The following is a 57,671-nucleotide window of genomic DNA, read 5'->3' on the forward strand; positions in this document are numbered from 1 at the left end:
CGACCAGCGTGATCGCCCCGGTCAGGATCAGGGGCAGCCATTCCAGACCCTGCGGGTCGCCATCCAGCGCGTCGGTCGCCCATTTGTAGAAATAGGGCACCCCGACGGTCAGCAGCTTTGCCAGGACGAGGTAGAAGCTCGCCCAGAGGACGCGGGCCCGAAGGTCGGGCCGCTCTGCCGGCCACATATAGGGCCAGAGGTTGCGAAGCGTTCGGAAGGTCGCGCCGCTGTCGCCGGAGACGGCAGGCTGCTGTGTATCGCTCAAGGCTGCACTTTCGGGATCGGTATCGAAGGGGCGCGGCATGCGCACCCCCCTACATGGTCTCCCGCAGAGGGATTCGCCAGCCCGTCAGCCGCCGGTCGCCTGCGCAGCCTCGTCGGCCGGCATGCGGAAGACCTGACCCGGATAGATCAGGTCGGGATTTCGGATCTGGTCGCCATTGGCAAGGTAGATCACCGTGTAGCGGCTGCCCGACCCGTAATTCTCGCGCGATATGCGCCAGAGCGTGTCGCCCTTGCGGATGATGACGCGGCCGTCCACCTCCTGCAGCCCGCCCGCCGGCTCGCCGCCCGCGGCAAGTGTCGCATCCGCCTTTTCGGCGGCCGACATCCCCGGCAGCGCAGGCGAAGCGGCAACGGCGGCGACATGCTCGCGGTCGGGCCGCTCGAAGGGGACTTCGGCACGCGCCACCACGCTGCCCGCCTTGTCCACGACATCGGCACGCACGACATGCGTGCCCACCGGCACGGCCTGCCGGGCGCTGGCCAGGAATTCCCGCTTGGAGCCGATCGGGGCCTCGGCCACGAAAGCGTCGTTCAGGTACAGCCGCACCTTCGAGCCCTTGGCCGCCGTGCCTGCGACGTAGATCTGGTCTCCCTCGATCTCGACCGCGCCGATAGCCGGCGCGTTCGGATCGGCCGCCGGCCCCGTGGCGGGCGGCGCAACCGCATCCGCCGGTCCGGCCGCAGGCGTGGCCGCGGCGACCTGCGGTGCCTCCACCTTCGGGGCGGCGATCACCCGCGAAGGTGCGTCGGGCTGCTCCAGAAGCACCAGAAGCTCGGATTCGCGTCCGGGCATCGGAACGCTGACGATGGCGCTTTCGGCCGAGGCGAGAACCGCCTCGCCCTCGCCTGTCTCGAGGTGGATCTGATGTTCCCCGACGGCAAGCGGAGCATCGAGCGTTATCGCGAACTCGCCTTGCGCATTGGTGCGCGCGGTCGCGATGACGCGGCCGGCCTCCACGATCCGCACATTCGTATCCGGCGCGGCGCGGCCCGCCATCACGGCGGAGCCATCCGGTTCGACCCGCACGACATCGAAGGACGGAACGGTGGATGCCGCCTGCCCTGAAGCGCGCTGCGACGTATCCTGAGGCGGCGCGCCTGCCGGCGCCTGGGTTGCCACGGGAGCCGGAGCCTGCGGCGATACCTTGGCAAGGGTAACATCGCTGCCGGGCAAGGTGCGTGGATTGCCGAAATGCAGATAGCCCGCCACAAGGCCGGCGACGCCAACCATGGCCGCTGTCGCGAACAGGACGCCGCTCTTCCGTTTCATGACCACTCCAAAGGCAAGTTGCTTGCCGCTTGTGGGGAACTTCATATCGATCCCCTATTTCTACAAATTGTTGGCTGCCGCAACAAGGCGAATGAGTCCACATCCCTTGGGTGGATGCGACGGCGCGATCGGATGTGATGCATGATGATGACGCCCGGATGGCTGACGATCGCACGGTTGGCGCTCATGCAGACGGCCATCGGTGCGGTCGTCGTCTTGACGACGTCGACGCTCAACCGGGTCATGGTGGTCGAACTGGCCCTGCCGGCGACGCTGCCAAGCCTGATGATCGCCGTCTACCATGCCGTTCAGCTGACGCGGCCGCGCTTCGGCCACGGCTCGGACGTCGGCATGCGGCGCACGCCGTGGATCGTCGGCGGAGTCGCCCTGCTGGCGGTCGGCGGCGTCGCTGCCGCCGCGGCCACCGGGCTGCTGGAGCACCATCCCTTGCCTGGAATTGCCCTCGGCCTCGTGGCGTTCGCCGCCATCGGCGCAGGAGCCGGCGCGGCCGGAACCGCACTCCTTACGCTGTCCGCTACGATCGTATCGCCGGCCGAACGCGGGCCCGCCGCGACGGCCATGTTCACCATGATGATCGCCGGTTTCGCCCTGACGACTGCCGTGGCGTCCCGGCTGCTGGACCCGTTTTCCACCATGCGGCTGATGGCTGTGACGGCCCTGGTGGGCGTCGTCGCGTGGCTGGCTACCCTCGTTGCGGCATGGGGGCTGGAGGGCAAGGCCCCCAAGGCAAGTGCCAAGGGCTCTCCGGCGCCCTTCCTGGAAGCGCTCGCCATGGTCTGGGGCGAAGCCGGCACGCGGCGCTTCGCGCTGTTCGTGTTCGCCTCCATGCTGGCCTACAGCGGACAGGACGTCGTGCTGGAGCCCTTCGGCGGCCTTGCCTTCGGCCTGACGCTCGCCGAAACGACCCGCCTGTCGGCATGGCAGAATGGCGGCATCTTCTGCGGCATGGTCCTGACGGCCGTCGCAGGCGGGTTCCTCGGCCGGCGGCATCCGGGTACGCTGCGTGTTACGGCGATGACCGGCGCTGTCCTTTCCGCCATAGGCCTGGCGATCCTCGCGCTCGCCCCCGCTGCGGGGTTGGAGGCCCATACCGTCTTTCCCCTTGCGGCAATCCTGGGTATCGGCCTCGGCGCCTTCACCATCTCGGCCATTGGCGCGATGATGGCGATGGCCGGTGCCGGCGGCGATGGACGGGCCGGCCTGCGCATGGGCGTATGGGGGGCGGCGCAGGCGCTGGCCTTCGGACTGGGCGGCCTCGTGGCGGGCATCTGCGTCGACCTCGTCGCGCTGGCGACGGGCGAGATGGTCTTCGGCTACGCGGTCGTCTTCGCAGGCCAGGCTTTGCTTTTCGCCCTTGCCGCAATGCTGGCGCGCAACGCGATCCGGCTGACCGGCGAAACCGCAACCAGCGCCTTCCGGGCATCACGGAGCCGCATGAGCCAGCGACAAACGTGAAGGCCGCAGTGCCGGCGCAGGCTTGACCCCTGCGGCAAAACGGTTAGCCCATCGCGGTAACGCCGGCGGCGTTCTTCGTGTTACCGCAAGGATCCGGACCCAATGCAAAACCCCATCGCCTTCATCGACCTTGCGACCCAGCAGAAGCGCATCCGCGACAAGATCGACGCCCGCCTTGCCAGGATCATGGACACGGGCGCCTATATCCTCGGCCCCGACGTCGGCGAGCTCGAAAAGGCGTTGTCGGCCTTCGGCGGCATGGACGCCACGCTCGGCTGCGCATCGGGGACCGACGCGCTCCTGCTGCCGCTCATGGCCTGGAACATCGGCCCGGGCGACGCCGTCTTCGTACCGAGCTTCACCTTTGCCGCGACGGCCGAGGTCGTCGCGCTCCTTGGGGCCACCCCCGTCTTCGTGGACGTGCTGCCCGATACCTACAACATGGACCCCGAAAGCCTGGACCGGGCGATCGCCGAGATTCGCGATGCCGGCTCGCTGAAGCCTCGTGCGATCATCGCCGTCGACCTGTTCGGCCAGATCGCCGACTATCCATCCATCCGCACCATTGCCGACACCTACGAGTTGAAGCTCGTGTCCGACGCCGCGCAGGGCTTCGGCTCGACGCTGGGCGGGCGGATGGCCGGGGCCTTCGCCGATGTCGTCGCCACCAGCTTCTACCCCGCCAAGCCGCTCGGCTGCTATGGCGATGGCGGAGCCGTGCAGACCAACGATGCGGAGCTGATGGCCGTCATGCGTTCGCTGAGCGTCCACGGCCAGGGCAGCGACCGGTACGACAATGTCCGCATCGGCATCACGGGGCGGCTGGACACTTTCCAGGCGGCGGTGCTGCTCGAGAAGCTGGAGCTGTTCGCGGAAGAGATCGAGGCCCGGCAGCATGTGGCCGAGCGCTATGCCAAGGGCCTGCATGATCTTGCGGTAACCCCGGATGTACCGGACGGAATCGTCTCTACCTGGGCTCAATATACGATTCGCGTTGCGGACGGCCGTCGCGAGGCCTTCATGGCCCGGATGCGCCAGGCCGGGGTTCCGACGGTCATCTACTATGGCAAGCCGCTGCATCGGCAGACGGCCTACCGGCATTTCCCCGCGGAATCGGGCGCATTGCCCGTCAGCGACGCGCTCTCGCACGAAGTCGTGAGTCTGCCGATGCATCCCTATCTGGATCGTGAAACGCAGGACCGGATCATTCAATCCGCCCGTGAGGCACTCGCAAACGCCTGAAACGGCGGCACTCCGCCATGCAGCGTGCCATTTTCGTAACCATGTTCGCGGCGCGCCATCAGGAAAACGGATGAGCGCTGCATATCGGGGGTTGGAAATTTCTCAGACTGCGACATTCTCTGTCTTATCGATCAGATGGACAGAGGGGGTCGCAGCGCATGCCATTCGACGAAATGCTGGTTGATGATGGCAATGTGCGCAGCCCCTATGAACGGTTTCAGAAATGGTTTGCCCGGCAGGAGGCCCCCTCCCTTGCGGCCAAGGCCGGAGAGGCTGAAAGCTTCTTCCGCCGCACAGGCATCACCTTCAACGTCTACGGAGCGGACGAGGCGGCGGAACGGCTGATCCCGTTCGACATGGTTCCACGGATCATCTCGGGCAAGGAGTGGGGCCCGCTGGCCGAGGGAATCGAGCAGCGGGTTCAGGCCTTGAACGCCTTCCTGCACGACATCTATCACGACCAGGAGATCGTGAAGGCAGGCGTGGTGCCGGCCCGGCTCATCGAAGGCAACGAAGCCTTCCTGCCCCAGATGGTGGGCTTCAGTCCGCCCGGCGGCGTCTATACCCACATCATCGGCGTCGATATCGTGCGTACCGGCGAGAACGAGTTCTACGTACTGGAGGATAACGCCCGCACCCCTTCGGGCGTGTCCTACATGATCGAGAACCGGGAAACGATGATGCAGATGTTTCCCGAGCTTTTCGCCCAGAACCGGGTGCGCCCGGTGGAAAACTATCCCCGGCATCTGCGCCGCTCGCTGGCGCGGGTTGCGCCGACCGCCTGCGAAGGTCAGGCCCGGATCGCCGTGCTGACGCCCGGCATCCACAACTCCGCCTATTACGAGCATGCCTTCCTGGCCGACCAGATGGGCGTGGAGCTCGTCGAGGGCGCCGACCTCAAATGCATCGACGGCCGCATCGCGATGCGCACCACCAAGGGCTATCTGCCCATCGACGTCTTGTATCGCCGCGTCGACGACGCCTTCCTGGACCCGTTGGCCTTCAATCCGGATTCGCTCCTGGGCGTGCCGGGCATCATGGAGGTCTATCGCAATGGCGGCATCACCATCGCCAACGCGCCGGGCACCGGCATCGCCGACGACAAGGCGATCTATTCCTACATGCCGGATATCGTGAAATTCTACTCGGGCCGCGAAGCGATCCTGCACAACGTGCCCACCTGGCGCTGCGCCGAGGAAGACAGCCTCGCCTATGTTCTCGAGCATCTGGAAGAGCTGGTCGTCAAGGAGGTGCACGGCTCGGGCGGCTACGGCATGCTTGTGGGCCCCGCCGCCTCCAGCGCCGAGCGCGAGGCCTTCGCGGCAAAGCTGCGGGAACGGCCCACCAACTATATCGCGCAGCCGACGCTGGCGCTGTCCACCGTGCCGATCCTTACCGAGGCGGGCCTGGCGCCGCGCCACGTGGACTTGCGGCCTTTCGTGCTGGTCAGCGACACGGTCAAGATCATACCCGGCGGGCTCACGCGCGTCGCATTGAAGGAAGGTTCTCTCGTGGTGAATTCCAGCCAGGGCGGCGGCACCAAGGATACCTGGGTGCTGGAGGACTGATCCGATGCCGCTATTGGGACGTACCGCAAACGGGCTTTTCTGGATGCAGCGTTATATCGAGCGCGCCGAAAACACGGCACGCCTGATCGATGCGGGCCTGCGATTGTCGCTCACCAACCTGTCGGCCGATGCGGACGAGTGGAATTCCGTTCTGGTGACGGCGGGCGTGCTGGACGCCTATCAGGCGCGACACGATACGCTCGACCCCGACCTGATCGCCGAATTCATGCTGCGCGATCCGGCGAACCCTTCCAGCATCCTCAATTCGCTCGCCATCGCACGTACGAACGGGCGCATGGTCCGCACCGCGCTGACGCGCGAGACGTGGGAGGCCCTCAACGAGAGCTGGATGCTTCTGCGCGACCGTCTGTCCCGGCCGATAACGGACCTGCCGGCGCTGCTGGAACTCATCAAGCAGCGCTGCGCGCTGATCCGAGGGTCGTTCTACGGCACGATGCTGCGCAACGAGATCTTCGACTTCTGCAATCTCGGCACCTTCCTGGAGCGGGCGGACAACACAGCGCGGATCCTCGACGTCAAATACTGGGTGCTCTTGCCGCAGCACTCCTATGTCGGATCCTCGCTCGACAATTATCAGTGGGGCTCCATCCTGCGGTCCGTCTCGGCGCTGCGCTCCTATGCCTGGGAATACGACACCGAGTTCAAGGCCGTCGACATCGTCGACTTCCTGATCCTCAACCGGCGCATGCCGCGCTCGCTAGCCTATTGCTACCGGCTGATCGAGGAAAGCCTCAGCTATCTGTCGCGAACCTATGGCGAGGCGCATGACTGCGACGCAATCGCCCGGTCCATCGAGGAGCGGCTCGAGGAAACCAGCGTCGGCGAGATCATCGACGGCGGGCTTCACGAATTCCTGGAATGGTTCATCCGGGAAAACAACCGGCTGTCGGACGAGATCGCCCGGACATACCGCTTCCATAGCTGATCTTCCTTTTGATAACCGCCGATTGCTGGCATGACGGCCCTTGCCGCCATAAGATCGGTACCTGTAGGAATTTAAAGTGGTTTGAAATGCTCCGGCTCCAGCCAATTCGGGCTGGCGGGTCCTTTTCCGGACGCCGAAGGCGGATTTTCACGGGTATTAGAATGACCTATTGCGTCGGCCTGCTTCTCGATCAGGGTCTTGTCTTCATGTCCGATACCCGCACGAATGCGGGCGTCGACAACATATCCACCGTTACCAAGATGAAGGTGTGGTCTCGCCCGGGAGATCGCTTCCTTTGCCTTCTGTCGGCCGGCAACCTGGCAACGACCCAGGCCGCGATCTCGCTGCTGGAGGAACGTGGGTTGCATCCCTCGCAGCGCAACCCGTCGCTGTTCGAGCAGCCCTCCATGTTCCAGACGGCCAAACTGGTGGGCGAGACGCTCAAGGAAGTCATTTCCTATACCTCACCCTCGGGCCAGCAGGCCGACAGCCGGTTCGCCGGAACCTTCCTGCTGGGCGGCCAGATCAAAGGGGGCGCCCCGCGCCTGTTCATGATCTATCCGGAAGGCAACTTCATCGAAGCGGGCGCTGACAACCCCTTCTTCCAGATCGGCGAACACAAATACGGACGGCCGATCCTGGTCCGCACCTACGACCATTCCATGTCGCTGGAGGAAGCCGTCAAGCTGCTTCTGGTGTCATTCGATTCGACCATCAAGTCCAACCTCTCGGTCGGGCTTCCGATCGACCTCCAGACCTACCGGGCCGGCAGCCTGGAGGCAGGATATCACCAGCGCTTCGACGAGCGAGACCCCTACTACCAGACCATCGCGGACGGCTGGTCGGGGGCGCTTAAGGAAGCGTTCGACCGCCTTCCGCCCTTCCTGCCGGACGCGCCCGTCAGCGGCTGAGGCCCTTTTCGGCAAGGTCCGCCAGATAGGCTTGCCATAGGCCATCCTGATCGCGGCCGAGTTCGGCAAGATAGCTCCAGGTAAAGATTCCCGTATCGTGCCCGTCGTCGAAGACGATGCGGATCGCGTAGTGACCGACGGGCAGGACATCCGCAATGGCGACGTCGCGTTTTCCGCCGACGGTGACCTTCTGTTCCGCCGAGTGGCCCTGCACCTCGGCGGAGGGTGAGTGCACGCGCAGCATCTCCGCCGTGAAGGCATGCTCGACGCCATCGGAGCCCGTCACTTTCAGCGTGCGGCGATCACGGGTGACCGCAATCTTCGCTGGCGCCGCCACCTTGTCGCTCATACAACTCTCCGTACCGATCTTGACCATGGGGTAGCGCCCTTCCACATTGCTGACAACAGGCAGAAGAGCAGGAAGCATCGTGTCATCAGCAGCGGCCCTCGCGCCGACCCCGCGCCATAACGGCAGTATGATCGATCCTTTCGGACGCCGGATCTCGTATCTTCGCGTGTCGGTGACCGATAGGTGCGACCTGCGCTGCGTATACTGCATGTCCGAGCATATGGAGTTCCTGCCGCGCCGCGAGCTTCTGACGCTCGAGGAACTGGACCGGCTGTGCACGGCCTTTATCGATCGCGGCGTAAAACGCCTTCGGCTGACGGGCGGAGAGCCGCTGGTACGCAAGAACGTGATGTCGCTGGTGCGCGGCCTGTCGCGGCATCTGCACAGTGGGGCTTTGTCGGAACTGACGCTCACCACCAACGGCACGCAGCTTGCCGCCCATGCGGACGAGCTTGCGGCCTGCGGCGTGCGGCGCCTGAACGTGTCGCTCGATACGCTCGATGCCGACAAGTTCCACATGATCACCCGCCGCGGCGACTTCGACCGCGTGATGGATGGCATCGCCGCCGCCAGGCGCGCCGGCATCGACGTCAAGATCAACACCGTCGCTCTCCGGAACTTCAACCAGGGCGAGATCCCGGACATGATCCGCTGGGCCCATGGGCTCGGCCTCGGCCTGACGCTCATCGAGACGATGCCGATGGGAGACGTCGGCGAGGACCGGACCGACAGATACCTCCCGCTGTCCGTGCTGCGTCACGAGCTTGCCGCCAGGCATGGCTTCACCCTCACGGAGTCGAACCATCGCACCGGTGGGCCGTCGCGTTATTTCGACGTGGCGGAAACCGGCGGGCGATTGGGGTTCATCACGCCGATGACGCATAATTTCTGCGAAAGCTGCAACCGCGTCCGGATCACATGCACGGGCACCTTGTACATGTGCCTCGGACAGGAAGACGCGGCCGACCTGCGTGGTGCGCTGCGTGCCTCCGAAGGCGACGAACTGCTCCACCGCGTCATCGACGATGCGATCCTGCGCAAGCCCAAGGGGCATGATTTCGTGATCGACAGGCAGACCCGCCAGCCGGCGGTTTCGCGCACGATGTCCGTCACCGGAGGTTGAACGGGCGGCGCGTCCAATCGCCGCATTTTGCGCGCATTCGGGATACAAGTTTACGTGTTGGAACGCGTGGGGGACACCGCCGTTCTACCACCGATGAACGGCCGCGAAGCGCGGCATCGAGCCAAATTCCAAGGGGAGTTTCGTCAGCATGAAGAAGACTTTGAAGCCGGTTCTGGCCCTGGCCGCCGTCGTGATGATCACCGCCGGCTGCACGCAGACCGAGCGCACCGTCAGCGGCGCCGCGATCGGCGGTGTCGGCGGCGCTGCGGTGGGCAACGCGGTGGGCGGCGGCACGGGCGCCCTCATCGGTGGCCTGGGTGGTGCGGGTGCGGGCGCGCTGATCGGCCGCAATACCTACTAGGTCGCTTCCCTTTTTGGGCCCGAGATGCCGCTGCCCCGGGCAGCGGCATTTTTTTATGGCCACCCTCGCCATAAGGGAAAAAGCGAAGTAAGCCTGACTATCGTCGCGGCCTCGGGAAAAGGGAGGGAGTCCGCGGTGGTCCCCGCATTCGCCTTCCATGCCAGGTGACCTCGTGTCCATCGCCAGACAATCCGTCGAATCGGCAAGCGCCGCGGATAATCTGCGCGCGAGCCTGATGATGATCGGCTCGACGGCGCTGTTCGTCGTCAACGACACGCTGACGAAGATCGTCATGGAGGACATGTCGGCGGCCCAGGTCATCGCCATAAGGGGCGTGATGGTCTGCCTGCTTCTGTTCGCCATAGCCTGGCATCGCAAGGCGCTTCCCTCGTTGTCCGTGCTCAGGAACCCGTACCTGATCGTGCGCACCCTTGCCGACGCCGGAACCACCTTCCTCTTCATGCTGGCGCTGGCCAACATGCCGATCGCGAATGCCTCGGCCATCTATCAGGCCTTGCCGCTGGTCGTTACCGTCGGCGCCGCACTCTTTCTCGGCGAGGCGGTGGGCTGGCGGCGATGGACCGCCACCTTCGTCGGCTTTGTCGGCGTCGTCATCATCGTGCGTCCCGGCATGGAGGGCTTCTCGGTCTATTCCATCGCCGTGCTGCTGTCCGTCGTCACATCCGCGGCGCGCGATCTTGCGACACGCCGTATGCCGAAGGGGCTTTCCTCGATAACGGTCGCGGCCATCACGGCGGCAACGATCACGATCCTCGGTGCGGCCCTGACGCCCTTCACCGGGGTCGCGCCCGTCACGTCCACCCATCTCGGCCTGATGGCCGCGGCAGCCATTCTGCTATCGGCCGGTTATGTGGTCATCGTGGCCGCCATGCGCGGCGGCGATGTCGGCTTCGTCGCGCCGTTCCGCTATACGGCGCTGCTCTTCGCCATCATCCTGGGCTTCCTGGTCTTCGGCGAACTGCCGGATTTCTGGTCCAGCATCGGCTCGGTCATCGTGGTCTTGTCCGGCCTCTACACCATCTACCGCGAGCGACGCCGCCACGCGGTGAAGATCGTCAAGGCGCAGGTACACTGATGGATACGAGAGCCCCGCAAATGCAGCCGCCAGCCGCAGCGGATCACTTCAGGCCATCGGCCAGCTTCATCCTTGCGCTCGTGCTTGCATCCGCACTGTCGCCGCTGGCCATCAACATCTTCATTCCGTCGATGGCATCCATAGCGGGGCATCTCGATGCGGCCCCGGCCACCGTGGCGCTTGGCCTGTCGCTGTATCTTGTAACGGTCGCGGCCGTGCAGCTCATCGCCGGCCCCTTGTCCGACCGATACGGGCGGCGTCCGATCATGCTGGCCGGCATGGTGCTGTTCATCGTCGGCACGCTTCTCTGCATCGCTGCCGAAAGCGCTGCGGTCTTCCTGGCCGGTCGGGTCATCCAGGCAGGCAGCGCCACCGGCATCGCCCTGTCGCGCGCCGTCGTGCGCGACCTTTTCCCGCGGGACCGGGCCGCCAGCATGATCGGCTACGTCACGATGGGCCTTGCCGTGGCACCGCTGATCGGCCCGGCGCTCGGCGGCGTCATGGACAGCCTGCTCGGCTGGCATTCCGTCTTCTGGCTGCTCGTCGTCTTCGGCGTCGTAACCCTGACGATGATCTGGGTCTATCTTCCGGAAACAGCAAAGGCGACGGGGGCGCCCGTTCGCGCGCAGTTCGGCGCCTACCGCCTGCTGATCGGATCGCCCGGCTTCTGGCGATATGCCGGCACGGCCACGCTCGTATCGGCTGTCTTCTTCACCTTTCTCGGCGGCGCGCCGTTCATCGCTTCCCATCAGCTCGGCATGAGCCCCGCCGGGTACGGTCTTTGGTTCATGGCCTGCTCCATGGGCTACATACTCGGCAATTTCATCACCGGCCGTCTGTCGGGGCGGCTCGGTCTCGAACGGTTGATGCGTGCCGGCTCCATGGTCACCTTCGCGTCGACGCTGCCCCCGCTGGCGCTGTTCCTGACGGGCCATCTGTCGGCTGCCACGCTTTTCCTGCCGATGCTGTTCGTCGGGCTCGGCAACGGGCTTGCGGTTCCAACCTCGACCGCCGGCGGCGTATCCGTCCGGCCCGAGGCCGCCGGCGCCGCAGCCGGGCTTCTGGGTGCGGTGCAGATCGGCGGCGGCGCCGCCGCCACCGCCATCGCGTCCAACCTCGCGCACTCGCCCGCCGCGGTCGCCGCCGTCATGGCAGGGTTAGGCGGGGCCGCCGTGGCGCTGGCGTTCAGGCGCATACGGCCGTGACCCTTGCAGGCGCAATCCTTGCCGGCGGCGCGGGGTCACGCATGCAGCCGTCCACCATGCCCAAACCCTTGCTGGAGATCGCCGGCCGTCCGCTCGTAGCCCACGTCGTCGAGCGCATGGAAGGCCAGGTCCATCCACTGCTCATCAACAGCCCCTGCAACGACGGGTTCGAGCGGTTCGGACTTACCCTGGTGCCGGACCTCCGCCCGCAACGCCTGGGGCCTCTCGCCGGCATGGAAGCCGTGCATGCGTATCTGTCCACCGGTTTTCCACAAGCTTCGCACATCCTCTTCGCACCGGCCGACACGCCCTTCCTGCCGGAGGATTTCGTGGCGCGGATGAGCCGGTCGCCGGGGCGCGTGCGGATCGCACGAAGCGACGAACGGCTTCATCCGACGGCCTCGCTCTGGCCGATTGCGGCGCTGTCCGGGCTGAGCGCCTATCTGGAGACGCCCGGGTGCCGGCGTTCCGTCCTGGACTATGCCCATCTTCAAGGGTTCGAGGCGGAGGACTTCGCGGTCGGCGACGGCATCGATCCGTTCTTCAACGTCAACCGCCCCGCCGACCTCGATGCCGCCAGTGCGCATTTGACGCTTCGACCGGGGGGATGACCCCGGTTGCCATTTGCGTCGAAACAGGCAGTATCGCGGAATTATGCGGCACGCACACAAAACGTGCTGCACATAGCAACGTCTTAATGAGGTTTCGGGGATATGCAGCTTATTCATCGCCTACTCCTGGCCGCCGCGGCCCTTGCCATCGTCGCCGGCCCTGCGAGCGCCCAGGAGTCGGATGCCGACAAGACCTGGACGGAAATCAGAATCGGCACCGAAGGCGCCTATCCCCCCTTCAACTTCCTCAACTCGGCCGGCGAGCTCGAAGGGTTCGACATCGACATCACCCGGGCCCTTTGCGCGCAAATGCAGGTTACCTGCACTTTCGTGACGTCCGACTGGGACGGCATCATCCCTGCCCTTCAGAACGGGCGCTTCGACGCCATCGTGGCCTCCATGTCGATCACGCCGGAGCGGTCCGAGCAGGTGCTCTTCACCAACAAGTACTACAACACGCCGGGCGCCATCGCCGTGCCGAAGGACAGCGACCTGACGGAAGCGACGCCTGAAGCCCTGGCGGGCAAGGCCATCGGCGTGCAGGGCGGCACGACGCACTCGCAGGCCGCGGAATTCTTCTTCCCCGATGCCGATGTGCGCGTGTATCCGACGGCGGAGGAATACAAGCTCGACATCGAGAACGGGCGCGTCGACGCGGTGATGGACGACATCGTCGTTCTTTCCGAGTGGATCAAGAGCGACGCCGGCGCCTGCTGCAAGGTGCTGGCGCAGATGCCTGTGAACGAAGAAATCTACGGCCCGGGCGCGGGCATCGCTCTGCGCAAGGGCAACGACAAGCTCAAGTCCATGTTCGACGAGGCGATCGTGGCGATCCGGGAGAACGGCGAGTACCAGAAGGTGCAGGCCAAGTATTTCGACTTCGACGTCTACGGCGACTGAGCAGCGGGATCGCGCCGGGCATGACGTCCGGCGCGATCATGCCGCCGACATGGTTTCTCCATGAACGACGTTCTTTCCCTGCTTGCCTATGGCGATGCCGGTTGGGGTGACGAAATCCTGTCCGGTGTCGGCATTACCGTCGCGCTGTCGCTGGCCACGCTGCCGCTCGGCCTCGGGCTGGGCCTTGTGCTGGCACTGGCGAAGCGCACCGAGGATCCGGCCCTGCGCCTGTCGGCCAACATCTACACGACCATCTTTCGTGGCCTGCCCGAGCTCCTGACGCTGTTTCTCGTGTATTACGGCGGACAATCCCTCATCAATTCGGCATTCGGCGCCGCCGGCCTGCCCGCGCTGACGATCTCCAGCTTCATTGCCGGCATGATAGCGCTTGGCATGGTCTTCTCGGCCTTCGCATCCGAAGTCTTCCTGTCGGCCTTCCAGGCGATACCGGCGGGCCAGGCCGAGGCGGGGCGCGCGCTGGGCATGCATCGCTTCGCCATCTTCTACAAGATCACCTTTCCACAGCTCGTCCGCCACGCCCTGCCCGGCCTGTCGAACTGCTGGCAGAACCTGCTCAAGGATACCGCGCTCGTCTCGGTCATCGGCCTGGCCGATATCCTGCGGCAGACCAGCATCGCCGCGCGCGTCACCCGCGAGCCCTTCCTGTTCTTCGGGCTGGCCTGCGTGCTGTTCCTCATCCTGACATTCATTTCCGGCGCCGGGATCGCGCGGCTCGAACGGTGGACGAATCGAGGAGTGATGGCCCGATGAGCGCCTCGACCGTCCGGCAGCGACCGGGCCTTGTCGGCATAGTGACGCTGACGTTCTGGTTCCTCGCGGCGATCGGCCTCGTCTGGTATCTCTATTCGGCCTACAACCCCATCTTGTTCGAGCGGTATGCGGGGCGCTATCTCGACGGCCTCTGGGTCACGATCCAGTTCGTCTTCATTTCCTTCATCTTCGGTGCAGCGCTTTCGGTGCCGGTTGCCTTCGGCCGCATGTCCGAAAACCGGATCACCGGAACGCTGGCCTATGGCTTCGTCAGCTTCTTCCGGGGCACGCCCTTCATCGCCCAGATCTTCCTGATCTATTACGGCTTCGCCAGTTTCCGGGGCGCCTTCGAGACGGTCGGCCTGTGGTGGTTTTTCCGCGACGCCTGGTTCTGCGCCATTTTCGCCATGGTTCTCAACACCGCGGCCTACCAGGCGGAAATCCTGCGCGGGGCGATCCAGAGCGTTCCGCGAGGCCAGTGGGAAGGCGCCAATTCGCTCGGCCTGTCACGCACCGTCACCTTCTTCAAGGTGATCCTGCCGCAGGCGCTGATGGTGGCCCTGAGGCCCTACGCCAACGAGTTGATCCTGATGGTGAAGACATCCGCGATCATCGCCATCGTCACGGTCTTCGACCTGTTCGGGGTCACGCGACGCGCCTACAGCCAGACCTACGATTTCCAGACCTATGTCTGGGCGGCGGTGATCTACCTCTTCATCGTGGAGACCTTGCGCAACCTGACGATCATGGCGGAAAATCGGCTGACGCGCCACCTGAAACGCTAGATCGGGGCGTTAATCCGTGAAACCGCGCGCCCGGCATGCCATGCTGGGGTGATCCTGCGAGTCGCATGGGAAGGAACGCATGGCTAAAGTTGCATTCATCGGCCTCGGCGTCATGGGCTATCCGATGGCGGGCCATCTGGCCCGAAAGGGCGGCCACGAGACGACCGTCTACAACCGTACCGCGCAGAAAGCTCGCAAGTGGGCCGACGAGTTTGGCGGCCATGCCGCCGACACGCCGCGCGATGCGGCGGCGGAGGCGGATTACGTGTTCATGTGCGTCGGCAACGATGACGATGTCCGCTCCGTCGTCTACGGCAAAGACGGCATCCTGGCCGGTTTGAAGGACGGTGCCGTCCTGATCGACAACACCACCGCCTCCGCCCATCTTGCCCGCGAGCTTGGCGATGCGGTGGAAAAGGCCAGGGGCCGCTTCCTCGATGCGCCGGTTTCGGGCGGCCAGGCCGGCGCCGAGAACGGCGTCCTGACCGTTATGGCCGGCGGCGACGAGAAGACCTTCGAGGATGCCAGGCCCGTCATCGACGCCTATGCCCGCATGGTCGGGCTGATGGGCCCCGTGGGCTCGGGCCAGCTCGCCAAGATGATGAACCAGATCTGCATTGCCGGCCTCGTGCAGGGCTTGGCGGAGGCGGTCCAGTTCGGCCGCAATGCCGGCCTCGACATCGAAAAGGTGATTTCCGTCATCTCCAAGGGCGCCGCCGGCTCCTGGCAGATGGAAAACCGCCACAAGACGATGATCGACCGGAAATACGATTTCGGCTTTGCCACCGAATGGATGCGAAAGGATCTCGGCATCTGCCTGGAAGAAGCGAAGGCCAACGGCTCCTCGCTGCCGGTTACGGCGCTGATCGACCAGTTCTATGCCGAAGTCGTCGGCATGGGCGGTGCGCGGTGGGATACGTCCTCGCTGCTGGCGCGGCTGGAACGGTAGCCTGCCCCTGGCCTACTCGCGCTGCTCCTTGTCGAGCACGAGATAATCGAGGGGCAGTTCGGTCGTGTACTTGATCTGCTCCATCGCAAAGGACGACGACACGTCTCGAATCTCGATCTTGGAGATCAGCTTCTTGTAGAAGGTGTCATAGGCCGCGATATCCGGCACCACGACGCGCAACAGGTAGTCGACGTCGCCGCTCATGCGATAGAATTCGGCCACCTCGGGAAACTCGGCCACCACTTCCGAAAAGCGCAGCAGCCATTCGTTGCTGTGCGAGGACGTTCGCACCGCGACGAACACCGTGACGCGGGCGTTTACCTTCTGCGGATCCAGGATGGCGACGCGGCGGCGGATGACGCCCTCTTCCTCCAGCTTCTGGATACGCCGCCAGCAGGGGGTTGTGGATAGCCCGACGCGCTTGGCTATATCGGCTACGGCAAGCGTCGCGTCCGCCTGCAGAAGCCGAAGAATTTTCTTGTCGAGCCGATCCATGTTCCGTGCCTTGTCGATACCCTTGGTCGCGCGGGGGCAGAAGCCGCCGCAGCCAAGCTTGTGCATGCCCGGTCAACTTTACGCAAGTTGCGGTGCCGGGCGTTTGCACGATGCGGTGCCGCGACCTACATCTGAAGACGAGCGTCATGCCATGCAGGAGACCAGTTTGAGGCTGCCCCATATGAGCCGGAAACGCTCTGTCGAATCGGAAACCCGCCGATGAGGAATGGCGGCGTCCTGATGCTTCTCCTGGCGCTTTTGGGAGGCGGGCTCGCGCTTCTTCTTCTCAATACCGACGGCATGATCGCCGGCCTGCGCGAAGACGATTTCGCGCAGCTCGTCTATCTCGGCGCCATCCTGACGGCGGTCGGCGGAACTGTCATCGTGGCCTTTCGCGGACGTCTCGCGGATGCGGTCCGCAACGCCCTTTTATGGACAGTCGCCTTCGTGGTGCTGATCGGCGTCTATGCCTATTCTACCGAATTCCGTTCGGTCGGAGAGCGGATGCTCGGCGCGCTGATGCCGGGGCGGATCGTGGCAAGCGGCAGCGGCGACAACCTCCAGGTTTCGGTCGGCCGGGGTTTCGACAACCACTTCCGCGTGGATGCAAGTATCAACGGGGTTGAGCTGCCGGTGCTCGTCGATACCGGAGCAAGCACGGTGGCCCTCGACAGGGATACCGCAAGGCGCGTGGGCATCGACGTGGACGCCCTGTCGTACGACGCACAGGTTCGCACAGCCAACGGCGTTGCGTCCGCCGCCATGGTGCGGCTGGACAGCGTCGCGGTGGGCCCGATCGAACGCCGCAACGTGACCGCCATGGTAACCGCGAACGACGCCATCGGCGTCGGTCTTCTGGGCATGAGCTTTCTCGGCCAACTGGCCTCTGTCGAATTTCGCGGCGACCGCCTGATCCTGACCGATCGCTAGGCGGCAGACAATTCCACCCCGGCCATGGCCTCGAAAAGGAGGTCCGGGCCGGCGCCGGCACGCACCGACCGTTCGGACAGGATCTGCCGCCACTGCCGCGCGCCGGGATGCCCGTTGAACAGTCCCAGCATGTGGCGTGTGACATGTGAAAGCTTGCCACCGGCCGCGACATGCGAGCCGGCATAGTCCGCCATCTTGCCGACCACTTCGGCCAGCGACGATGACGGCGCAGCTTTGCCGAACAGAAGCGGATCGACAGTCATCAGGTCGGCCGGGTTCTGATAGGCGGCGCGCCCCAGCATCACTCCGTCCAGGCCCTCCAGCAACGGCCTGGACGAGGCCACCGACGCGATGCCGCCATTGATGCCGATGAACCTGTGCGGCAGCCTTGCCTTCAGGCGTTCGACGCGACCATAGTCCAGAGGCGGGATCTCACGATTTTCCTTGGGGCTCAAGCCCTGCAGCCAGGCCTTGCGGGCATGCACCCACAAGCCCTCGGCGCCCGCGTCGAAAACGGCATCGGCCAGGGCATCCAGTGCGGGCTCCGGATCCTGGTCGTCGACGCCGATCCGGCATTTGACGGTAACCGGCACGGCGACGGCGCCTCGCATCGCCGCGACACAAGCCCCAACCAAAGCGGGTTGCAGCATCAGGCATGCGCCGAACGCCCCGGATTGCACCCTGTCGGACGGGCAACCGACATTCAGGTTGACCTCGTCATAGCCGAAGCCCTCGCCGATCCGTGCGGCCTCCGCCAGCTTGGCCGGGTCCGAACCGCCGAGCTGGAGCACGACGGGATGCTCCGTGGCATCGAAGCCCAGCAAGCGCTCTCTCGGGCCGTGGATGGCGGCGTCCGCAACGACCATCTCGGTAAACAGCCGCGCACGCGCCGTCATCTGGCGATGGAAGTACCGGCAATGCCTGTCGGTCCAATCGATCATCGGCGCCACGGCGAAAGTGCTTGCGGTCTGCGTCATCGTCCAGTTTCCAAGCCTTCCGTCAAAACCAGAACCAAACTCATATTCACTTCATATGAACTTGTTTATGGTTCATTTTTTGAGCTTGAATCCTTACATTCTTGTGGATACAAAATATGGGTAAGTTGCCGTCTTTCGATTGGCATATGGCGAAGGCTCAGGGCAACCTTACAAAGCACGGCGTCGCTTTTGAAGCAGTGAAAGGTTTCGAGTTCGACACGGCTTTGTACGTCGAGGATAACAGAACCGAATATGGCGAAGTGCGGGTTTCGGCGACAGGATTCATCGGCGACCGGCTCCACGTCTTGATTTTCACGTTACGCGAGCCGGATGTCGTCTGGGTCATCTCGCTGCGAAAAGCCAACCGAAGGGAGTCTGATCGCTATGTCGCATTTGCAACACCTGACGAAGGCTGAACGCCGTGAGTTGCTCCTTCGCGCCAGACGCAGCCTGGAAGCGATCAGCGATGCCGAAGATGCCCGCATCACGGCAGAAGCCGAATCCGACCCCGATAACCCGCCCATGACGGACGATGAGTTCATGCGCGCCCGCCGCGGACGTCCGCCGGCGGCGCTCGTGAAACGGGCAATCAACGTACGTCTGGATCAGGATATCATCGAAACGCTGAAGCAGGGCGGACCACGGTGGCAGACGCGCATGAACGAGTTGTTGCGCAAGGCTCTGAAGCTCGACGACGCGGCTTGATGCCGCGCCGTAGAAAGGCCATGGCATGCCGCGGCGTTTGCGCTATCTCCCGCCGCTGGTGAACCATCGGAGCGAGCGGAACCGGCATGGCAAAGGAAAAGGTGGCGCCCATCGTCGTATGGCTGCGTCACGATCTGCGCACCGACGACAACCCGGCCCTCGCCCATGCGGCCGAAACCGGACGTCCCGTCATTCCCCTTTTCATCCTGGCTGACGAGAACGCCCCCGTACGGCCCTATGGCAGCGCCCACAAATGGTGGCTGCACCACTCGCTGAAAAGCCTTTCCGCTTCATTTGCCGAGTTGGGATCGCGCCTGGCACTCCGCCGTGGCGACGCCTTTGCGGTGCTGGGCGACATCCTGTCGAAAAGCGGCGCCACCGCAGTATACCTCAATCGTCGGTACGGCCCGGAAGCCACAAGCGTCGATGGCGCGCTGGAAGAGCGTTTCGAGGGGATCGACATCCAGTGCTTCGATGCCGCGCTGTTGCACGACCCCGACAGGATCAAGACCGGCAGCGGCGGATTCTACAAGGTCTACACGCCGTTCATGAAATCCGTCAGCGCCGGGCTGGGCGAACTTCGACACCCGATCGACGCTCCCTCCCGACTGGTGGCGCCCGAACACTTTCCCGTATCCGAAAGCCTCGACAAATGGGGCCTCCTGCCGACAGCCCCGAACTGGGCTGGAGGTTTCGAAGCGGAATGGACGCCCGGCGAAACCCACGCACAGGAGCGGCTCTCGCATTTCTGCGACGAATTGCTCGCGGGCTACAGCGAGGGCCGGGACAGGCCTTCCGAAGACCTGACTTCCCGCCTTTCGCCGCATCTGCATTTCGGCGAGGTCTCGGCACTCCGCGCGCTGACGATGGCCGAGGAGCAGGCCGACCGCCGCAAATCCATTACCGGCACGGACCGGCAAACCTTTCGCCGCGAACTGATCTGGCGCGATTTCAACCATCATCTTCTCTACCACTTTCAACAGCTTGGATCGAAAAACTTCAACCAGCGCTTCGACACGTTGAAATGGCGCGATGCCGCCGCCGACCTGGAGAAGTGGCAAAAGGGCCGGACGGGATATCCCATCGTGGATGCCGGCATGCGCCAGCTTTGGCAGACAGGGTGGATGCACAACCGCGTGCGCATGATCGTCGGATCGTTCCTGACGAAGGACCTCCTGATCGACTGGCGGAAGGGCGAAGCCTGGTTCTGGGATACGCTCGTGGATGGGGACGAGGCCAACAACACATCGCAATGGCAATGGATCGCCGGAACGGGCGCCGATGCCCAGCCCTTCTTCCGCATCTTCAATCCCGTCAAGCAGAGCCGGGACTTCGACCCCGGGGGCGATTACATCCGCAGCTTCGTGCCCGAGCTTTCGAAGCTGCCCGACAAGGCCATTCACGCACCATGGGAAGCCGACGACGATACGCTGAGACAAGCGGGCGTCGCGCTGGGCGAGACCTATCCAAAGCCGATCGTCGACCATGGAGAGGCGCGCGACCGTGCCAATGCCGCCTTCCAGGCGACACGGTAGCCGGCAAGGCAGGCGATACGACGGAAGACGTTTCGCCAACCTGCCCGATGATCTAGGCTGGCGGCGATTCGAGATACGATGCCGACACACGAGCGGAAACTTAAATGGAACGAAACCTTTCCGTCATCGACGCCATCGGCAATACGCCGCTGATCCGCCTGCGGCGCGCTTCCGAAGAGACCGGATGCGAGATCTGGGGCAAGGCCGAGTTCATGAACCCCGGCCAGTCGATCAAGGACCGGGCAGGCCTGTTCATCATCCGGGATGCCGAAGCCAAGGGCCTGATCAAGCCGGGCGGCATCATCGTGGAAGGCACGGCCGGCAACACCGGCATCGGCCTGACGCTGGTGGCGAATGCGCTCGGCTACCGGACGGTCATCGTGATTCCCGAAACCCAGTCGCAGGAAAAGAAGGACGCGCTCCGCCTCATGGGTGCGGAGCTGCTGGAAGTGCCCGCCGTACCCTACCGCAATCCCAACAATTACGTGAAGGTGTCGGGCCGGCTTGCGGATCAGATCGCGCGCAGCCATGCGGACGGCGCCATCTGGGCCAACCAGTTCGACAACGTCGCCAATCGGGACGGCCATATCGTGACGACCGCTGAGGAGATCTGGCAGCAGACGGGCGGTCAGATCGACGGCTTCATCTGTTCGGTCGGCACGGGCGGCACGCTGGCCGGAACCGCGGCTGGCCTCAAGCGGCATTCCGGCCACGTGCGCATCGGCCTAGCGGACCCGATGGGCGCCGCCCTCTACAGCTTCTACAAGGACGGCGAGCTGAAGTCGGAGGGCTCGTCCATCACCGAAGGCATCGGCCAGGGGCGCATCACCGCCAATCTCGATGGCTTCGAGCCGGATTTCGTCTGCCAGGTGCCGGACGCGGAAGCGCTGCCCATCCTGTTCGACCTTGTACTGGAGGAAGGCCTGTGCCTCGGCGGCTCCTCGGGCATCAACATCGCCGGCGCCATCCGCATGGCGCGGGAGATGGGGCCGGGCCACACCATCGTCACCGTGCTCTGCGACTACGGCAACCGCTATCAGTCGAAGTTGTACAATCCCGAATTCCTGAAGACGAAGGATCTTCCACAGCCGGACTGGATCGGCCGGCAGCCGAGCTTCGACATCCCGTTCGAAGCTGCATGAAACAAGGGGCCGAAGCGTGAGCCGGTACAGCACAATCATATCCCCGCAGGAACTGGCGGCGGCATCGGGCGCTGGCGACGTGCGCGTGGTCGACGCCTCCTGGTACCTGCCGGCACAGAAACGCGATGCCCGCGCCGAGTTCGAGGCGGCCCATATTCCCGGCGCCGTCTTCTTCGATCAGGATGCCGTCGTCGATCCGCAATCGACGCTGCCGCACGCGCTGCCGTCTCCGGCCGTCTTTTCCGCCGCGGCCGGCGCCCTGGGCCTGTCGTCCAGCGACAGGATCGTCGTCTATGACGGCATGGGCCTGTTCTCTGCCGCGCGCGTCTGGTGGATGCTGCGGGTCTTCGGCGCCCGCGACGTCCGCGTTCTGGATGGCGGGCTGCCGGCATGGCAGGCCGCCGGCCTGCCGACACGATCAGGCCCGGCCCATCCCAAGCCGGCGCATTTCGACGCCGCCGAACCGGGCGACGCCGTCGTCGGGCTTGAAGACATGCGGCGCATCATCGATTCCGGAACGCTGCCGATTGCCGATGCGCGCTCCACCGAGCGGTTTTCCGGCCATGCGCCGGAGCCCCGTGCAGGGGTCCGCTCGGGGCATATGCCTGGCGCGTTCTCCCTGCCCTTCGGCGAACTCCAGGACGACGGCCGGTTGAAGGACGAAGCCGGCCTGCGCACCGCATTCCGGAATGCGGGCATAGATCCGGAAGCGCCGGTCGTCACCACGTGCGGCTCGGGCGTGACGGCGGCGGTCATCAATCTGGCCCTGGAATCACTCGGCAACCGGAATGCGAAGCTGTATGATGGGTCGTGGACGGAATGGGGCTCGCAGGGGGATACGCCCGTAGAGACGGGCCCGGCCGTAACGAGGTGAAGGCGTGACGACACTCAAGACCGAAGTGACGCAGCTCGTGCTGCATTCGCTTCCCGATGCGGAGACCCCGATGCCCGAGCATGCCGGGCGGCTGGACCTTCTCCGCGTGCGGACAATTCCGCTTGCCTTCTACCGCTATCTGTATCGCGTCGGCAGGCCGCATCACTGGACATCGCGCTGTCTCGGCGACAGGGAGCTGGCGCGCGAGGTGCATGCCCCCAATGTCCGGCTTCAGGTCCTGTATTGCGATGGGGCGCCCGCCGGCTGGTTCGAGCTCGATGTCGGCCGTGCCCCGCGCCAGACCCGCCTTGTCCATTTCGCCACCATGCCCGAATTCCGCGGGCGCGGGCTTGCCCGGTACCTCTTGTCCAAGGCCATCACGGCCGGCTTCGAGGACGGGCCGAATGGACTGGTGGTGGAAACCAATACGCTCGATCATCCGGCAGCCCTGCCCCTGTACCGCAAGATGGGTTTCCGCCCGCTGTCGGTACGCGAGGTGGTAACGGTCGGCTTCACCGACCCGGAAGCCGACGATGACGGATTCCCCTCGCCCTCCGGTCGCGTCGCGCCAGGAATGGCCTGACGATCGGACAATGGCGCGGACGGTTATCTCCAGCGATGCTGGCGCCGTAAGCGCCCAGCTTCGCATCCTTGCGACAAGCGATCTTCACGTCTGCGTCTATCCGTATGACTACTTCGCGGATCGCGAGACGCATTCGGTCGGCCTGGCGCGCACCGCCAGCATCATAGCGGAACTGCGCGCAGGCGCGCCCAATTGCCTCCTCTTCGACAATGGCGATTTCCTCCAGGGGAACCCGCTCGGCGACTTCGCCGCGGGGAACGCCTCGGAGCCGGGGTGGCGGCACCCCATGGTGGAGGTGATGCGGCAGCTACGCTACGACGCCGCAGGCCTCGGCAATCACGAGTTCGACTGGGGGTTGCCATTCCTCAAGCGCGCCTTGGAGGATGCCGGATTTCCGATCCTCTGCGCAAACCTGAAACCGGCCGACACGTTCCAGCCCTTCTGGTCGCCCTACGCCATCCTGGAGCGGCAACTGACCCTGGATGGCGGAGGCCAGGCTTCGATCCGCATTGGCGTCATCGGCCTGCTTCCGCCGCAGGTGACGAAGTGGAACGCGCATCACCTCGACGGCGTGGTCGCCAGCCACGACATCGTGGCGACGGCTTCTCAGGTCGTTCCGCGTATGAGGGCCGAGGGGGCCGATCTCGTGATCGCGCTGGCCCATACGGGGATAGATCCGGCGACCGATGGCGCGATGCGGGAAAACGCGGCGCTTGCGCTCGCCTCAGTAACGGGGATCGACGCGATCGTCGCCGGGCATCAGCATCTGCGTCTTCCCGGCAAGGATTTCGCCGGAATCGCGGGCGTCAGCGCGGATACCGGCTCCATCCGGGGTGTACCATGCGTCATGCCCGGATTCGGCGGATCAGATCTCGGCGCCATCGATCTGGCCCTGACGTACGACGGCACGCGCTGGATGGTCCAGGCCGCAACCGCCAGGCTGCATCCCATCGGTCGCAGAAGCGCAGACGGCTGGGTGCCGCTGGTGCCGAGCGACCGGGGCGTGCTTGCCGCCGCGGCGGCGCCGCACGAAGAGACGCTCGCCTCGATCCGCCGCCCCATCGGCGCGACGTCGGCGTCTCTCCATTCGTATTTTTCCGTCCTGAAGCCCACATGCGCACTGCAACTCGTCAGCGACGCGCAGCTGTGGCACGCAGGGCAGATGATCGCCGGCGGTCCGCTGGATGGGCTTCCTCTGCTGTGCGCCGGATCGCTGTTCAAGGCGGGCGGGCGTGGGGGCCCGGGCAATTACACCGACATCCCTGCCGGCCCGCTGGCCGTTCGCAACGTATCGGACCTCTACAGCTACCCGAACGAGTTGCAGATCGTGGACATGTCCGGCGAAGGGCTCGCCGAATGGCTGGAGATGTCGGCCAGCATATTCTCCACCCTGGCGGCTGACGGGATCGTTCGGCCATTGCTGCTTCCCGGCGCGGCTCCGTACAATTTCGACGTCATGGATGGCCTGGCCTATCGCATCGACCTCTCGAAGCCGGCGCGCTACGACATCGACGGCAAGCTTGCTCCCAACGGCGGACGCCGCATAGGCTCGTTGCGGTACATGGACCAGCCGGTGGCGACGGATCGGCGATTTCTCGTGGTGACGAACAGTTTCAGGGCTTCCGGCGGGGGCCGGTTTCCCGGACTGGGCATCGGCCGGGTCGTCGCATCCTCGCACCGAGCCAATCGCGACGTGCTCGCGGCCTATATTGCCGAGCGCGGAACCGTCCATTGCCATGAACGGCCGATATGGCAGTTTGCGGAAACCGGCGGCGCGCTCGTGCATTTCGATACCGGGCCAGGGGCCGCACGCCATCTGCATGAGATCGCCCGCTTCGCACCCGTCGCCGAAGGGATGACCGAGGAAGGCTATGTCCGATACAGAATGACGCTGCCATGATCGCTCCACACACCGTCAGACGCCGTCTTGCCATAGCGGCCGTCGCCCTTTCGGCCGTCATCCTCGGCGCGGCGTCCTTCTGGACCCTCGGCCCACGCGAGCCCGTTCCGCAGACATCCGCCTTTTCCGCGCGGGATATCGGTCCCGACATCTCCGCCTGGCTCGCGGCGCGCGAGGCCGATATACCCAATCTCCGCCCCGATGCGGCCAAGGAGATCGTGTGGGCCTATCCGGCGTCGCGCGCCAGGACACCGCTCGCCATCGTGTATATCCACGGTTTCTCGGCCAGCAAGGCCGAGTTGCGCCCCGTCCCGGACATGGTCGCCAGGAAACTCGGCGCAAATCTTTTCTACACGCGCCTGGCGGGCCACGGCCGCAACGAACCGGCCATGGCCGAGCCGACCGTCGGCGACTGGCTGGACGATCTTGCGGAGGCCGTCGCCGTAGGCCGGCGCATCGGCGAGAAAGTGGTCATCGTAGGGACGTCGACCGGCGGCGCGCTGACGGCCTATGGCGCAAGCCTGCCGGGCCTGCTGGACGGGGTTGAGGGCGTCGTCCTGATATCGCCTAATTTCGCCGTCCGCGACTGGCGGAGCTTCCTGCTGACCATGCCATACGCACGGCAGATCGTGCCTTTCCTGCATGGCGACACCTACGGCGAGGCTCCGCGAAGCCAGCCCGCCGACGAGGCCGCGGAAACCTATGGCTGGACGAGGGGATTTCCCACGGTGGCGCTGCTGCCCATGGCCGCACTTTCACAGGCGGCAAGGGCGATCGACTTTTCCGCGATCCGTATTCCGGCGCTGTTCATCCTGTCGCCGGCCGACAAGGTAGTGGATGCATCCGTAACGCTGGAGGCCGCCGGCCAGTGGGGCGGCCCGCATCGGCTGCTGGAGGTCGATCATTCGACCGACCCTTCGCAGCACCTGATCGCCGGCGACCTGCGCTCGCCGCAAACCAACCAGCGCGTCGCGGACGCCATCGCGGATTGGATCGCTTCTTTGCCCTGATCCCATCAGATCAGGAGGTCGGCGATGACCTGGTTTTCGGTGATGTCCTGATAGCGGATGCCATCGGCCTCCATGCGCTGGAGAAGCCCGTCGAAATTCCTTGCGTCCTTCGTCTCGATGCCCAGCAGGATCGAACCGAAATCGCGTGCCGACTTCTTCAGATACTCGAACCTTGCGATATCGTCGTCGGGACCGAGCAGTCCAAGGAAGTCCTTCAGGGCTCCGGGCCGTTGTGCCAGCCGCAGCACGAAGTACTTTTTCAGGCCCTCGAAGCGCAAGGCGCGCTCCTTCACGTCGGGCAACCGCTCGAAATCGAAATTCCCGCCCGAAACCACCAGCACGACCGTCTTGCCCGCGATCACGTTGCGCAAGGACCGAAGGGCGTCGATGGACAGGGCGCCGGCCGGCTCCAGTACGATTCCCTCGATGTTGAGCATTTCCAGCATGGTCTGGCAGAGCCGCCCTTCGGGCGACAGGATCACGTGGTCGGCCGGAAAGCCGCCCAGCAATTCGAGCGGGAGGGCACCGATCTCGGCCACGGCCGCGCCGTCGACGAAGCCGTCGATCTGCGGCAGTCGCATGCGGCGTCCCTCCGTCAGGCTGGTCTTCAGGCTGGGTGCACCCAGCGGCTCCACGAAGCGGAAATCGGGCGCGTCGGGCCCGGAAAAGTAGGACGTCACGCCGGAGGCCAGGCCACCGCCGCCGACGGGCATGACGATCATGTCGGGCAACTCGCCCTTGAGCTGGCGCTCCAGTTCCAACGCAACGCTGGCCTGCCCTTCCACGATGTCCTCATGGTCGAAAGGGGGCACCATGGCGGCGCCGCTGTCCTGGGAGTAGCGTTTCGCCGCCGCATAGCAGTCGTCGAAGAAGTCGCCGACCAGTTCGATCTCGATGGCGTCGCCACCGAAGACGCGGGTCTTGTCTATCTTCTGCTGCGGTGTGGTGACGGGCATGAAGACACGCCCCTTCAAGCCGAAATGCCGGCAGGCGAAGGCGAAGCCCTGCGCGTGGTTACCGGCGGAGGCGCAGCAGAATTTTGCGGACGCCTCCCCTGCCTCCAGGCGCTTGCGCATGAAATTGAAGGCACCGCGAATCTTGTAGGACCGGACCGGCGTGAGATCCTCGCGCTTCAGGAAAATCTTGGCGCCGAACTGCTTGGAGAGATGCTCGTTGCGCTGCAGGGGCGTAGCGGGAAAAAGCCGACGCAATGCATCTTCCGCCCTGGCGACGCCCTCCCTGAATGATTGCTTGTCCATGGATGATCCGAGTGCTGTCTGGTCACGGGCGGCGTCCGTACCGCCCGGCCCTACGCTCTAAGCCTTCGATGCCGGACACTCAACCCGTTTCGTCCTCCACGAAAAGCGGCACCTTGCGGAAGCTGTCCACATCGATGAGCCCCTGGTCGGAGATCCGCAGCGAGGGGATCACGACCAGCGCCAGAAGAGAGTGCTGCATATAGGCGTTGTTCAACGTGCAGCCGGAACGGCGCATCGCCTCCAGAAGTGCGGTCGCCTTTTCGGCGACGACTTCCGCGCGTTCGTCCGACATCAACCCGGCGATGGGCATCTCCACGAGCGCCTTCTCCTGCCCGTCGGCGTAGAAGACTACCCCGCCCCCGACAGCCCGCAGCCTGTTGGCCGCCAGCGCCATGTTCTCGCGGTCGGTGCCGACGACGATCATATGGTGGCTGTCATGCGCGACGGTGGAGGCAAGGGCGCAACGTCCCTCGTAACGGAAACCGGACACGAAGGCGTTGGTGACGCCGCCGGTCGCCCGGTGCCGCTCTACCAGGGCGATGTGGGCGACATCCTGTTCCACATCGCTCTCGACCAGTCCCGACACGACGCCGAGGCGCGCCTGCGCCTTTCGTGTCGGCGCCTGGTTCTCCACGACGCCGATGACGCGGGCCGTGACGGAGTTTGCGCCCGCCGGCGCCGGCACGGCGAAATCATCCGCCGTCATGTCGCGCTTCATGCGCACGGTTTGCCGCGCGCTGTCCGGGTAGGCGTATGCCGGCATGTCCTCCACGAGGCGGCCGGCCTCGGCCAGCTTGCGCCCACGCGCGAAGACCATGTCGATGGAGAGTTCGGCGAGGTTCGATACGATTAGGAAATCCGCGCGGCGGCCGGGCGTGATGGAGCCGATCTCGCGTTCCAGCCCGAAATGCTCGGCCGTGTTCAGGCTCGCCATCTGGATGGCGGTGACGGGCTTCAACCCCTGCGCGATCGCGTGCCGCACGACGCGGTTCATGTGCCCGTCATGCACCAGGGTTCCGGAGTGGCTGTCGTCGGTACACAGGATGAAGTTGCGGCTGTCGAGCCCGAGTTCGGTGATGGCCTTCACCTGCTCGGCCACATCGTACCAGGCCGAGCCCAGGCGCAGCATCGCCTTCATGCCTTGCCGCACCCGCGCGGCGGCATCCTCCATCCTCGTGCCCTCGTGGTCGTCCTGCGGGCCACCGGCGACATAGCCGTGAAACGGCAATCCAAGGTCCGGCGAGGCATAATGCCCGCCGACCGTCTTGCCGGCGCGCACCGTGGCCGCAATACCGCCGACCATGGTCGGCTCGTTGGCCGCAACGCCGGGAAAGTTCATCACCTCGCCCAGGCCGATGATGCCCGGCCATGTCATGGCCTCCGCTACGTCGTCCGGCGTGATGATGGCTCCCGCCAGCTCGAGTCCCGGCGCGGACGGCACGCAGGACGGCATCTGCACATAGACGTTGACCGGCTGCGCCAGCGCTTCGTCATGCATCAGGCGTACGCCCGCAAGGCCGAGGACATTGGCGATCTCGTGCGGGTCGATGAACATGGACGTCGTGCCATGCGGGATGACGGCGCGACAAAACTCCGTCACCGTGATCATGCCGCTTTCGACATGCATGTGCGCGTCGCACAGGCCGGGCACGATGTAGCGCCCGCCGGCATCCACGATGGCGGTCTGCGGGCCGATGGCATGCGACGCGTCGGGCCCGCAATAGGCGAAGCGCCCGCCGCTTATGGCGACATCCGTGCCTGCGATGATCTCGCCCGAATGCACGTTCACCCATCGAGCATTTCGCACGACGACATCCGCGGGCCGGCGGCCCATCGCCACGTCGACAAGCTCCGGCGCCATTTCGGCGAAGCCGCGCAGGGCCGGTTGGTGCCGGCTGTTGCGATTGGTGGTCATGCGCTTCCCGGATCCTCGATCAATACGAAAATGGTGCGGGCTGCGGGACTCGAACCCGCACGGGGAGGCCCCGAGAGATTTTAAGTCTCTTGCGTCTACCATTTCGCCAAGCCCGCCAACGCCCGTGGTTCGGACACGCGAATCCATTGGATGCGCGTATCCGAAAGCCGGACGTTACAGCGGGATACACCGGCAGCCGAGCCGAAGGCAATCGGATGTCGTCGCCCTCAGCCCTCACGCCCTTCCTTGCGGGCCTGCGCGTTCTTCACGAACTGGGACACCCGGCCGGCCTCCATCGGGCTGCCTATCTTTCGGGCCTTCTCGTTCTCTACCGGATTCATGCCTTTGCCCTCGCTACGCCCGGACGATGGACGCGTCGGCCGGTTGGCAGATTCCTTCAGCGACAAGGCGCGCCGCGCATTGGCGGTCAACTCTTCGCGGCGTTCGGCAGCCTTGCGCCGTGCAGCTTCCTTGTTGACCCGGCGGACGGCCTCCGCGAGGAGCCCGGACTTCTGGCGCATGCCGGAGTTGGAGTGGTCGAAGCCGCCACCGCCCCTTCGCGCCTCGCGGCGCGCCTTGGCCGCCAGCGATTGGGCCCGGTCGCGGCGCTCGCGCAGACGCGCGAGGAGATCGCGCAACGCCGCATCCTCGATCGTCCGGATGTGAGGGTGATGGGTCTCGCCCACCATTTCGCGCTCCGCATTGTCCAGAACACGCGCTTCGTCCTTGATACGGGTGCTCAATGCCACCTCCTGTCTTTTCGTACAGCAGGCCAACACATGGTGGACGGGCGCGGTTCCTTCACGGCCGCGTCAGCGGATCATGCCCCGGCTTGCGGCCGCGCCTGATTTCACGCGCGCGGCGCCCGAGGCTGAGAAACGTCGACATCAACGGCAGGCGCGCGGCGGCCACGGCCTCACCGGAAGGGCTGCGACGCAGAACGACGCGCGGGCAGGCAGCCAGGCTCGTGAAGCCCGGAAAGGTTCTTCGAAAGACCTGGTAGGCAGCCTCTACCGACAGGGCGTCGCCTTCCTGGTCGTGTCCGGGCCAGCTGCGCAGGAACACCGAGAGTTCGACTGCGGCGGCCCGGGATATACCGACCACCTGGCACTGGCCGGCGGGGCCGTCCGGGTCGAGCACGCTCACGGCCGACCGGCCCGGCGACAGACCCTGCACTTCGCCGAAGAACAGGTCCCAGCGCTGTTGCGACAGCGATTGCAGAACGGCGGCGATCCGGCTGCGTTCGGCCCCCGGAAACACGGCGTCGTCCTGGATGAGGAGCAGGGATCCGCGTCCGGATGCCAGGAAGGCATTCACCACGTCGCGGTGCGCCTGCAGCCGGGCGCCGGTCCCTTGCGGCCGGATCCCGGACGGATGTTGCGGCGCGACCGCCTCATGCACAAGGTCCGGCAGGACCTCGGGCGAAAGGCCCAGCCTGCGAAGCTGGGCCGAAAACTCGCGTCGGCGGTCCGCGTGCTGCGACATCGCAATGACGCGGACCATATCGAATACGCCCGAGACGGGGTTGTGTGGCTGCCAGCGCATGCCCCGCGCCTCAGGCCGAAGCCGCCAGACGCTCAGGCTGGGCGCCATCGTCCGGATAGTCGGCCTTGAGCGCCAGCGCGGCGGATTGCAGGGCCTGCGCACGAATGGCTACAACGGGCTCGGAGCCGAGCGCGGCCAGCCTGATGCCCATCTGCCCGCGCCCGGGATGGACCGGAGGCCAGATATCGACCGAAAAATAGCGCGCCGCGCTGCGGTCGATATCGCCCCAGAACTGGACCACGAGGCCTGTCGGCATCAGTTCCGGCAGCCGGGAGACATCGGCGAGGTCCAGGCGATAGTCACGCGAGGGCGTCATCGCCAGAACCACGAGATCGAACGGGCCTTCCGACACGTCGGCGAGAGAGGGCCTGATGACGACGTCCGCCCCCGCGCCCTGCAGCCCCGATGCCAGAAGCCCCTTCATCTCGTTGTCGCAAAGCAGCAGGCATCGCGCGCCCGTCGGATCGGCGCCGGCCTGGGCAATCTGAAGAAGGCAGAGCGGCGCGAGATAATCGGCGACACCGGAATCGCGGTCCGCAAGGTCGGCGCCTGCGACCTTCAGGTCGTAGGCATCGCGCTGTCGCGCGTCGAGGCCGCCCGAGACCGCCCCGCGACAATCGAACAGCATGGCCAGAACCGACCGGGACGGCATGAGGCTCAGCAATGCCGGCTTGATCAGCGAGGACTGGCGCTCGACGGCCACGATATCCACGCCGGATGCCATATCGGCGGTCAGCCCCTGCACGAACTCGATCTCGCTGGTCAGCGTTTCCTCCGCATTGAGACGCCGCAACATCGCTTCCACCTGTGCGCTCCGAACCGTCGCGCGGGCGGGCGCGGCGGCGACGATGCGTCGGGCGCCGGCACGCGCCGCAAGAAGAATGGTGACGAAATCTTCCTCGGTTCGCGCGTCGGTCAGAACGGTGAGGCCGGACAGGTCGAGGCCGATGGCCGCGATGCGCGCGTCGATCGTCTCCAGCAGCCGGCCACTGGTCGAATCCGCCCAGATCATGTTGTTCTCGTTCAAATCCGACATGTCCGCCGCCCTGAAAACCTATTAAAATAGCTGAATAATATTACGTTACGCATTGATATGGCCGTGCACCGCCTCCCATTTCGGCGACGTCGTTTCCCCCTCGTTCTCCAGAAGCCCCCACGAGCCCCATTTGCCCGGCTGGTACATGGACGTGTAGAGCACCATCAGGCCTCCGCCCGCCGCCTTCCAGCTATCGAGATAGGCGCGATACAATGCGCCCATGCGCGGATCGCGATTGGCGGCGATGAACAAGGCTTCCAGCCGCTCGTCGTTCTCCCGGCCGGCAACGCCGACGAGATGCTGCCCGGCTTCGTAGGCAGCCAAGGGCAGGCCCAGCCGCCTGGCCGTCTCGCTCTGGGCGCGCATCATGTCGCGAGTCCGCCCGGCCAGATCCTTCCCCAGTTCGGAGAAGAGCCGATCGAGAGACCATTGCGATACGTCTCCCGCGCGCTCGGGCGTGCCGTAGCTGTAGCCGAAATACGGAGCGATCGCGATCAGGTCGGCATTGTTCCGCGCTTCCTGCGACGACAGGACGACGTCGACCGTCCACGGATTCTCCGCCTGCCCCGCGAACACGCCCTTCACACGCTTCGGATCGGCGGCGAAGACACGACGGAAGATGGAGATGACTTCGCTGGAGCGTTGTCCGTGATATTTGAGCTGCGCTTCGAACGGATCAGCCGACAGGCCGAGGCGCAAGCCTTCCTCGCGAGCATGGGCGGCCTGCTTGAAGATCTCGTTCCAGACCTCGTTGGAATATTCCACATAGACCGGCAGGGACGGGTCGAGCTGGTCGCGCACCAGTTCCGCCATGCGTTCCACATATCCGTCATCGGCGAGATGCGGGATGTTGAACCAGGGCGCGATGCGCGTCCGGTTCGCCAGAGCGACCATCGTTTCCACCGGAATGCCGCGATCGGCAAGATCGAACATGCCGGGTTTCGGCCGTTGATCCCAGCTTATCAGGGGCGAGTCGTTCGTCTGGCCCCAATCCATGAAACGCAGGGCCTGCATTCCCTCCAGGCGGCTTAGGAACGCGTCGCGGAACATCTCGTCGCCGGCGTCCGGCTGCTCGACGAGGCGCAGATTGCGCAACGGGTTTTCCGGGGCGGTCTGGTACAGGCGCGCGATGACGGGAGCATCGGTCTGATTGATGCGGATGCGGTCGAAGCCCTCGCCACGGTCGAGGAGGACGGCGCCGCCATAATAGCCGATCCGGCCCTGCCCATCGTATCGGACGGTCAAGTCCGACTTGAGGTGGCTTCTGTACCTGGTGTGGATCAGGAAGGATTCGAGGAACGTCCCGGGCGGAATCATGCGCGGATAGCGATCATCCGTCATGGGCGGCAGCGGTTCGTCCCATGTGAAGCCGGCATTCACGCGCTGAACGCGCCAGCGCGACGCGCTTGCGGCCAGATTGGTGAACGGGTGCTCCGTAGTCCAGTACGGCAGGCCGACGAGGTTGAGGCCAAGTGCGGAACCGCGCTGGGCCGCGCGCGCAGTGCGAGCGGCTTCGAGCACGCCGGGAACGGCCAGAGAAGCGGATGCTGCAAACAGGAAGCGGCGTCGATTGAGCATCATCTAGTCTCCACGGCTTCCCCGGCCTTCGGCCGATGCCCGCAAGGCGCTGTGGCGCAGGAAATCCTTGAACAAATGCGGCGGCACGTCGTCGGCGCCGCGCCGCAGCGGCCGCCTCACCCGCCGCAGGCCGAAGCCCGAAAGCCAGGCCAGGTCGGCAAGCACGGCATAGGTGCGGCCATGATTGGACATGAAGTAATGGCGGCGGGATTCGAACCAGTAGCGCGGGCGCCGCGCAGGCTTCGACGTCCGGCGCGTCACGTTGGTGGACTGGCCGACCAGATGCACGACCCGGCTTTCCGGAACGTGCCAGCATTCCCATCCGGCGCGGGCGGCGCGCAGGCAGAAGTCCACTTCCTCGTAATACAGGAAGTAGTCCTCGCTCATCAGGCCGATCTCGGCCAGCATCGCCTGCCGCACCATGAAGCTGGCGCCGCTGACCCAGCCGACGCGTTCGGGCGCATCGCCGGTCGGCTGCACATTGGTGAAGCGCTTCAGGATACGGCTCGCCGGGCCGAAGCGGACTTCGCTTTCGAATTCTCCCAGCGGATTGGGAAACCGGAACGCGCAGGACTGCATGGTTCCGTCCGGATCCTCCAGACGGCTGCCGGCAATTCCGGCGCGCGGATGCGCGTCCAGGAAATCCACCAGCGTTCGTGCCGCTCCGGGCCGCACATAGGTGTCCGGGTTCAGCAGCAGCGTGTATTCCGATGGCCGCCCGCCGGCGCGAAGATGCTCGATACCCCGGTTGTTGGCGTAGGCGAAACCGCCATTCACCGTAAGGGGTAGCAGCTCTACCCGGTCGAACCATGCGCGATCGAGGATGGCCGCCTCGAAACGCAGAACGGAATCATCGCCGGATGCGCCATCCACGACGAGAATGCGCGTGCCGTCCGGCAACGTCTCGTCATCCAGCAGGGAAGACACGGCGTCGAGGACCAGCCCGGGCGTGCGGTAATTCACTATGACGACGCTGAGCTTCATAAGGTGCGCCTTCTCCGGGTGTCGGCCGTTGCAGGAACCAGGACCCCGACCGATCCGTCGCGAGAACCGGGACACCATGAGACGGCGACGGATCGGCAGGCGGAAAGCGGGCCCTGCCCACCGTTATGCAGGACGGGCAGCCCGTTGCGCGACTTGGCCAAACGGGTGAAGCCCTCCTGCCATCGGTGGAATGGCATACCCCATCGTCCGTGTTGTGATGGTGGGAGGCGGTGGCTTAACAATCATTACGACAAATTTTGTATTCGCCTGCGCGCGGGCGTCTTTTCATCGAGGAGCGACCCGCCATGGGCGAGTCCATTTCAGCCGTCACCTATATCCTTGCCGGCACGCTCGCGATGTTCGCCGTGGCGATGCGGGTCACAACCGGCACCGTCGACCGCGAGACCGTACGGGTCTGGATCGGCAGTTGGGTGGCGGCGACGGTGGCGGTCTTCCTGGTTCGGAACTTCTTCGCCTATGGGGCGTGCCTCTTCGTCATCGCCCTCGTCTCGTCGCGGCGGCTGCCGCCCGAAGACAGGCCCTACCTCTTCATCGTCCTGATGTTCACCGCCCCCAATCTGGTGATCCGCATGCCGGGTTTCGCCGGCATCAACACGCTGCTGGACCTGACCCCGCAGCGCATCCTCTCGGCAGCCATCCTGCTTCCGCTCCTGCCGGCCCTCCTTCGGCAGGCGGTGCCGCCGCGACTGAAGATCGTCGACACCCTCGTCGTCAGCCTCGTCCTTCTGATCACCGTGCTCACCTTCCGGCACAGCGAAGCAACCGCAACCGATACGATGCGCCGCCTGATCACCAACGTCCTGGAAATCGGCGTGCCCTACTTCGTCTTCAGCCGATGCCTGACGTCGGTGGGCGATATCCGCAAGGGATACATGGCCTTCGTTTTCGGAACGCTGTCCTTTCCCGTTATCGGCGTCATCGAGTTCATCCGCCAGTGGCGGCTCTTCAATGTCGTCGCCCAGGGCTGGGGGGCGGAGATGGTGCAATTCTACCTGTTTCGCGACGGCATGCTGCGCTCGGCCGGGCCGGCGATCGAGGCGATCGCCTTCGGCTTCATCTGCATGATCGCCATGGGCTGCATGCTGTCCCTGATGACGCGGGAAAAGCGCACGATGGTCGTGATGGGCATCTTCGCTGCCTTCGGCATCGGCCTCGTCACCAGCCTGTCGCGCGGGCCATGGGTGGGCGCGGCGATCATGCTGGTCGTCTATCTGCTGGCGCGCCCCAAGGCGGTGTCGACAGGCGTGCAGGCCACCATGCTGGGCGGCCTGGCGCTGATTCCCGTTCTGATGTCGCCGCTCGGCGACAAGATCATCCGCTACCTGCCCTTCGTCGGGACCGTCGAAAACAACAACGTCGAATATCGCCAGCAGCTCATCGACAATTCGCTGGCCATCATCGGACGGCATCCGATCTTCGGCTCGGCCGAATTCCTGAACGAACCCGAAATGCTGGTTATGCGGCAAGGCCAGGGCATCATCGACGTCGTCAACACCTATGTCGCGCTGGCCCTCGAGTTCGGCCTGCTGACGCTGGCGATCTTCCTCGTCATCTTCGCGCTGACTGGCCTGTCCGTCCTGCCGATGGCGTTCCGGCGCGATGCGCTGGCGGAGCCCGCGCGCCAGTGGCTGGCTATCATGGCGGCGACGATGGTGACGATCGCGACCGTCAGCAGCGTCTCCTACATCCCGTTCATCTACTGGATCATGGCCGGTTTCGGCGTCGGCATGGTGCGCATGGCCACGACCGGCGAGACGGTCGTCGGCGCCATGGCCCCAGCATCGGGCTCGAAAGCAAATCAGGGCATGCGCGTCATCGGCACGGGCGCCTATGCACATACGGGCCCCACAGCGCCGGCCACCGCCCTTTCCCGCACGAACGACGCTTGAGGCAAAAGCATGACGGCAGAAGCCATGGAACGTCCGCTCCGCCGCCGGGTGTCATCGGCCGGAATCTGGAGCATGGGCCAGTTCGGCGCCTCGCTCGGCGTGCGCATGGTCAGCAACATGATCCTGACGCGGCTGCTGCTGCCCGAGGCCTTCGGCGTGATGGCGGTCGTCGGCGTGCTGGCCGTCGCTCTGGCGCTGCTGTCGGATCTCGGCATCGGCCAGAACGTCATCGTGCACAAGCGCGGCAGCGACCCCACCTTCCTCAATACGGCTTGGACGGTCCAGATCGCGCGGGGCCTGTTCATCTGGAGCCTCGCCATCGTGCTGGCGATCGTCATCGCCGTGCTTGCGCCGCTGGGCGTCTTTGCGCCCGACACGGTCTATGTCGATCCGCGACTGCCCTTCGTGCTCGTGGCCGGCACCTTCGCCGCCGTGCTGCAGGGCCTTGAATCCACCCGCATCCACGAGGCTCGACGCAACCTGCAACTGCGCCGCCTGACCGAACTGGAGTTCGGCGCGCAGATGGCGGGTTTCGTCGTCACCCTGGCGCTTGCCTACACATGGCCATCGATCTGGGCGCTCGTGCTGGGCGCGCTCTTCGCGGCCTTCGTGCGCATGGCGGCAAGCCATCTGGTGCTGCCGGGCAACGCCAACCGCATCGGCTGGGACAGGGATTCCTGGATCGAGATTTTCGGCTTCGGGCGCTGGATCTTCGTATCCTCGCTGATCGGAGTGCTATTCACCACCGGCGACCGGCTGATCCTCGGCGGCTTGGTGGATGCCCACGTGCTCGGCCTCTACGCCATCGCCGCGCTTCTGCTCAGCGTCTTCCAGACGGCCGTCAACACGCTGGCCGGCACGGTGGCCTTTCCCGCGCTCAGCGAACTGACACGCAACGACCCGGCGGCCTTCCGCAAGAGCTATTTCACCTTCCAGGCCGGCGCCGACGCGGTGCTGGGGCTTTGCGCCGGCGGGCTCTTCGTCACCGGGCCGCTGATCGTCTCCATCCTTTACGATCCGCGCTACGCGGAATCGGGCGCCATGCTGTCGCTTCTGGCCATCGGCCTCGTCGGCATGAAGTTCTGCGTGACCGAGCAGTGCTACATGGCCACGAAGCGGATGGGCTACTATCTGTGCACCAACGCCATCCGCCTTGTCGTCCTGGTCGTCGGACTGCCGCTGGGGCACTCGCTGTTCGGGCTCGAGGGCGCGCTTGCGGCGATCGTCGCCGCGCAATTCTCGTCATGGCCGATCGCCTTCGTCTTCAAGATCCGGCATGGCCTTTTCGACTGGCGTTTCGAAGGTGTGGTCGTACCGGCCGTCGCCCTCGGCCTGCTCCTTGGCCATCTGGCGCTGGCCGCCGCACAGGCGCTCGGCCTGGGCGGATAACCGGACGGACAGTCCGGCTCCGCCGCGACGATTTCCAGCGTCGCGGCTTTCATGGATCCCAAACGAAAAAAGCGGCCCGGAGGCCGCCTTTCTCATTTATCCGGGCGCTGATGGGCTTGGCTAGAGCGTTTCCATATGAGTAGGAAACGCTCTAGATCGTGCCGGCAACCGGCATCGCCTCCATGCGCGAGCCGAAGACGCCGTGCTGGGCGCGGTCGGCGATGACCTGGTTGACGATGCGGGGCGTCACCATGGACGCCTCTTCCGCATAGGCGTAGACGAGGCAGCGGTCGGCAAGGACGTTCATCAGGCGCGGAACGCCCTTCGAATCCTCGTGGATCATGCGCTTCGCCTCGTTGGAGAAGAGCTCCCGCTCACAACCCGCCACGCGCAGGCGATGATCGAAGTAGAACATCGCTTCCGTCGCCTGCAGGGCCGGCAGGTTGAAGTCCGAGGAAACGCGCTGGGCGAACTGCTCCATGCCCGGCCCCTGCAGGGTGGCCCGCAATTCGGGCTGGCCCACCAGGATAAGCTGCATCATCATCTCGTCCGTGTTGACGTTGGAGAGCATGCGCAGCTCTTCCAGCCGTTCGGCGTCGAGGTTCTGTGCCTCGTCGACGATCAGCACGACGCGGCCGTGCCGGTCGTATTCGGAGGTGACGAACTCCGAATAGCGTTTGTAGAGGCCGGCATAGGAGCCCTCCTCGAAGGGCTGGTTGAAGGCCATCAGGATCCACTGCAGCATCGGGCTGTTGTTGCGCGGCGTGTGGCTGATGAGGCCCGTGCGCACATCCGGCCCCAGGCAGCCAAGAAGCTGCCGGATGAGCGTCGTCTTCCCGGAGCCGATGGCCCCGGTGACGACGGTGAAGCCTGCCTGGTTGATGATGCCGTATTCCAGCATCGAGAAGGCCATCTGGTGGTTACGGCTGAAATAGAGGAAACGCGGATCCGGAAGGATCGAAAATGGCTTTTCGCGCAATCCGAAATAGGATTCATACATGAAATGGCTCCTTTGTCGGTAGCCGTTGCATTTCGGGCCGCCGGCTTACATGCCGTGCGGCCGCGCCTTGTTCATCAGGACCTGGAACTTCGCGCCCGTCGGCAGGAACGACTTGCATGTCTCCAGCTCCGAGACGGAGGACTGGCCCACCGCGACCACCAGAAGCACCAGGTCCGCGACCGGCAGGATCTGGGCCGCATCATCGCCGACCAGAAGCGGCGGCGTATCCAGAAGCAGGACGTCGGGCCGCAGGTCCCGCTTGACCATGTCCACGAAGGCCGGGATATCGGCATCGTCCGGCGGCGTCAGGATGTTGACGACTGCCCCGCCGGCCCGCACGCGGCGGACACGTTCGATGATGGCGCTTTCGGCGGCCGGCTTCACGCGCGGCAGGCTCAGCACTTCGGCAAGGCCGCCGGCTTTCGCCTTGGGCTTCAGGTCGATCACCACGACGGTCTGCTTGCGCGCCCGCGCGATGGAGAAGGCCAGGTTGGCGCAGGTAACGGTGACGCCGCAGCCGGGCGTCGGCGCCGTGACCGCGATGACCTGCGGGATATCGGCCTTGACCAGCGTCAGCAGATGGTTGCGCAGGACATCGTAGGCACGCGTCCGCGGTTCCGACTTGTCGAAGGCGATCACATTGGCGGCGAGCAGCCGGTGCGGCGCCGGCGCATGGGGCTGCACCTCCTTCGCGCCGTCGAGCTGGGCTATGCCGCCATCGAGCTGGAAAAGAGAGCTGACGCGCTGGGCGCGATGGGCCCTCGCATCCCGCTGGCCCGTGCCTTGCGACAGGGGTGCCGGGGTCATCGCCGGAAGCGAGCGCGCCCGCTGAAGTGCTTCAGTCACACGATCCATGGGAATTGTCCTCAGGCAACGACGCTGGGCGCGATGGGTTCACGGGGCTGCGGGGAAGCCGGCTGGCCGGTGACCAACCCCGCCGCGACGACGAAGATCATGATAGAGGAGACGAGGCCGATACGACGCATCAGCCCCTCGCCGCGCGGATGCAGGTCGGGAATGACGACCAGCGACTGCCCTTCCAGAGAGCGGCGCAGATCGAAGGCGCCGCGGATGGACTTGTCCATCTTGTCGGACAGGTACAGGCAGGCGGCGCCGGCGGCGCCGGCCGCGGCGAGCACCAGAAGCATCATCTTGGTGCGGCTGGGCGCGCTCGGGTAGCGGGGCACCTCGGGCGCCTCGACCACCTGGATCTGGTCGACGTTCTGGTCTTCCTCGAGCCGCAGGCCGACGCGCGCGGTGTCGAGCTTGGCGCGCATGTCTTCCAGGCTGCGCTGGGCTGCCGTACGGTCCCGCTCGAGCGCAGCCATCTGCGACTCCACTTCGGGCGCGCGGGAGATCGTGGCCTTCAGCCATTCGATGCGCGAGGCCAGTTCGCCCTGCTGCTTCACCAACCCCTCGCGGCGCGGCTTCGACAGTTCGATGCGCTCGGAAATCAGGCCGAGTTCCGGCGACAGGGTCGCCGGGTCGGTTCCGGCCGTCGCGGCGGTGTTGCTGGCGATCTGAGCCTCGAGGGATTCGATGCGCGAGCGCAGGCTGCGGATTTCCGGATGGGCGTCCGACATGGCCGAGGATTTCGCGGCCAGTTCGCCCTTGAGCTCGTCCAACTGGCGCTGGCGCGCGGCGGCAGCCGTGTCCGCAAGGGGCGCGTTCCAGCGGTATTGCGCTTCCAGCAGCCGGATCTCGTCGTCCAGCGTGGCGATCTGGCGGTTCACCTCCGCCAAATCCTGCTCGCGGGTGTTCAATTCCGCAACGAGGGCCGTGGTCCGGCTGGGCAGCGCGTCGCCGTTCTGCTCCAGGAAATCGCGCCAGGCCTTGTCGCGCTCGCCGAGCCTGTCCGAAAGGGCGGCAACCTCGCGTTCCAGGAACTGCGACGTATCGGCTGCGGTGTTCGTGCGGCTCTTGCGGTTCTCGCGGATGATCATGTCCACCAGTTCCGAGGCGCCCTTGGCCGACAGTTCCCTGTCGCCGTAGGAGAATGTCAGACGGAAGATCGAGCGGCCGGCAAACTGCTGCGACTCCTCGGTGGCCAGCGGAATGATCTGGATCTGACGCCGCACCAGTTCCGCCAGACGCGAGTCCGACATGGTCCCGCGGATGTCCGGATACAGGTCCAGGCGGTTGACGAAATCCAGCAACTGGTCACGCGCCAGGACGCGCTGTTCGATGAACTGCAGGCGCTCCGTTCCTACCGTCGAGGCGATCAGGGGGTTCGGCCCCTGGTTGGAGCGGACCTCGATGATGGCTTCCGACGTGTAGGTGCGCGGCAACTGCATGACGACGACGAGGCCGACGAGCACCACCGCGATGGCGGGCAGGATCGCTGCGAGCGGACGGCGAAGGGCCAGTTCCACATAATATTTGATGTTCTGGAGGATATCGTTTTCCATGCCACGCTCCATCGGTGGGAGGCCGCCGTAAGGATTAAGGGGTCCGGTCGCGAAGCGTCAGTTGCTGCCGCTCGCCTGGGCGCCGTCGATGGACGCGGACCGCTGGCCGTTGCGCTGGTACGCGACGCGAACCAGGTCGCCCGGCCGAAGCAGGGTCGTTTCGGTGGCCGGCACCTCGGTGACGTTGCCGTCTTCCGAGCGCATGATCGAGTACTGGGCCTCGATGCCGCGACGTTCCGCGATCTCGCTGTTCGTGTAGATCGACATGACCCGTTCGTCCTGGATCAGCGCGGCCTTGGCCGACTGGAGCTGGCGCTCATTGTCATGCAGTTCGGAAAGCAGCCGCGCCTGACGCTCGTTCAGGTAGGTATCCACCCGCGTCCTCTCGGTCAGGTTGGCGCCTTCGAGCGCGCTGAGATCGTTCTGCAACTCGTCGCCCTGCTCGCTCAGCTCGGCAACCTCCGCTTCCAGCTCCAGCTTGGCGGAGGCATGCGACAGACCCTTGGCGACCAGCGCCGAAGTGGACGCCAGACGCTGCTTGGCCAGGTCGACGCGGCGATCGACGCTCTCCATGCGCCGGCGGAGTGCCTCGATGCCCGAGTCGCCCAGGGTGCCGAGCTGCGCCTGCGCGTTACGCTGGGCATTCACCTCGTCGATATTGGCCTTGAGCACCTGGCGCTCGCGCTCCAGAAGGTTCTGGCGCTCGATCTCCGACATGTCCGGCAAGGCGCCGGCCGGAAGCTCGATCTCGTCGCGCCCTGCCAGTTCGGCATTCAGCCGGGCAATGCGCAGTGTCGTGTCGGCGATCTGCCGCCGCGTCTCGGCAAGCTGGTTCTCGACGACCAGCGCACGATCCTGATCGCGTGCCTCCATCGGCGTGCGATAGAGGCCGCCCGCCACCGTGACGGCATGAAGCACCGTCATCGTCGGCCGGTACGGAAAGGATCCGGGCGCGTCCACATCGCCGACGACGTAGATCATCGGCATGTGCTGGGCGCCGGGCTGCAGCATCACCGAAAGGTTCAGCTCGCCCTTAAAGAAGCCCGCGAGCTTCTGCGACAATTCCTGCTCGAGCTGGTCGACCGTAAGGTCCTGGGCGCTGATCTGCCCGACGAGCGGCAGCGACAGCGTGCCGTCCGGGCTGATGACCGCCTCGCGGTTCATCCGCTCGTCCTGGGCTACCCAGACTTCGAGCGTATCGCCGGGCTGGAGTTTGTAAGGTTCGGCCTTCGCACCGGTTGCCACAACCAGAAGGCAAAGAGAGATAATAAAAACCATCAATCGCATAGGTCGGCTCCGGGCGAAATGAATTCCCGATGATCGGTCTGAATGAGCTTTATGCAGGCCGGTCGGCGCTCCGCCTCCCGCACTGCCTAACTGCTGCGAAGCTAATGGAATCGGGCCACGTTTACCCGTACGCAATTAGCATTAGATGCCCCTCCGTCCGGCGCATCCGAAGGCCCGGCACACCTCCACTGGCGGACTTCTGGCGGGCGTGGCGACAGGGCATCCTTGCGGGGTGAGGAAATTCACCGCCGCGCCGTTGCAACTTTGCCGTGCGCCGACTCACAGTCCGGCTCGTCCGGGCAGGTTTCAGGAGACGATCATGAGCGGCCGCGATATCGGCATCGTCGTCATCGGACGCAACGAAGGGCAGCGCCTTGCCGCCTGCCTGCGTTCGCTTGGCGCACACATACGAAACACGGTCTATGTGGATTCGGGCTCGACGGACGGAAGTCCGGAGATGGCCGAAGCCATGGGTGCGATCGTCGAGCGCCTGGACATGACGCAGCCCTTCACCGCGGCCCGCGCCCGCAACGCGGGATATGAGAGGCTGGCCACCGCGGTGCCGGGCCTTCGCACCATCCAGTTCGTGGATGGAGACTGCGAACTCGCCGAAGGCTGGCTCGACGATGCCCGGGCGTTCCTCGACGCCCGCGGCGACGTCGCCATCGTTGCCGGTCGACGGCGCGAACGACGCCCGGATGCCTCGGTCTATAATGCGATGACCGACCGTGAATGGGATGTTCCGGCCGGTGAGCAGGAAGAATGCGGAGGCGACTTCCTGGTGCGGTGCAAGGCATTCGACGGCGTTGGCGGATTCAACCCGGCATTGATCGCCGGCGAAGAGCCGGAGCTGTGCGTGAGGCTGCGCGCGGCCGGATGGCGCATCTTCCGGATCGCATCGGAGATGACGCGGCACGATGCCGCCATGACGCGCTTCTCCCAATGGTGGCGGCGCAACGTGCGCGGTGGGCACGCCTTTGCCGAAGTGGCGCGCATGCACGCGGGATCGCCGCACGGAATATGGAAGCGCAGCGTCTCGCGCGCCTGCATCTGGGGCGGCGTCATACCCGTGGCGGCGCTGGCCAGCGCGGCGGTGCATCCGGCCGGTTTGCTGCTGCTCGGCATCTATCCCGCGCAGGTTGCGCGCATGGCCATGCGGCAAGGCCCAGGCCGCGCGGACAACTGGGCCCACGCAACCTTCCTCGTATTAGGAAAATTTCCCGAGATGCAGGGCGTGGCCAGTTACGAATGGAACCGGTTTCGCGGGCGCAGGCGGCAACTCATCGAATATAAGTGACGCCCTACGCCTTTGGGGTCATCGTCTGAGGCCGCCGCGCTCGATTCGACGCGGCGGCCTTCGCATTGGGGGTGCGGTGACCCGCCCCAAACCCGCAAAAGCGGTGCGAAGCAGCCTCCAAATACCACCAGGGGCATCTTCCGAAACGTGCCGAATGCAACTTTAGGTTCAATCGCAGACTGAAAGGATAGGTTTGGACGGGCACGCATTGGCCCTCCCCTAATGCCGAAGGACAGCTTGTTGCAAAGCCTGCCGCTTGGGATTCTTGCCCCGTTTTCAAAGCCTTGCACAGGCAGGACCCGGGGGCTCTCTCGTGGCGCAATTGCTGAACATGTTTTTTCTGGCGTTGAACGGTGCACTTGCCGTTCCCACCGTCGTATACGGGACGGAAATCGCCGCCGGCATCCTGATCAGGCGGCGGCCCAGCCGGGCGATCGCCGTGCGGCGTCCCAGCGTCGCGATCCTTGTGCCGGCGCATAACGAGGAAGACAATATCGGCGGCACGATCGCCGCGCTTCTTCCCCAGCTTGCAGCCGGTGACCGCGTCGTCGTGGTTGCCGACAATTGCGAGGACCGGACGGCCTGCATCGCACGCGCCGCCGGTGTCGAGGTGGTGGAGCGGTACGATACGCAGAAGCGCGGCAAGGGCTATGCGCTCGACGCCGGCGTCGCCCATATCGCCAAGAACCCCGCCGACTGCCTCATCATCCTCGACGCGGATTGCCGCCTGTCCGACGGCTCGATCGACAAGCTCGCTCGCCAGGTTGCGGAAACCGACAGGCCGGCGCAGGCCGTATACCTGATGACCGCGCCCAAGGGTGCGCCCATCGAAACCCAGGTCGCGGCCTTCGCCTATGTCATCAAATGCCTCGCCCGCCCGCTGGGCCTGCGTCGCATGGGACTGCCCAACCAGTTGATGGGCACCGGCATGGCGTTTCCGTGGAAGGCCATCGAGACCGTCGACCTTGCAAACGGGCATCTGACCGAGGATCTGAAGCTCGGCCTGGATCTTGCGGTGGAGGGTTATGCGCCGTTCCTGTGTGAAGAGGCCTATGTAACCAGCGAATTCCCCTGCACCGAGCAGGGAATACGCTCGCAGCGCTCGCGCTGGGAAAACGGCCACCTCTCCATGCTGGGCCGCGCGATCGCCGGCTTCTTCAAGCCGGGCATTCTCCGTCAGCCGGGTGCGCTCGTCCTGTCGCTCGACATGATGGTGCCGCCGCTGACGCTTCTCCTGCTGCTGCTGATCCTGATGTTCGGCATCACGGCGCTGTTCGCGATGATCACGGGCTCGATCGGCGCCTTCCTGCTGGCCGCCTTCAACCTGGGCTTCGTGGTCCTGGCATCGCTGATCGGATGGGCAAAGTACGGACGGTCGATCCTGCCGGCCCGGGCCTTCGGCCACATCGCAACCTACGCGCTCGGCAAGATCCCGCTTTACGTCAACAAGCTCATCCTGCGCCGCCAGGCGTCGGGCTGGGTTCGCACAGACCGCAACCGTGCCGAAGGCACGACCGAGGCCCGGCCCTGAGGCCGGACCGCAGGGGCGCGTCCGAAAGGGCGCGCCATCGCAGAAGACCGAACCCCTTACCCGTCGATAGCCCCGCCCAGGCGCGAACCGCAGCCGGACGGATGGCCCCACATTGCGAGCCCCACATGGCGCTGATCGAAACGACCCACCTCAAGGTCTCCGCGGCCGCAAGGCGGCGGCAAGGCCGGACACTGAACTACGACACCATCGCCACGGTCGCCGCCGTGCTGGATGTGGTGCTGATCGTCGGCAGCAGTATCACCGCCGGCATCGCATACCACTGGTTAGCCTTCGGCGTGCTGATCGATCCCTCGCCCTGGATCGGCGTCGGCATCACGCTGGCCGCCGCCTTCGTCCTGACGATGAGCGCCGGCGGTCTCTACAAGCCGACCGCGCTGCTTTCGTTCGGCACGCAGTTTCGGGCGATCCTTCTGGCCGGCGTCGGCATCATGGCCTTTCTGGCCAGCGTCGCCTTCTTCCTGAAGATCGGCGAGATCTTCTCGCGCGCATCCATGCTGGCCTTCATGCTTCTGGCGATGACGGTCCTGACCATCAGCCGCCTCGCCTGGAAACGGCACCTCCATGCGGCCATGGCGCACGGCCTGTTCCAGATGAAGCGCGTCCTGCTGATCTGCGGCGAATCCTTCGACTACGACAAGATGGCCGCCGACGTGGCGCGCTACGGCCTGTCGATCCATCATGTGCTGCGCTGCCCGAACGATGATTTCACCGCGCTATCGGGTGCGTTCAGCGCCGGCATCGGCTTTTCCGTCGACGAGGTGATGGTCGCCACGCCGGCCGGCAACCTGCCGATGGTGGATACGCTTTTGACCGAGCTGCGTGCCTTGCCGCTGCCGATAAAGCTCGTCGTGAACGATTTTGCCGCCGGCCTCGTCACCCAGCCGGTGCGCCATATCGGCGACAATCTCGCCTTCGAGATCCAGCGCCGGCCGCTGACCCTTGCGGAGCGGGCAATGAAACGCGCCTTCGACATCGCGTTCGCCTCGGCCGCGCTTGCCTTCCTGGCGCCCTTGTTCGTGGTCGTCGCGATCGCGATCAAGATCGACAGCCGTGGCCCCGTCTTCTTCCGTCAGTCCCGGCGCGGCTACAACAACGCGGCGTTCCGCATCGCCAAGTTCCGCTCCATGCGCGTCATGGAGGATGGCGAGACGGTAACCCAGGCGCGGCGCAACGACGACCGTATCACGCGCGTCGGCGCCTTCATCCGCGCCAAGAGCATCGACGAGCTGCCGCAGTTCTGGAACGTCCTGTGCGGCCACATGTCCATCGTCGGTCCGCGCCCGCATGCCGTGGCGCACGACAAGGAATACGACCAGCTCCTGAAGAAATACACCTTCCGCCGCCACGCCAAGCCGGGGCTGACCGGCTGGGCGCAGATCAACGGCTGCCGTGGCGAGACGCCGACGCTGACGCACATGGAAGAGCGGCTGACGCACGACCTCTGGTACATCCACAACTGGTCGTTCCTGCTGGACATCCGCATCATCTTCCGCACGGTCGTGGAGATGATCTCGTCCAAATCGGCCTACTGAGCCGTCTCCGACTTCAGGCAGAATGCAGTGACGATATGGCCGCCTGCCACACGCAGGCGGCCATGCCATGTCAGGCCCGCCCGGAAAGGGCCGACATCGCCCTGCCACGTGGCCCGAAACGCCCCGCCCGGCACATCCAGCGCCACCTCGAACATCTCGAAGCCGAACAGCACCCCGCTTGCCGGATACTGCGCCTTGTAGACGCATTCCTTGGCGCTGAAGATCAAGCGGGCGGCGAGCCCGGCTTCGTCCGGCGGCATGGCGGACAATCGGTCCCGTTCTGCCGGCGTCAGAACTGTTTCCCACAGATCCGGCGGCAGAGGCTGCGCCAGCTCGATGTCCAGCCCGACAAGGCGGACCCCATCCTCCCTGCGGCCGAGCGCCACCCCGCACAGCGCCGGCGAGTGGCTGATGCTGCCGACGATGCCATCGGGCCAGCACGGGGATCTGTCCGCGCCTGCCGGGATCGCGGCCGGCTCGCGGCCGAGGGCGGCCAGCGCCTGCCGCGCCAGCACCCGCCCGGTGGCGAACTCGGCCCGACGCCGCTCCACGGCACGGGCGACGAATGCCTCCTCCAACGGCAGAAGCCCCTCCGCCCGGTAAGGCGGAAGGGCTTCTGCAGTGGCGATGGCAGGGCCGAAAAGGCCCGGCAGAAAGGTCATCCGGTCTCCCGCACGCGCCCGAACCCGGCGCGCCGTTCGTTCATGGCGTTGCGGCGCATGGCAGCACGATCGGCCACCCGGTTCAAGCGCTCGTCCGCCTTGCTGTCGCCGCCGATATGGGCGGCCAGCCCGCCGGCCGTGGGGAAGCGGAACAGATCGGTGATCGTCAGCGCCGGCGCGATGCCGGCCTTCAGTTCCCGGTGCGCCTGCACCGCCAGCAACGAATGGCCGCCGAGGGCGAAGAAGCTGTCGTTCAGGCTCACCCGCTCGACTCCCAGTATGCGCTGGAAGACCTCGACGACGGCGCGCTGGATGGCGTTGTCCGGCGCCTCGTAAGCCGCAGCCGATTCCACCGACGCCGCGGCTTCCGGCTTGGGCAGCAACTTGCGATCCACCTTGGCGTTCGGCGTCAGGGGGAAAGCCGTCATCGACACGTAATGGGCCGGCAGCATGTAGTCCGGCAGGTCGCGCGCAAGCTCGGCGCGCAGCGTCGCATCCGGCACGGCCGGCCCGTCGAACCGCAGATAGGCAACCAGCCGCACGTCGTCCTTGCGGTCTTCACGCGCCATCACCACGGCCTCGGCAACGCCTGGAAGGGCGTTCAGCCGCGTCTCGATCTCTCCCAGTTCGATGCGGTAGCCGCGCACCTTCACCTGGTGGTCGGCCCGGCCGAGGAAGTTGAGGACACCGTCGGCCGTCAGGCAGGCCAGGTCGCCCGTCCGGTACATGCGCCCACCCGCGAAGGGGTTCGGCACGAAGCGTTCCGCCGTCAGGTCGGCGCGGTTGAGGTAGCCGCGCGTAACCCCGTCGCCACCGATATGGAGTTCGCCCGGCGTGCCGGTGGGCACGGGCTCGCCCGCGCCGTCCAGCACGTAAAGCTGCGTATTGGCGATCGGCCGGCCCAGGGGCACCACACCGTCCTGTGCCCGCGCCGTCAGCGTGGACGACCAGATGGTGGTTTCGGTGGGCCCGTACATGTTCTCCACCGTGGCGCCGGAAATGGAGCTGAGCTCCCTGACCAGCGATCCATGCAGCGCTTCGCCCCCGATGAAGAGGTGACGCACCGAGCCGAGCGCATTCCGGTTGTCGGCGGAATCGAGGAACATGCGCGCCATCGAAGGCGTGCACTGCATATGGGTTACGCCGTGGCGGCGGATGAGAGACGCGAAACCCTCGCCCTCCTCGCCGGCCGGCGCGGCAACGGCGTTGCCCCCGGCCCGATTGCGGGCGACGAGCGCGGCCAGCGGCTTGAGACCCTCGAGCACGGCGTCGCTCGCCACGCCGAAATCGATGAGGCAGGCCACGTCGTCGACGCCGATGGCGGCAATTTCGTCCAGCCGTCTGGCGCCGTCCTCGATGGTTCCGAACAGGCCGGAATCCTCGAAATAACGCTGGAAGGCGAATTCCAGGATCGCGTCCGTCTCTTCCTCGGTCAGCGAGCGAAGGTCGATATCCATCGCCTGTGCGGCGCCCGCCGGCCGCTTGAAGGCCGGAAAGGCCCAGGCGTACTGCTTGATCAGCGCGGCGGCACTTTTCAGGTAGGCCTTCATCGGCCCGCGGGCCATGTCACGCACGCTTTCACGGTCATCGCCGATCAGCGTGTGCAGCATCAGCGTGACCTTGTAGTCGTCCGGGTTGCGGCCGCATTCCCGCAGCGTATCGCGGTAGATGCGGATCTTGCCGGCAAGCTCCTCGACGGACTGGCCGAGAAGATGGGTCAGAACGTTTGCCCCGGCGCGCGCCGCCTCGCGGTAGGTGTCGGGGTTGCCGGCAGTGGTTATCCACACCGGCAGTTCCTTCTGCACCGGGCGCGGCTGCGTGACATAGGAGGCCTTGCCCGCCCCGAAGTCGAACTCGACCGCTTCGCCGCGCCACAGGCGGCGCACGGTGTCCACGTCGCGCAGCATGGCGCTCTTGTTGTGCGGCGGCGCATTTTCCGGGCGCAGGGCGAAATCCTCGGGCATCCAGCCCGAAGCGAAGGCCAGGCCGACACGCCCGTCGCTGAGATTGTCGAGGACGGCCCACTCTTCCGCCACACGCAGCGGATGGTGCAACGGCAAGACGCAACTGCCGGCGCGGATGGACAGGTTGCGCGTGATGGAGGCTACGGCCGCACCCGTGACGGCCGGGTTCGGATAGGGTCCGCCGAAGGCATGGAAATGCCGCTCCGGCGTCCAGATCGACTGGAAACCGTGCTCGTCGGCAAACCGCGCCCCCTCGAGCAGCAGCCGATACTTGGCCGGGCCGGCGCCATCGTCATTGCCCCAGTAGAACAGGCCGAAATCCAGCACCTTCGAAGTGCCGGCAAGGGCCGTGGCGGATGCGCCTTCGGCCTCGCCACGATAGACCACCACCTTGAAGCCGCGCGCCAGCGTCCAGAAAAGCTCCAGGACGGAAATGTCGAAAGACAGGCTGGTGACGGCAAGCCAAACCTTCTGCCCGGCCGCGTCCATGCCCTGGATCCGGTCGTCCATGCCGACATGGAAATTGACGACGTTGCGATGCTCCACCATCACGCCCTTGGGCCGGCCGGTGGAGCCGGACGTGAAGATGACATAGGCCAGATTGTGCGGAGCCGCGCCCGAAGACGGCCGCTCCGACGGCCAGTCGCCCGCCAGAACATCCTCGATGACCAGCGTGCGAACGCCCGCCAGCGCCGGCGAGTCCTTCAACGCACGCTCCGTCAGAACGACGGGGGCCGCGCTGTCCTCGACCATCATCGCAAGGCGGTCTGCCGGGAAATGCGGGTCCAGCGGCACATAGGCCGAGCCGGACTTATGGATGGCGAGCGCCCCTGCAACCAGGTCGATCCCCCGCTCCACATGCAGCCCGATCAGGATGTCGGGCCCGGCGCCGGCCGCGAGCAGCGCATGGGCGAGGCGGTTGGCGCGCTCGTCCAGCGCGCGATAGCTCAGCTCCCGGGTGCCGGCGGCGACGGCCGGCGCATCCGGGGTGCGGTCGGCCTGGGCCTCGATCATGCCATGCATCGTGGCCGTGCGGTCGTACTGCTTTTCCGATTCGTTCAGCCCGTACAGGATGCGATGGCGCTCCTCCGTCGTCATCAACGGCAGGTCCTGCATTCGCTGCACCGCGTTGAAGGAGCCGGCCAGCACCGCAACGCGGCCGGCAAGCGCGTCGGCCGCCTCGTCGTCGATGCGGCGCCGATCGTGGATCAGCGCCGAGCGGCCGTTGGCGAAGGCGAAGGTCAGCGCCGCGCCGGCAACCGGCTCCATGCCATAGGACAGGGCGACGGAAAGTTCGGCATCGCGCGCACCGGGAGTGCGGGCCGGAAGGTCGGCGGCACAGAGGCCGCGTGCGACCAGCGCGACGGCGCGTTGCTCGAAGCGCTCGGAAAACGCAGCCGGGGCCTCATCCGCCGAAAGTTGTATGCGCAGCGGCAGCGCCTCGCGGAAGAAGCCCGGGAAACCGTGCGCGGCCGCGAGCGCCGTTTCGGAAACATGGGCGATGTCGAAGCTCGTCTCTCCGGTCAGCCGGTAGAGGAAGGCAGCCACCGCGGCCGGCGTGACGCTCGGAGCCAGGGATATCGTCCGCATTTCCGCCGGCCCGGATGCCCTGCTGTCGCCGGGGATGTCGAGGTCGACCAGCGTTGCGAAGCGGTTGCGGAAGAAGCCCTCGTTGGCCGCGGCTTCCTCGCCCGTGGCCAGCAGGCGCTCGGCCTGCCCTTCGCCCATGCGCGGCAGGATCTGCCCCACCGAAAGGACGGAGGAGAGGGGCAGACCCTTCGGGCACCGACCTTCCACCCTGATGGGACGGTCGGCCGTGGCGATCACGGCCGCCGTGCCCTCGACGCCCATAACCGTGCCCGGTACGCCCCGCGACGCGCCATCGACGATGTCGAGCGCGGTCAAGGTCAGGATGGCCGCGTCGGTTACGATCTTGGGCGTTGCCAGCGGGTTCCGGTAGCCGTCGCCGAAGCTCAGGGCGCGAAACATGCGGGAGGCCGCCTCGGCCCCGTCCTCGAAGGCGATCGCGCCGAGGCGCGCGGGCCGCTTCTGGCGCATGAAGAGCTGGCGGTCGGTGAAGTCCTGCGGCACGGGCCGCAGCGACCCGTCCTCGAGGCCCGGCAGCATATCGGCAAAGGCCGCCAGGCCGGCCTCGAAACACTTGGTGTTCAGCGTCAGCGCCGTGTCGTCGGGGGCGATCTCGAAATCAGCCCGCGCATAGATGCCGCCTTCGTCGATGCCGTCGGTGATCGAGTGCCAGGTAATGCCATGGCGCTCTTCGCCGGCCAGCAGCGCCCAGCTCGGCGTGTTGAGGCCGGCGTATCGGGGCAGCGGGCCATCGTGGAAGTTGATGGAGCCGCGGCGGGCGCGCCGCCACACGCTCTGCGGGATCATCCGCAGATTGGCGATGCTGAACAGATAGTCGAAATCCTGCGAAGCCAGCGTCTCGCTGAGGTCGCCGCCCCACTCCAGCACCTTGATGCCCGCGCCCTCGGCCCATTGGCGGACAGGTCCCGAGGCCGTCACGATGGCTGCGATGGCGTGGCCCCGCCCCGTCAGCCGCCGCGCACATTCGACAAGCAGGGATTCATCCCCGACAAGGACACACTGAAATACGGCCATCGCAATCGGCTCCGAATATTCTTTCGAGAAATATCTGCCGGACTATGGCCAAGGCCGGAATGAAAGATCAATTTGCACTTCCGGCGACGTCGGAAGGATGGTGTCGGCGGTAGGCCCTACTTCGGAAGCGGTAGCAAGCTCCGCAATTTTATCCGTTCGGCATAAGCCCGATCTTTCCAAATGCTATCATGACGCACGCCGCCCGAGGGCTTACCCCTGTTGCCAGCGGCACCGTGACGTTTTCGCCGCGCAATCGATTTTCAGAAGATTTGCGGGCGGAGCGATATGGCCAACGAAACGATTTCACCGAACGACATAGCCATCGTCGGCATGGCGCTGCGCGTCCCAGGCGCAAAGAACGTGCGCGAGTTCTGGGACAATCTGTGCAACGGCGTGGAATCGATCCGCACCCTCAGCCGCGAAGAGCTGATCGAGGCGGGGGAATCGCCCGACCGGATCCACAACCCCAACTACGTGCCCCGCGCCGCCGACCTCGACGAGATGGAGCAGTTCGACGCCGACTTCTTCGGGCTCAGCCCCAAGGAAGCGGCCATCATGGATCCGCAGCACCGTCAGTTCCTGGAATGCGCCTGGGAGGCGATGGAGGATGCCGGGCGCACGCCCGACGCAAGCGCCGGCCCCGTCGGCGTGTTCGCCGGCTGCGGCATGGGCAGTTATTTCTACTTCAACGTCTGCAGCAACCGGCAGTTGTTGGAAGACACCGGCATGTTCCTGCTGCGCCACACCGGCAACGACAAGGACTTCCTGTCCACGCGCGCATCCTTCACCTTCGATCTGCGCGGCCCGAGCGTGAACGTGCAGACGGCCTGCTCCACCTCGCTCGTCGGCGTGCACTATGCCTGCCAGAGTCTGATGAGCGGCGAGTGCGACATGGCGCTGGCCGGCGGCGTGACGATCGAACTGCCGCACCGCCGCGGCTACACCTTCCAGGACGGCGAGATCCTGTCGCCCGACGGCCATTGCCGCGCCTTCGACCATCGCGCCGCGGGCACCGTGTTCGGCAGCGGCGTCGCCATCGTCGCGCTGCGGCGCCTTTCCGACGCCATTGCCGATGGCGACGTCATCCATGCGGTCATCAAGGCGAGCGCCATCAACAACGACGGCGGCACCAAGGCCGGCTATCTCGCCCCCAGCGTATCCGGCCAGGCCGAAGCCATCGTCGAGGCGCAGGTGCTGTCGGGGCTGGATGTCGACACGATCGGCTATGTCGAATGCCATGGCACCGGCACCTATCTCGGCGATCCGATCGAGGTGGAGGCGCTCACGCAGGCCTTCCGCCAGGGCACCGACAAGACCGGTTTCTGCCGGATCGGCTCGGTCAAGACCAATATCGGCCATCTCGATACGGCGGCCGGCGTCGTCGGCCTCATCAAGGCGGCGCTGGTGGTGAAGCACGCAATGGTGCCGCCCAGCCTCAATTACGAAAAGCCGAACCCGTCCATCCCCTTCGCCGACAGTCCCTTCGTCGTAAACGACCGGTTGAACGCATGGACCGATCTGGGCGCGCCCCGGCGGGCCGCCGTCAACTCGCTCGGTGTCGGCGGCACCAACGCCCACGTGATCCTGGAGCAGGCCCCCGCCGGCTACGGCGGCGGACGTCCGGACACTGCCGACAACGACAACGCCCCGCGCCTTCTGGTGTTCTCCGCCCGCAACCGCAAGGCGCTCGACGGCGCCGTCGCCCGCCTGTCGGCGCGGCTGAAGCAGGATGCCTCGCTGAGCCTCGCCGACACCGCCTTCACTTTGGCGACCGGCCGCAAGACATTCGAGCATCGGCGGGTCGTGGCCGTGCGCGGACGCGGCGACGCCATCGAGGTGCTGGGCGACGCCGAAACGCGCCGCGCCTTCACGCATACAACGCTGGACACTCCGTCGGGCGCCGTCTTCCTGTTTCCGGGCGGCGGCGCGCAGCATACCGGCATGGCGGCGCGCCTCTATGCCGAGGACGCGGCCTTCCGCGCCACGGTCGAGGAGGGACTTGCGGCCCTTGCCCCCGAAGCCGCGCGCGAAATCCGCGCCGCCTGGCTGGAAGCACCCGCCGGCGATGCCAAGGCGGCCGAAGCCCTTTTGAAGCCGTCGGTCCAGCTTCCCGCCATCCTCATCATCGAGATCGCGGTCGGCCGGCACCTGATGGCGCACGGTATCCAGCCGCAGGCGCTGATCGGCCATTCCATGGGCGAAAACGCGGCGGCCTGCCTTGCCGGCGTCTTTTCCTTCGCCGATGCCGTGCGCCTGGTGCGGCTGCGCGGCGAACTTTTCGACACCATCGCGCCCGGCGGCATGCTGAGCGTGCCGATGGACCCGGCGGCCCTGAAGGCGCGCCTGCCCGAGGCGCTGGACCTCGCCTCCGTCAACGCTCCGCAATTCTGCGTCGTATCGGGCCTCAACGAGGATCTGGAGGCGTTCCGCCAGTCGCTGGCCGCCGATGGCATCGACGCCACGCGAGTGCCCATCGACATCGCCGCCCATTCGCGGATGCTCGACGCCATCCTGCCCCGTTTCGAGGCCTTCCTGCGGACCATCCGGCTCGGCGCTCCGCGCATTCCCATCGTATCCAACCTCACCGGAACCTGGCTGACGGACGCCGAGGCCACCGACCCGCTCTACTGGTGCCGCCATCTGCGTTCCACCGTGCAGTTTGCGCTGGGGATGGGTCTTCTGGCGCAGGACAAGGCGCGCATCTACGTCGAGGTCGGGCCCGGCCGCGCCCTGTCGTCGCTTGCCAAGGCGCAGGGCTCGATCGACGCCAACCAGATCGTCAACGCCCTGCCCCATGCCGACGAAAAGGGTGACGACCGGCTGAGCCTGATGGCCGCTCTGGGCCGCCTCTGGGCAACCGGCCTTTCCGGCGATTTCGACCGTCTGTGGACGGCGCCCGGGGCGCGCCGCGTCTCGCTGCCTACCTATGCCTTCCAGCATCGTCGCTACTTCATCGAGGCAGCCGCCCGCGAGCAGCAGGGCCCCGAGGCCCCCGCCCTGGTGCGCCGGGACGACCTGTCGCAATGGGGCTACCGCCCTGTCTGGAAGCGCTCCGTCGCCGATATCGAAAGCGATGGCGAGATGGTGAAGCGTTTCTGGCTGATCTTCGAGGATGACGCGGGCATCGGGGCCGGCGTCACCGAACGCCTGCGCGCGCTCGGACACCGCGTGGCGACGGTGCGGCAAGGCGATAATTTCGGCAAGCGCGGATCCGACTCCTACGTCCTGTGCCCGGAAGGCGACCGGTCGGGCTACGACGCGCTGTTCAGCGGGCTTGCCGCCGACGGCGAGTTGCCCACCGAGATCATCCATCTGTGGCTGCTGACGCAAGGCGAAAGGCACCGCCCCGGCTCCAGCTTCTTCCACCGCAACCAGGAATGCGGCTTCTACAGCCTGCTGCATCTGTCGCAGGCGATGGCCGACGCCGGCATCGCCGCCCCCCTGCACCTGACCGTCGCCACCAACGGCATGCAGCGCGTAGGCGACGAAGCCCTGCCCTATCCGGACAAGGCCACCGTTCTCGGCCCATGCCAGGTCCTGCCGAAGGAGATGCCGGGCGTTACCGTCCGTGTCGTCGACTTCGACCTGCCGCACGCGGCGGCCGGGGCCGAAAAGCGCCGTGGCCTGTTCGTCCGCGGCAAGGCCGAGGTTCAAACCCCGTCCGGCACGACGCCCGACGATCTCTGGAACGAGCTTCTCGGCGCACCGGCATCCGAGATCGTGGCATGGCGCAAGGGCCAGCGCTGGAGCCGCAGCCATGCGGCGCTGAAGCTGCCCGAGACGGGCGAAGTGCCCTATCGCACCGGCGGCGTCTATCTGTTCACCGGCGGCCACGGCGACCTGGCGCTGGCGCTGGCCGGCCAGTTGGTCGAAAGGCATGCGGCGCGTATCGCGCTCGTCGGCCGCCGCCCCCTGCCCTCGCGGGAAGAATGGCCGAGCCTGAAGCACGCGCTGCCCCGGGGCGACCGTCTGCGCAAGCTGATCGAAGCCGTTGAGGCCATGGAGGCCGCAGGCGGCGACGTGCTGTGCCTTTCTGCGGATGTCGGCAACCAGGAAGCCATGACCGCGGCGGTGGAAGAGACACGTCGCGCCTTCGGGCGGATCGACGGCGTGTTCCATGCCGCCGGCCTCGTCAAGGACGACTTGATCCCGCTGAAGACGCATATGGACGTCGAGGAGGTGTTCAGCCCGAAGGTGCTGGGCACCAATGTCCTGGCGAACGTGCTCGACCGTGAGACGCTGGATTTCCTCGTCCTCTTCTCCTCCACCAGCACCGATACGGCCCCGGCCGGCCAGGTGGACTACGTTGCGGCCAACGCCTACCTGAACGCCTTTGCCGAAGCCGAGCGCCGCCGCACGGGCCGCAAGACGGTGGCCGTGCACTGGGGCATCTGGGACGAGACCGGCCTTGCGGCCCGCGCCATGGGCCGCGCCCGCGCCGACAGCGCCGGCCAGCCGGTGCGCCACGGCCCGTTCTTCGAGCGGTGGGAGGCCGACGCCAACGGCGTCGACTGGCTGGAACGCACCATTTCGCCGGAGCGCGATTGGCTGCTGTCCGAACATCGGCTGACATCCGGCACGGCCCTCTTGCCGGGCACCGGCTATATCGAACTCATCGCGGAGGCAGCGCGCGAATACGGGCTGCCATCCAGGCTGACCCTGTCGGACCTCGTCTTCCTTCGGCCGCTCGACGTTGCCGACGGCGCAGAGAAGATCGTGCGCACCCGTCTGGAAAAGCGCAAGGACGGCTGGCGCGCCACCATTCTTGCCGCGACTGCCGGGACGGCCTGGCAACGCCACGCCGAGGCTTCCGTCGGGTTCGGCGGCGCAGAAGCGGGCCTGCTGGACGTTCGCTCCGCCTTCGAGCGGTGCCCGGACCGCCGCGCCGCGCCGGAGGGCGGCTCGCTGGTTGCCGCCCAGGAAGGGCACGTCCGCTTCGGCCCGCGCTGGCGCGTGCTCAAGCAGCTCGGCCTCGGCCAGGGTGAAGCCCTGGCCGAACTGACGCTGGCTCCGGAAGCCTGCGGCGATGCCATGTTGCTGCATCCCGCGCTGATGGACATCGCCACGGGCTGCGCGATGGAGCTGATCCCCGGCTACGGGGAAACGGATGTCCTGTGGGCGCCCGCATCCTATGGGCGCATCGAGGTTCATGGGCCCCTGCCGCGCCAGATCTACAGCCATCTGCGCCTTGCCGACGCCGGCGACCTCGGCGATGGTTATGCCGCCTTCGACGTGACGTTGGCCGGCCCGGACGGCGTCGCCGTCGTGGAGATCGAGCGCTTCATCATCAAGCGGCTCGCCAGCGATACCGGCTTTGCCGGGGCCGAAGCCCCCGCCCCGCTGGCGCCGTCGGCAAGCCCGGCCCTGTCACCGGCCGTCGCGGCGCTGGCCGCGCAGGTGGCGCAGGGCATCCGGCCGGCGGAAGGGTTCCAGCTTCTGCAAAGGGCGCTCGCAACCCAGGAGACGCAGCCGATCATCTCGTCGATCGACCTGCACGCCCTGATCGCGCGGGCGGCACAGCCGGCAGCCGAGCCGGCGCGTCCGGCACAGCTGTTCGAGCGTCCGGCTTCGGAGCGCGATTACGTGGCGCCGCGCAATTCGGTGGAGCGCCGTCTTGCGGCCTTCTGGCGCGAGTTGCTCGGCATCGAGGAAATCGGCGTCGACGACAGCTTCTTCGACATGGGCGGCCACTCGCTGATCGCGGTGCGCCTGTTCCGGATGATCCGCCAGGA

47 protein-coding genes and 1 tRNA gene (2 of these 48 running past the window's edge) are annotated in these 57,671 nt (G+C 65.8%); 29 read left to right on the top strand and 19 right to left on the bottom strand.

Annotated elements, in window-relative coordinates; translation table 11 throughout:
• Together NDN16_RS04845 and NDN16_RS04850 are read right to left on the bottom strand one after the other, a co-directional pair.
• On the bottom strand, positions 1 to 187 hold the start of the coding sequence (locus NDN16_RS04845) for an ABCB family ABC transporter ATP-binding protein/permease (RefSeq protein WP_251112571.1). It extends 1,652 nt beyond the left edge of the window; 187 of the gene's 1,839 nt are visible here — the first part of the coding sequence; its start codon is at positions 185 to 187; the stop codon falls past the left edge of the window.
• Positions 188 to 349: 162 nt separating this feature from the next.
• Positions 350 to 1,555, bottom strand: a complete 1,206-nt coding sequence (locus tag NDN16_RS04850) for a LysM peptidoglycan-binding domain-containing protein (RefSeq protein WP_251112480.1) — start codon at positions 1,553 to 1,555, stop codon at positions 350 to 352.
• A 141-nt stretch (positions 1,556 to 1,696) separates the two neighbouring features.
• On the opposite strand from NDN16_RS04850, the gene NDN16_RS04855 reads away from it, so the two are divergent.
• The 5 genes from NDN16_RS04855 to NDN16_RS04875 all read left to right on the top strand — a co-directional run bounded on the left by NDN16_RS04855 (position 1,697) and on the right by NDN16_RS04875 (position 7,698).
• Entirely contained in the window at positions 1,697 to 3,031 is a 1,335-nt protein-coding gene (locus tag NDN16_RS04855) for a BCD family MFS transporter (RefSeq protein WP_251112481.1), read from the top strand.
• Positions 3,032 to 3,133: 102 nt separating this feature from the next.
• Positions 3,134 to 4,273 carry a DegT/DnrJ/EryC1/StrS family aminotransferase gene (locus NDN16_RS04860; protein ID WP_251112482.1) on the top strand — a complete coding sequence of 380 codons (1,140 nt, stop codon included), beginning with the start codon at positions 3,134 to 3,136 and terminating at the stop codon, positions 4,271 to 4,273.
• 158 nt (positions 4,274 to 4,431) lie between these two features.
• On the top strand, positions 4,432 to 5,841 hold the full coding sequence (locus NDN16_RS04865; RefSeq protein ID WP_435301051.1) for a circularly permuted type 2 ATP-grasp protein: 1,410 nt from the start codon (positions 4,432 to 4,434) through the stop codon (positions 5,839 to 5,841).
• A 4-nt stretch (positions 5,842 to 5,845) separates the two neighbouring features.
• On the top strand, positions 5,846 to 6,787 hold the full coding sequence (locus tag NDN16_RS04870) for an alpha-E domain-containing protein (RefSeq protein WP_251112483.1): 942 nt from the start codon (positions 5,846 to 5,848) through the stop codon (positions 6,785 to 6,787).
• 161 nt (positions 6,788 to 6,948) lie between these two features.
• Positions 6,949 to 7,698 (top strand): proteasome-type protease, encoded by a 750-nt coding sequence (locus NDN16_RS04875; RefSeq protein ID WP_251112484.1) that lies wholly within the window; start codon positions 6,949 to 6,951, stop codon positions 7,696 to 7,698.
• Here NDN16_RS04875 and NDN16_RS04880 read toward each other — a convergent pair.
• Positions 7,688 to 8,047, bottom strand: a complete 360-nt coding sequence (locus tag NDN16_RS04880) for a gamma-butyrobetaine hydroxylase-like domain-containing protein (protein WP_251112485.1) — start codon at positions 8,045 to 8,047, stop codon at positions 7,688 to 7,690. The two genes, NDN16_RS04875 and NDN16_RS04880, sit on opposite strands and share 11 nt — an antisense overlap.
• Positions 8,048 to 8,174: 127 nt before the next feature.
• On the opposite strand from NDN16_RS04880, the gene moaA reads away from it, so the two are divergent.
• The 9 genes from moaA to NDN16_RS04925 all read left to right on the top strand — a co-directional run bounded on the left by moaA (position 8,175) and on the right by NDN16_RS04925 (position 15,848).
• Positions 8,175 to 9,170, top strand: coding sequence for a GTP 3',8-cyclase MoaA (gene moaA / locus NDN16_RS04885; RefSeq protein WP_251112573.1), 996 nt, complete (start codon positions 8,175 to 8,177; stop codon positions 9,168 to 9,170).
• A 148-nt stretch (positions 9,171 to 9,318) separates the two neighbouring features.
• Positions 9,319 to 9,531: a YMGG-like glycine zipper-containing protein gene (locus tag NDN16_RS04890; RefSeq protein WP_060601601.1), complete on the top strand. Its 213-nt coding sequence runs from the start codon at positions 9,319 to 9,321 to the stop codon at positions 9,529 to 9,531.
• Positions 9,532 to 9,688: 157 nt separating this feature from the next.
• The gene (locus NDN16_RS04895; protein WP_285292407.1) at positions 9,689 to 10,627 is read left to right on the top strand and encodes a DMT family transporter; all 939 of its coding nucleotides are present in this window, start codon (positions 9,689 to 9,691) and stop codon (positions 10,625 to 10,627) included.
• Between the two features lie 20 nt (positions 10,628 to 10,647).
• Complete coding sequence (locus tag NDN16_RS04900; RefSeq protein WP_251112487.1) at positions 10,648 to 11,832, top strand: multidrug effflux MFS transporter; 1,185 nt, start codon at positions 10,648 to 10,650, stop codon at positions 11,830 to 11,832.
• Entirely contained in the window at positions 11,829 to 12,443 is a 615-nt protein-coding gene (gene mobA / locus NDN16_RS04905; protein WP_251112488.1) for a molybdenum cofactor guanylyltransferase, read from the top strand. Before NDN16_RS04900 ends, mobA begins: the two co-directional genes overlap by 4 nt.
• Before the next feature lie 102 nt (positions 12,444 to 12,545).
• On the top strand, positions 12,546 to 13,343 hold the full coding sequence (locus NDN16_RS04910) for an ABC transporter substrate-binding protein (protein ID WP_251112489.1): 798 nt from the start codon (positions 12,546 to 12,548) through the stop codon (positions 13,341 to 13,343).
• Positions 13,344 to 13,403: 60 nt separating this feature from the next.
• Positions 13,404 to 14,114 carry an ABC transporter permease gene (locus NDN16_RS04915; protein ID WP_435301052.1) on the top strand — a complete coding sequence of 237 codons (711 nt, stop codon included), beginning with the start codon at positions 13,404 to 13,406 and terminating at the stop codon, positions 14,112 to 14,114.
• Positions 14,111 to 14,899 (top strand): ABC transporter permease, encoded by a 789-nt coding sequence (locus NDN16_RS04920; RefSeq protein WP_251112490.1) that lies wholly within the window; start codon positions 14,111 to 14,113, stop codon positions 14,897 to 14,899. The genes NDN16_RS04915 and NDN16_RS04920 overlap by 4 nt, the downstream gene beginning before the upstream one ends.
• 79 nt (positions 14,900 to 14,978) lie before the next feature.
• A complete protein-coding gene (locus tag NDN16_RS04925; protein WP_251112491.1) occupies positions 14,979 to 15,848 on the top strand; it encodes an NAD(P)-dependent oxidoreductase in 870 nt (289 codons plus the stop codon).
• 12 nt (positions 15,849 to 15,860) lie between these two features.
• Here the strand turns inward: NDN16_RS04925 and NDN16_RS04930 are convergent, their stop codons facing one another.
• Entirely contained in the window at positions 15,861 to 16,343 is a 483-nt protein-coding gene (locus NDN16_RS04930; RefSeq protein ID WP_251112574.1) for an Lrp/AsnC family transcriptional regulator, read from the bottom strand.
• Positions 16,344 to 16,562: 219 nt separating this feature from the next.
• On the opposite strand from NDN16_RS04930, the gene NDN16_RS04935 reads away from it, so the two are divergent.
• Positions 16,563 to 17,273 (top strand): retropepsin-like aspartic protease family protein, encoded by a 711-nt coding sequence (locus tag NDN16_RS04935; protein ID WP_251112492.1) that lies wholly within the window; start codon positions 16,563 to 16,565, stop codon positions 17,271 to 17,273.
• Here the strand turns inward: NDN16_RS04935 and dusA are convergent.
• Entirely contained in the window at positions 17,270 to 18,250 is a 981-nt protein-coding gene (gene dusA, locus NDN16_RS04940; protein ID WP_251112493.1) for a tRNA dihydrouridine(20/20a) synthase DusA, read from the bottom strand. The genes NDN16_RS04935 and dusA overlap by 4 nt on opposite strands.
• Before the next feature lie 116 nt (positions 18,251 to 18,366).
• Here dusA and NDN16_RS04945 point away from each other — a divergent pair, with 116 nt between their 5' ends.
• From NDN16_RS04945 to NDN16_RS04980, 8 genes are all read left to right on the top strand, one after another.
• Entirely contained in the window at positions 18,367 to 18,666 is a 300-nt protein-coding gene (locus NDN16_RS04945) for a BrnT family toxin (protein WP_251112494.1), read from the top strand.
• Positions 18,635 to 18,955, top strand: a complete 321-nt coding sequence (locus tag NDN16_RS04950) for a BrnA antitoxin family protein (RefSeq protein WP_251112495.1) — start codon at positions 18,635 to 18,637, stop codon at positions 18,953 to 18,955. Before NDN16_RS04945 ends, NDN16_RS04950 begins: the two co-directional genes overlap by 32 nt.
• 86 nt (positions 18,956 to 19,041) lie before the next feature.
• A complete protein-coding gene (locus NDN16_RS04955) occupies positions 19,042 to 20,490 on the top strand; it encodes a cryptochrome/photolyase family protein (protein ID WP_251112496.1) in 1,449 nt (482 codons plus the stop codon).
• A 104-nt stretch (positions 20,491 to 20,594) separates the two neighbouring features.
• Positions 20,595 to 21,632: a cysteine synthase A gene (locus tag NDN16_RS04960; RefSeq protein ID WP_251112497.1), complete on the top strand. Its 1,038-nt coding sequence runs from the start codon at positions 20,595 to 20,597 to the stop codon at positions 21,630 to 21,632.
• A 16-nt stretch (positions 21,633 to 21,648) separates the two neighbouring features.
• Positions 21,649 to 22,506, top strand: coding sequence for a 3-mercaptopyruvate sulfurtransferase (gene sseA, locus NDN16_RS04965; RefSeq protein WP_251112498.1), 858 nt, complete (start codon positions 21,649 to 21,651; stop codon positions 22,504 to 22,506).
• Positions 22,507 to 22,510: 4 nt separating this feature from the next.
• On the top strand, positions 22,511 to 23,089 hold the full coding sequence (locus NDN16_RS04970; protein ID WP_251112499.1) for a GNAT family N-acetyltransferase: 579 nt from the start codon (positions 22,511 to 22,513) through the stop codon (positions 23,087 to 23,089).
• 10 nt (positions 23,090 to 23,099) lie between these two features.
• Positions 23,100 to 24,989: a bifunctional 2',3'-cyclic-nucleotide 2'-phosphodiesterase/3'-nucleotidase gene (locus NDN16_RS04975; protein ID WP_251112500.1), complete on the top strand. Its 1,890-nt coding sequence runs from the start codon at positions 23,100 to 23,102 to the stop codon at positions 24,987 to 24,989.
• Positions 24,986 to 25,999: an alpha/beta hydrolase gene (locus NDN16_RS04980; protein ID WP_251112501.1), complete on the top strand. Its 1,014-nt coding sequence runs from the start codon at positions 24,986 to 24,988 to the stop codon at positions 25,997 to 25,999. The genes NDN16_RS04975 and NDN16_RS04980 overlap by 4 nt, the downstream gene beginning before the upstream one ends.
• A gap of 5 nt (positions 26,000 to 26,004) precedes the next feature.
• Here the strand turns inward: NDN16_RS04980 and ilvA are convergent, their stop codons facing one another.
• The 8 genes from ilvA to NDN16_RS05020 form a co-directional block, all read right to left on the bottom strand.
• The gene (gene ilvA / locus NDN16_RS04985) at positions 26,005 to 27,258 is read right to left on the bottom strand and encodes a threonine ammonia-lyase IlvA (RefSeq protein ID WP_251112502.1); all 1,254 of its coding nucleotides are present in this window, start codon (positions 27,256 to 27,258) and stop codon (positions 26,005 to 26,007) included.
• Positions 27,259 to 27,337: 79 nt separating this feature from the next.
• The gene (ade, locus tag NDN16_RS04990) at positions 27,338 to 29,173 is read right to left on the bottom strand and encodes an adenine deaminase (RefSeq protein WP_251112503.1); all 1,836 of its coding nucleotides are present in this window, start codon (positions 29,171 to 29,173) and stop codon (positions 27,338 to 27,340) included.
• A 31-nt stretch (positions 29,174 to 29,204) separates the two neighbouring features.
• Positions 29,205 to 29,289, bottom strand: a tRNA-Leu gene (locus tag NDN16_RS04995).
• Positions 29,290 to 29,400: 111 nt separating this feature from the next.
• On the bottom strand, positions 29,401 to 29,916 hold the full coding sequence (locus NDN16_RS05000; RefSeq protein WP_251112504.1) for a hypothetical protein: 516 nt from the start codon (positions 29,914 to 29,916) through the stop codon (positions 29,401 to 29,403).
• Positions 29,917 to 29,974: 58 nt separating this feature from the next.
• Positions 29,975 to 30,718 carry a hypothetical protein gene (locus NDN16_RS05005; RefSeq protein WP_251112505.1) on the bottom strand — a complete coding sequence of 248 codons (744 nt, stop codon included), beginning with the start codon at positions 30,716 to 30,718 and terminating at the stop codon, positions 29,975 to 29,977.
• 10 nt (positions 30,719 to 30,728) lie between these two features.
• Positions 30,729 to 31,754, bottom strand: coding sequence for a hypothetical protein (locus NDN16_RS05010; protein ID WP_251112506.1), 1,026 nt, complete (start codon positions 31,752 to 31,754; stop codon positions 30,729 to 30,731).
• Between the two features lie 45 nt (positions 31,755 to 31,799).
• Entirely contained in the window at positions 31,800 to 33,335 is a 1,536-nt protein-coding gene (locus tag NDN16_RS05015) for a hypothetical protein (RefSeq protein WP_251112507.1), read from the bottom strand.
• Positions 33,336 to 34,316, bottom strand: coding sequence for a glycosyltransferase family 2 protein (locus tag NDN16_RS05020; protein WP_251112508.1), 981 nt, complete (start codon positions 34,314 to 34,316; stop codon positions 33,336 to 33,338).
• A gap of 305 nt (positions 34,317 to 34,621) precedes the next feature.
• On the opposite strand from NDN16_RS05020, the gene NDN16_RS05025 reads away from it, so the two are divergent.
• Together NDN16_RS05025 and NDN16_RS05030 are read left to right on the top strand one after the other, a co-directional pair.
• Complete coding sequence (locus NDN16_RS05025) at positions 34,622 to 36,226, top strand: O-antigen ligase family protein (RefSeq protein ID WP_251112509.1); 1,605 nt, start codon at positions 34,622 to 34,624, stop codon at positions 36,224 to 36,226.
• 9 nt (positions 36,227 to 36,235) lie between these two features.
• Positions 36,236 to 37,615 (top strand): oligosaccharide flippase family protein, encoded by a 1,380-nt coding sequence (locus NDN16_RS05030; protein ID WP_251112510.1) that lies wholly within the window; start codon positions 36,236 to 36,238, stop codon positions 37,613 to 37,615.
• A gap of 151 nt (positions 37,616 to 37,766) precedes the next feature.
• Here NDN16_RS05030 and NDN16_RS05035 read toward each other — a convergent pair whose 3' ends face one another.
• Genes NDN16_RS05035 through NDN16_RS05050 form a run of 4 tightly spaced genes read right to left on the bottom strand, consistent with a single transcriptional unit; the run spans position 37,767 to position 42,301 of the window.
• Positions 37,767 to 38,615, bottom strand: coding sequence for an ExeA family protein (locus NDN16_RS05035; protein ID WP_251112511.1), 849 nt, complete (start codon positions 38,613 to 38,615; stop codon positions 37,767 to 37,769).
• 45 nt (positions 38,616 to 38,660) lie between these two features.
• Entirely contained in the window at positions 38,661 to 39,470 is an 810-nt protein-coding gene (locus NDN16_RS05040; protein WP_251112512.1) for a hypothetical protein, read from the bottom strand.
• Positions 39,471 to 39,481: 11 nt separating this feature from the next.
• Positions 39,482 to 41,023, bottom strand: a complete 1,542-nt coding sequence (locus NDN16_RS05045; protein WP_251112513.1) for a GumC family protein — start codon at positions 41,021 to 41,023, stop codon at positions 39,482 to 39,484.
• Between the two features lie 57 nt (positions 41,024 to 41,080).
• On the bottom strand, positions 41,081 to 42,301 hold the full coding sequence (locus NDN16_RS05050; RefSeq protein WP_251112514.1) for a polysaccharide biosynthesis/export family protein: 1,221 nt from the start codon (positions 42,299 to 42,301) through the stop codon (positions 41,081 to 41,083).
• A gap of 328 nt (positions 42,302 to 42,629) precedes the next feature.
• On the opposite strand from NDN16_RS05050, the gene NDN16_RS05055 reads away from it, so the two are divergent.
• The 3 genes from NDN16_RS05055 to NDN16_RS05065 all read left to right on the top strand — a co-directional run bounded on the left by NDN16_RS05055 (position 42,630) and on the right by NDN16_RS05065 (position 46,691).
• Complete coding sequence (locus NDN16_RS05055) at positions 42,630 to 43,607, top strand: glycosyltransferase family 2 protein (protein ID WP_251112515.1); 978 nt, start codon at positions 42,630 to 42,632, stop codon at positions 43,605 to 43,607.
• A 313-nt stretch (positions 43,608 to 43,920) separates the two neighbouring features.
• Positions 43,921 to 45,138, top strand: coding sequence for a glycosyltransferase family 2 protein (locus tag NDN16_RS05060; protein WP_251112516.1), 1,218 nt, complete (start codon positions 43,921 to 43,923; stop codon positions 45,136 to 45,138).
• Positions 45,139 to 45,263: 125 nt separating this feature from the next.
• Positions 45,264 to 46,691: an undecaprenyl-phosphate glucose phosphotransferase gene (locus NDN16_RS05065; RefSeq protein WP_251112517.1), complete on the top strand. Its 1,428-nt coding sequence runs from the start codon at positions 45,264 to 45,266 to the stop codon at positions 46,689 to 46,691.
• Here NDN16_RS05065 and NDN16_RS05070 read toward each other — a convergent pair.
• Together NDN16_RS05070 and NDN16_RS05075 are read right to left on the bottom strand one after the other, a co-directional pair.
• On the bottom strand, positions 46,685 to 47,353 hold the full coding sequence (locus NDN16_RS05070; protein WP_251112518.1) for a 4'-phosphopantetheinyl transferase family protein: 669 nt from the start codon (positions 47,351 to 47,353) through the stop codon (positions 46,685 to 46,687). The genes NDN16_RS05065 and NDN16_RS05070 overlap by 7 nt on opposite strands.
• Positions 47,350 to 51,939 carry a MupA/Atu3671 family FMN-dependent luciferase-like monooxygenase gene (locus NDN16_RS05075; protein ID WP_251112519.1) on the bottom strand — a complete coding sequence of 1,530 codons (4,590 nt, stop codon included), beginning with the start codon at positions 51,937 to 51,939 and terminating at the stop codon, positions 47,350 to 47,352. Before NDN16_RS05075 ends, NDN16_RS05070 begins: the two co-directional genes overlap by 4 nt.
• Positions 51,940 to 52,224: 285 nt before the next feature.
• On the opposite strand from NDN16_RS05075, the gene NDN16_RS05080 reads away from it, so the two are divergent.
• Positions 52,225 to 57,671, top strand: partial view of a type I polyketide synthase gene (locus NDN16_RS05080; protein WP_251112520.1) — the 5' portion only. Its footprint extends 1,009 nt past the window's final position; only the first 5,447 of its 6,456 coding nucleotides appear in the window; it begins with the start codon at positions 52,225 to 52,227; its stop codon lies beyond the right edge, outside the window.

It is taken from the genome of Aureimonas altamirensis (genome assembly GCF_023702225.1).
Classification (GTDB): Bacteria; Pseudomonadota; Alphaproteobacteria; order Rhizobiales; family Rhizobiaceae; genus Aureimonas; species Aureimonas altamirensis_B.

Excerpts from the sequence above, each read along its gene's own strand:
- NDN16_RS04850 (WP_251112480.1), bottom strand. The coding sequence starts at position 1,555 with ATGAAACGGAAGAGCGGCGTCCTGTTCGCGACAGCGGCCATGGTTGGC.
- NDN16_RS04855 (WP_251112481.1), top strand. The coding sequence starts at position 1,697 with ATGATGATGACGCCCGGATGGCTGACGATCGCACGGTTGGCGCTCATG.
- NDN16_RS04860 (WP_251112482.1), top strand. The coding sequence starts at position 3,134 with ATGCAAAACCCCATCGCCTTCATCGACCTTGCGACCCAGCAGAAGCGC.
- NDN16_RS04865 (WP_435301051.1), top strand. The coding sequence starts at position 4,432 with ATGCCATTCGACGAAATGCTGGTTGATGATGGCAATGTGCGCAGCCCC.
- NDN16_RS04870 (WP_251112483.1), top strand. The coding sequence starts at position 5,846 with ATGCCGCTATTGGGACGTACCGCAAACGGGCTTTTCTGGATGCAGCGT.
- NDN16_RS04875 (WP_251112484.1), top strand. The coding sequence starts at position 6,949 with ATGACCTATTGCGTCGGCCTGCTTCTCGATCAGGGTCTTGTCTTCATG.
- NDN16_RS04880 (WP_251112485.1), bottom strand. The coding sequence starts at position 8,047 with ATGAGCGACAAGGTGGCGGCGCCAGCGAAGATTGCGGTCACCCGTGAT.
- moaA (WP_251112573.1), top strand. The coding sequence starts at position 8,175 with ATGATCGATCCTTTCGGACGCCGGATCTCGTATCTTCGCGTGTCGGTG.
- NDN16_RS04890 (WP_060601601.1), top strand. The coding sequence starts at position 9,319 with ATGAAGAAGACTTTGAAGCCGGTTCTGGCCCTGGCCGCCGTCGTGATG.
- NDN16_RS04895 (WP_285292407.1), top strand. The coding sequence starts at position 9,689 with ATGCCAGGTGACCTCGTGTCCATCGCCAGACAATCCGTCGAATCGGCA.
- NDN16_RS04900 (WP_251112487.1), top strand. The coding sequence starts at position 10,648 with ATGCAGCCGCCAGCCGCAGCGGATCACTTCAGGCCATCGGCCAGCTTC.
- NDN16_RS04910 (WP_251112489.1), top strand. The coding sequence starts at position 12,546 with ATGCAGCTTATTCATCGCCTACTCCTGGCCGCCGCGGCCCTTGCCATC.
- NDN16_RS04915 (WP_435301052.1), top strand. The coding sequence starts at position 13,404 with ATGAACGACGTTCTTTCCCTGCTTGCCTATGGCGATGCCGGTTGGGGT.
- NDN16_RS04920 (WP_251112490.1), top strand. The coding sequence starts at position 14,111 with ATGAGCGCCTCGACCGTCCGGCAGCGACCGGGCCTTGTCGGCATAGTG.
- NDN16_RS04925 (WP_251112491.1), top strand. The coding sequence starts at position 14,979 with ATGGCTAAAGTTGCATTCATCGGCCTCGGCGTCATGGGCTATCCGATG.
- NDN16_RS04930 (WP_251112574.1), bottom strand. The coding sequence starts at position 16,343 with ATGGATCGGCTCGACAAGAAAATTCTTCGGCTTCTGCAGGCGGACGCG.
- NDN16_RS04935 (WP_251112492.1), top strand. The coding sequence starts at position 16,563 with ATGAGGAATGGCGGCGTCCTGATGCTTCTCCTGGCGCTTTTGGGAGGC.
- dusA (WP_251112493.1), bottom strand. The coding sequence starts at position 18,250 with ATGACGCAGACCGCAAGCACTTTCGCCGTGGCGCCGATGATCGATTGG.
- NDN16_RS04945 (WP_251112494.1), top strand. The coding sequence starts at position 18,367 with ATGGGTAAGTTGCCGTCTTTCGATTGGCATATGGCGAAGGCTCAGGGC.
- NDN16_RS04950 (WP_251112495.1), top strand. The coding sequence starts at position 18,635 with ATGTCGCATTTGCAACACCTGACGAAGGCTGAACGCCGTGAGTTGCTC.
- NDN16_RS04955 (WP_251112496.1), top strand. The coding sequence starts at position 19,042 with ATGGCAAAGGAAAAGGTGGCGCCCATCGTCGTATGGCTGCGTCACGAT.
- NDN16_RS04960 (WP_251112497.1), top strand. The coding sequence starts at position 20,595 with ATGGAACGAAACCTTTCCGTCATCGACGCCATCGGCAATACGCCGCTG.
- NDN16_RS04975 (WP_251112500.1), top strand. The coding sequence starts at position 23,100 with ATGGCGCGGACGGTTATCTCCAGCGATGCTGGCGCCGTAAGCGCCCAG.
- NDN16_RS04980 (WP_251112501.1), top strand. The coding sequence starts at position 24,986 with ATGATCGCTCCACACACCGTCAGACGCCGTCTTGCCATAGCGGCCGTC.
- ilvA (WP_251112502.1), bottom strand. The coding sequence starts at position 27,258 with ATGGACAAGCAATCATTCAGGGAGGGCGTCGCCAGGGCGGAAGATGCA.
- ade (WP_251112503.1), bottom strand. The coding sequence starts at position 29,173 with ATGACCACCAATCGCAACAGCCGGCACCAACCGGCCCTGCGCGGCTTC.
- NDN16_RS05005 (WP_251112505.1), bottom strand. The coding sequence starts at position 30,718 with ATGCGCTGGCAGCCACACAACCCCGTCTCGGGCGTATTCGATATGGTC.
- NDN16_RS05010 (WP_251112506.1), bottom strand. The coding sequence starts at position 31,754 with ATGTCGGATTTGAACGAGAACAACATGATCTGGGCGGATTCGACCAGT.
- NDN16_RS05015 (WP_251112507.1), bottom strand. The coding sequence starts at position 33,335 with ATGATGCTCAATCGACGCCGCTTCCTGTTTGCAGCATCCGCTTCTCTG.
- NDN16_RS05020 (WP_251112508.1), bottom strand. The coding sequence starts at position 34,316 with ATGAAGCTCAGCGTCGTCATAGTGAATTACCGCACGCCCGGGCTGGTC.
- NDN16_RS05025 (WP_251112509.1), top strand. The coding sequence starts at position 34,622 with ATGGGCGAGTCCATTTCAGCCGTCACCTATATCCTTGCCGGCACGCTC.
- NDN16_RS05030 (WP_251112510.1), top strand. The coding sequence starts at position 36,236 with ATGACGGCAGAAGCCATGGAACGTCCGCTCCGCCGCCGGGTGTCATCG.
- NDN16_RS05035 (WP_251112511.1), bottom strand. The coding sequence starts at position 38,615 with ATGTATGAATCCTATTTCGGATTGCGCGAAAAGCCATTTTCGATCCTT.
- NDN16_RS05040 (WP_251112512.1), bottom strand. The coding sequence starts at position 39,470 with ATGGATCGTGTGACTGAAGCACTTCAGCGGGCGCGCTCGCTTCCGGCG.
- NDN16_RS05045 (WP_251112513.1), bottom strand. The coding sequence starts at position 41,023 with ATGGAAAACGATATCCTCCAGAACATCAAATATTATGTGGAACTGGCC.
- NDN16_RS05050 (WP_251112514.1), bottom strand. The coding sequence starts at position 42,301 with ATGGTTTTTATTATCTCTCTTTGCCTTCTGGTTGTGGCAACCGGTGCG.
- NDN16_RS05055 (WP_251112515.1), top strand. The coding sequence starts at position 42,630 with ATGAGCGGCCGCGATATCGGCATCGTCGTCATCGGACGCAACGAAGGG.
- NDN16_RS05065 (WP_251112517.1), top strand. The coding sequence starts at position 45,264 with ATGGCGCTGATCGAAACGACCCACCTCAAGGTCTCCGCGGCCGCAAGG.
- NDN16_RS05070 (WP_251112518.1), bottom strand. The coding sequence starts at position 47,353 with ATGACCTTTCTGCCGGGCCTTTTCGGCCCTGCCATCGCCACTGCAGAA.
- NDN16_RS05075 (WP_251112519.1), bottom strand. The coding sequence starts at position 51,939 with ATGGCCGTATTTCAGTGTGTCCTTGTCGGGGATGAATCCCTGCTTGTC.